The organism is Nonomuraea sp. NPDC049129 (assembly GCF_040648495.1).
Lineage (GTDB): Bacteria > Actinomycetota > Actinomycetes > Streptosporangiales > Streptosporangiaceae > Nonomuraea.
On the sequence record NZ_JBEZDU010000020.1, the window covers coordinates 1 to 57452 of the forward strand.

50 protein-coding genes (1 of these 50 running past the window's edge) are annotated in these 57452 nt (G+C 71.7%); 28 read left to right on the top strand and 22 right to left on the bottom strand.

The features are described 5' to 3' along the window. From pafA to AB0B64_RS43595, 3 genes are all read left to right on the top strand, one after another. Positions 1-1143 (top strand): Pup--protein ligase (gene pafA / locus AB0B64_RS43585; RefSeq protein WP_358185970.1); only part of this gene is annotated, 1143 nt, incomplete at its 5' end. Positions 1144-1217: 74 nt separating this feature from the next. Next, entirely contained in the window at positions 1218-2156 is a 939-nt protein-coding gene (locus AB0B64_RS43590) for an FKBP-type peptidyl-prolyl cis-trans isomerase (protein ID WP_357951720.1), read from the top strand. A gap of 79 nt (positions 2157-2235) precedes the next feature. Next, positions 2236-3132 carry an FKBP-type peptidyl-prolyl cis-trans isomerase gene (locus AB0B64_RS43595; RefSeq protein WP_357951721.1) on the top strand — a complete coding sequence of 299 codons (897 nt, stop codon included), beginning with the start codon at positions 2236-2238 and terminating at the stop codon, positions 3130-3132. Between the two features lie 80 nt (positions 3133-3212). Here the strand turns inward: AB0B64_RS43595 and AB0B64_RS43600 are convergent, their stop codons facing one another. Further along, complete coding sequence (locus tag AB0B64_RS43600) at positions 3213-3995, bottom strand: GNAT family N-acetyltransferase (RefSeq protein WP_357951723.1); 783 nt, start codon at positions 3993-3995, stop codon at positions 3213-3215. A gap of 106 nt (positions 3996-4101) precedes the next feature. Here AB0B64_RS43600 and AB0B64_RS43605 point away from each other — a divergent pair, with 106 nt between their 5' ends. Next, on the top strand, positions 4102-4743 hold the full coding sequence (locus AB0B64_RS43605) for a helix-turn-helix domain-containing protein (protein ID WP_357951725.1): 642 nt from the start codon (positions 4102-4104) through the stop codon (positions 4741-4743). 33 nt (positions 4744-4776) lie between these two features. Then, a complete protein-coding gene (locus tag AB0B64_RS43610; RefSeq protein WP_358185979.1) occupies positions 4777-5256 on the top strand; it encodes a DUF3291 domain-containing protein in 480 nt (159 codons plus the stop codon). Here the strand turns inward: AB0B64_RS43610 and AB0B64_RS43615 are convergent. Then, the gene (locus AB0B64_RS43615; RefSeq protein ID WP_357951728.1) at positions 5202-6299 is read right to left on the bottom strand and encodes a DUF3866 family protein; all 1098 of its coding nucleotides are present in this window, start codon (positions 6297-6299) and stop codon (positions 5202-5204) included. The two genes, AB0B64_RS43610 and AB0B64_RS43615, sit on opposite strands and share 55 nt — an antisense overlap. Before the next feature lie 39 nt (positions 6300-6338). On the opposite strand from AB0B64_RS43615, the gene AB0B64_RS43620 reads away from it, so the two are divergent. From AB0B64_RS43620 to AB0B64_RS43645, 6 genes are read left to right on the top strand one after another with little or no spacing between them, the layout of a single operon-like run. After that, positions 6339-7289, top strand: a complete 951-nt coding sequence (locus AB0B64_RS43620) for a WYL domain-containing protein (RefSeq protein ID WP_358185986.1) — start codon at positions 6339-6341, stop codon at positions 7287-7289. Further along, positions 7286-8251 carry a WYL domain-containing protein gene (locus tag AB0B64_RS43625; protein ID WP_357951731.1) on the top strand — a complete coding sequence of 322 codons (966 nt, stop codon included), beginning with the start codon at positions 7286-7288 and terminating at the stop codon, positions 8249-8251. The genes AB0B64_RS43620 and AB0B64_RS43625 overlap by 4 nt, the downstream gene beginning before the upstream one ends. Next, positions 8248-8448, top strand: a complete 201-nt coding sequence (locus tag AB0B64_RS43630; protein WP_357951733.1) for a hypothetical protein — start codon at positions 8248-8250, stop codon at positions 8446-8448. The genes AB0B64_RS43625 and AB0B64_RS43630 overlap by 4 nt, the downstream gene beginning before the upstream one ends. Before the next feature lie 28 nt (positions 8449-8476). Continuing rightward, positions 8477-8797: a Sec-independent protein translocase subunit TatA gene (tatA, locus tag AB0B64_RS43635; RefSeq protein ID WP_357951735.1), complete on the top strand. Its 321-nt coding sequence runs from the start codon at positions 8477-8479 to the stop codon at positions 8795-8797. Positions 8798-8830: 33 nt separating this feature from the next. Then, positions 8831-9685: a twin-arginine translocase subunit TatC gene (gene tatC / locus AB0B64_RS43640; RefSeq protein ID WP_357951737.1), complete on the top strand. Its 855-nt coding sequence runs from the start codon at positions 8831-8833 to the stop codon at positions 9683-9685. A gap of 16 nt (positions 9686-9701) precedes the next feature. Beyond that, the gene (locus tag AB0B64_RS43645; protein WP_358185994.1) at positions 9702-10589 is read left to right on the top strand and encodes a YegS/Rv2252/BmrU family lipid kinase; all 888 of its coding nucleotides are present in this window, start codon (positions 9702-9704) and stop codon (positions 10587-10589) included. A 37-nt stretch (positions 10590-10626) separates the two neighbouring features. Here AB0B64_RS43645 and AB0B64_RS43650 read toward each other — a convergent pair whose 3' ends face one another. Continuing rightward, positions 10627-12105 (bottom strand): MDR family MFS transporter, encoded by a 1479-nt coding sequence (locus AB0B64_RS43650; protein WP_357951740.1) that lies wholly within the window; start codon positions 12103-12105, stop codon positions 10627-10629. A 54-nt stretch (positions 12106-12159) separates the two neighbouring features. Here AB0B64_RS43650 and AB0B64_RS43655 point away from each other — a divergent pair, with 54 nt between their 5' ends. From AB0B64_RS43655 to AB0B64_RS43665, 3 genes are all read left to right on the top strand, one after another. Further along, positions 12160-12789 (top strand): TetR/AcrR family transcriptional regulator, encoded by a 630-nt coding sequence (locus AB0B64_RS43655; protein WP_357951742.1) that lies wholly within the window; start codon positions 12160-12162, stop codon positions 12787-12789. A gap of 41 nt (positions 12790-12830) precedes the next feature. Next, positions 12831-15554, top strand: a complete 2724-nt coding sequence (locus AB0B64_RS43660; protein WP_358186000.1) for a DEAD/DEAH box helicase — start codon at positions 12831-12833, stop codon at positions 15552-15554. Between the two features lie 315 nt (positions 15555-15869). Further along, positions 15870-16040: a hypothetical protein gene (locus tag AB0B64_RS43665; RefSeq protein WP_357951746.1), complete on the top strand. Its 171-nt coding sequence runs from the start codon at positions 15870-15872 to the stop codon at positions 16038-16040. An 88-nt stretch (positions 16041-16128) separates the two neighbouring features. On the opposite strand, the gene AB0B64_RS43670 is transcribed toward AB0B64_RS43665, so the two are convergent. The 3 genes from AB0B64_RS43670 to AB0B64_RS43680 form a co-directional block, all read right to left on the bottom strand. Continuing rightward, entirely contained in the window at positions 16129-17547 is a 1419-nt protein-coding gene (locus AB0B64_RS43670) for an RNB domain-containing ribonuclease (protein WP_358186004.1), read from the bottom strand. 79 nt (positions 17548-17626) lie between these two features. After that, positions 17627-18523, bottom strand: a complete 897-nt coding sequence (locus AB0B64_RS43675) for a 5'-3' exonuclease (RefSeq protein WP_357952186.1) — start codon at positions 18521-18523, stop codon at positions 17627-17629. 68 nt (positions 18524-18591) lie between these two features. Next, positions 18592-19839, bottom strand: a complete 1248-nt coding sequence (locus AB0B64_RS43680) for a SpoIIE family protein phosphatase (protein ID WP_357951750.1) — start codon at positions 19837-19839, stop codon at positions 18592-18594. A 144-nt stretch (positions 19840-19983) separates the two neighbouring features. On the opposite strand from AB0B64_RS43680, the gene AB0B64_RS43685 reads away from it, so the two are divergent. Further along, the gene (locus AB0B64_RS43685; RefSeq protein ID WP_358186009.1) at positions 19984-21093 is read left to right on the top strand and encodes a Xaa-Pro peptidase family protein; all 1110 of its coding nucleotides are present in this window, start codon (positions 19984-19986) and stop codon (positions 21091-21093) included. Positions 21094-21160: 67 nt separating this feature from the next. On the opposite strand, the gene AB0B64_RS43690 is transcribed toward AB0B64_RS43685, so the two are convergent. The 3 genes from AB0B64_RS43690 to AB0B64_RS43700 form a co-directional block, all read right to left on the bottom strand. Beyond that, positions 21161-21964, bottom strand: coding sequence for an alpha/beta hydrolase (locus AB0B64_RS43690; RefSeq protein ID WP_357951753.1), 804 nt, complete (start codon positions 21962-21964; stop codon positions 21161-21163). A 12-nt stretch (positions 21965-21976) separates the two neighbouring features. Beyond that, positions 21977-22369, bottom strand: a complete 393-nt coding sequence (locus tag AB0B64_RS43695; RefSeq protein ID WP_357951755.1) for a VOC family protein — start codon at positions 22367-22369, stop codon at positions 21977-21979. Between the two features lie 112 nt (positions 22370-22481). Next, positions 22482-23450 (bottom strand): helix-turn-helix domain-containing protein, encoded by a 969-nt coding sequence (locus tag AB0B64_RS43700; protein WP_358186016.1) that lies wholly within the window; start codon positions 23448-23450, stop codon positions 22482-22484. Positions 23451-23647: 197 nt separating this feature from the next. Here AB0B64_RS43700 and AB0B64_RS43705 point away from each other — a divergent pair, with 197 nt between their 5' ends. Next, positions 23648-26491, top strand: a complete 2844-nt coding sequence (locus tag AB0B64_RS43705; RefSeq protein WP_358186020.1) for an AAA family ATPase — start codon at positions 23648-23650, stop codon at positions 26489-26491. Positions 26492-26605: 114 nt separating this feature from the next. Here the strand turns inward: AB0B64_RS43705 and AB0B64_RS43710 are convergent, their stop codons facing one another. The 3 genes from AB0B64_RS43710 to AB0B64_RS43720 form a co-directional block, all read right to left on the bottom strand. Next, on the bottom strand, positions 26606-27097 hold the full coding sequence (locus AB0B64_RS43710) for a hypothetical protein (protein WP_358186025.1): 492 nt from the start codon (positions 27095-27097) through the stop codon (positions 26606-26608). Positions 27098-27102: 5 nt separating this feature from the next. After that, a complete protein-coding gene (locus AB0B64_RS43715) occupies positions 27103-27684 on the bottom strand; it encodes a sigma-70 family RNA polymerase sigma factor (protein WP_357951763.1) in 582 nt (193 codons plus the stop codon). A 75-nt stretch (positions 27685-27759) separates the two neighbouring features. Further along, positions 27760-29118: a S8/S53 family peptidase gene (locus AB0B64_RS43720; protein WP_358186033.1), complete on the bottom strand. Its 1359-nt coding sequence runs from the start codon at positions 29116-29118 to the stop codon at positions 27760-27762. A 115-nt stretch (positions 29119-29233) separates the two neighbouring features. Between AB0B64_RS43720 and AB0B64_RS43725 the strand changes: the two genes are divergently transcribed. From AB0B64_RS43725 to AB0B64_RS43755, 7 genes are all read left to right on the top strand, one after another. Beyond that, positions 29234-32425 (top strand): CHAT domain-containing protein, encoded by a 3192-nt coding sequence (locus AB0B64_RS43725; RefSeq protein WP_358186036.1) that lies wholly within the window; start codon positions 29234-29236, stop codon positions 32423-32425. Between the two features lie 282 nt (positions 32426-32707). Next, positions 32708-33544, top strand: a complete 837-nt coding sequence (locus AB0B64_RS43730) for a terpene synthase family protein (protein WP_358186043.1) — start codon at positions 32708-32710, stop codon at positions 33542-33544. A 284-nt stretch (positions 33545-33828) separates the two neighbouring features. Next, a complete protein-coding gene (locus tag AB0B64_RS43735) occupies positions 33829-34422 on the top strand; it encodes an ATP/GTP-binding protein (RefSeq protein WP_357951771.1) in 594 nt (197 codons plus the stop codon). A 23-nt stretch (positions 34423-34445) separates the two neighbouring features. Further along, on the top strand, positions 34446-34934 hold the full coding sequence (locus tag AB0B64_RS43740; RefSeq protein WP_358186047.1) for an Lrp/AsnC family transcriptional regulator: 489 nt from the start codon (positions 34446-34448) through the stop codon (positions 34932-34934). A 144-nt stretch (positions 34935-35078) separates the two neighbouring features. Beyond that, positions 35079-35960: an IclR family transcriptional regulator gene (locus AB0B64_RS43745; RefSeq protein WP_358186051.1), complete on the top strand. Its 882-nt coding sequence runs from the start codon at positions 35079-35081 to the stop codon at positions 35958-35960. 80 nt (positions 35961-36040) lie between these two features. Continuing rightward, positions 36041-37516, top strand: a complete 1476-nt coding sequence (glpK, locus tag AB0B64_RS43750; RefSeq protein WP_358186054.1) for a glycerol kinase GlpK — start codon at positions 36041-36043, stop codon at positions 37514-37516. After that, positions 37513-39078, top strand: coding sequence for a glycerol-3-phosphate dehydrogenase/oxidase (locus tag AB0B64_RS43755; RefSeq protein ID WP_357951778.1), 1566 nt, complete (start codon positions 37513-37515; stop codon positions 39076-39078). The genes glpK and AB0B64_RS43755 overlap by 4 nt, the downstream gene beginning before the upstream one ends. 107 nt (positions 39079-39185) lie before the next feature. Here AB0B64_RS43755 and AB0B64_RS43760 read toward each other — a convergent pair whose 3' ends face one another. Genes AB0B64_RS43760 through AB0B64_RS43785 form a run of 6 tightly spaced genes read right to left on the bottom strand, consistent with a single transcriptional unit; the run spans position 39186 to position 45949 of the window. Further along, positions 39186-40280 (bottom strand): BadF/BadG/BcrA/BcrD ATPase family protein, encoded by a 1095-nt coding sequence (locus tag AB0B64_RS43760; RefSeq protein WP_357951780.1) that lies wholly within the window; start codon positions 40278-40280, stop codon positions 39186-39188. Next, positions 40280-41551 carry a 6-phospho-beta-glucosidase gene (locus AB0B64_RS43765; RefSeq protein ID WP_357951782.1) on the bottom strand — a complete coding sequence of 424 codons (1272 nt, stop codon included), beginning with the start codon at positions 41549-41551 and terminating at the stop codon, positions 40280-40282. Before AB0B64_RS43765 ends, AB0B64_RS43760 begins: the two co-directional genes overlap by 1 nt. Further along, complete coding sequence (locus AB0B64_RS43770) at positions 41548-42438, bottom strand: carbohydrate ABC transporter permease (protein WP_357951784.1); 891 nt, start codon at positions 42436-42438, stop codon at positions 41548-41550. The genes AB0B64_RS43765 and AB0B64_RS43770 overlap by 4 nt, the downstream gene beginning before the upstream one ends. Beyond that, positions 42435-43361, bottom strand: coding sequence for a sugar ABC transporter permease (locus AB0B64_RS43775; protein WP_357951785.1), 927 nt, complete (start codon positions 43359-43361; stop codon positions 42435-42437). The genes AB0B64_RS43770 and AB0B64_RS43775 overlap by 4 nt, the downstream gene beginning before the upstream one ends. Before the next feature lies 1 nt (position 43362). Beyond that, positions 43363-44700 (bottom strand): ABC transporter substrate-binding protein, encoded by a 1338-nt coding sequence (locus AB0B64_RS43780; RefSeq protein ID WP_358186068.1) that lies wholly within the window; start codon positions 44698-44700, stop codon positions 43363-43365. Between the two features lie 43 nt (positions 44701-44743). Next, entirely contained in the window at positions 44744-45949 is a 1206-nt protein-coding gene (locus AB0B64_RS43785; RefSeq protein WP_357951789.1) for an ROK family transcriptional regulator, read from the bottom strand. Between the two features lie 294 nt (positions 45950-46243). Here AB0B64_RS43785 and AB0B64_RS43790 point away from each other — a divergent pair, with 294 nt between their 5' ends. From AB0B64_RS43790 to AB0B64_RS43805, 4 genes are all read left to right on the top strand, one after another. After that, on the top strand, positions 46244-48475 hold the full coding sequence (locus AB0B64_RS43790; RefSeq protein WP_357951790.1) for an ATP-binding domain-containing protein: 2232 nt from the start codon (positions 46244-46246) through the stop codon (positions 48473-48475). An 867-nt stretch (positions 48476-49342) separates the two neighbouring features. Further along, positions 49343-50842, top strand: a complete 1500-nt coding sequence (gene lnt, locus AB0B64_RS43795) for an apolipoprotein N-acyltransferase (protein ID WP_358186684.1) — start codon at positions 49343-49345, stop codon at positions 50840-50842. A 6-nt stretch (positions 50843-50848) separates the two neighbouring features. Further along, positions 50849-51592 (top strand): polyprenol monophosphomannose synthase, encoded by a 744-nt coding sequence (locus tag AB0B64_RS43800; protein WP_358186073.1) that lies wholly within the window; start codon positions 50849-50851, stop codon positions 51590-51592. A 158-nt stretch (positions 51593-51750) separates the two neighbouring features. Further along, complete coding sequence (locus AB0B64_RS43805; RefSeq protein WP_358186077.1) at positions 51751-52248, top strand: FxsA family protein; 498 nt, start codon at positions 51751-51753, stop codon at positions 52246-52248. A 163-nt stretch (positions 52249-52411) separates the two neighbouring features. Here the strand turns inward: AB0B64_RS43805 and AB0B64_RS43810 are convergent, their stop codons facing one another. The 3 genes from AB0B64_RS43810 to xylB form a co-directional block, all read right to left on the bottom strand. Beyond that, positions 52412-52756: an RNA polymerase-binding protein RbpA gene (locus AB0B64_RS43810; protein WP_103962598.1), complete on the bottom strand. Its 345-nt coding sequence runs from the start codon at positions 52754-52756 to the stop codon at positions 52412-52414. Between the two features lie 363 nt (positions 52757-53119). Continuing rightward, positions 53120-54277, bottom strand: coding sequence for a xylose isomerase (gene xylA, locus AB0B64_RS43815; protein ID WP_357951795.1), 1158 nt, complete (start codon positions 54275-54277; stop codon positions 53120-53122). Further along, positions 54274-55680 carry a xylulokinase gene (xylB, locus tag AB0B64_RS43820; RefSeq protein ID WP_358186084.1) on the bottom strand — a complete coding sequence of 469 codons (1407 nt, stop codon included), beginning with the start codon at positions 55678-55680 and terminating at the stop codon, positions 54274-54276. Before xylB ends, xylA begins: the two co-directional genes overlap by 4 nt. Positions 55681-55763: 83 nt before the next feature. On the opposite strand from xylB, the gene AB0B64_RS43825 reads away from it, so the two are divergent. Then, entirely contained in the window at positions 55764-56990 is a 1227-nt protein-coding gene (locus tag AB0B64_RS43825; RefSeq protein ID WP_358186094.1) for an ROK family transcriptional regulator, read from the top strand. Positions 56991-57059: 69 nt separating this feature from the next. Here AB0B64_RS43825 and AB0B64_RS43830 read toward each other — a convergent pair whose 3' ends face one another. Continuing rightward, positions 57060-57452, bottom strand: the 3' portion of a protein-coding gene (locus AB0B64_RS43830) for a hypothetical protein (RefSeq protein WP_358186098.1). The gene runs 249 nt beyond the window's last position; the window shows 393 of its 642 coding nt (coding positions 250-642); its start codon lies off the right edge, out of view; its stop codon occupies positions 57060-57062.

A 57452-nucleotide genomic window follows, 5' to 3' on the forward strand; every position in this document is an offset into this window, starting at 1 on the left:
ATCGAACTCGTCACCCACGACAAGGCCGGCGAGCGCATCCTCGAGGGACTCCTCGTCGACGCCGAGAAGCGGCTGCGCGAAGAGGGCATCGCCGGTGACATCTACCTCTTCAAGAACAACACCGACTCCGCGGGAAACTCCTACGGCTGTCACGAGAACTACCTGGTCGGCAGGCACGGCGAGTTCGGCCGGCTGGCCGACGTGCTGATCCCGTTCCTGGTCACCCGGCAGATCATCTGCGGCGCGGGCAAGGTGCTGCAGACGCCGCGCGGCGCGGTCTACTGCGTGTCGCAGCGGGCCGAGCACATCTGGGAGGGCGTCTCCTCGGCGACGACCCGGTCCAGGCCGATCATCAACACGCGCGACGAGCCACACGCCGACGCCGAGCGGTTCCGCCGTCTGCACGTCATCGTCGGCGACTCGAACATGAGCGAGGCCACCATGCTGCTCAAGGTCGGCGCCACCGACCTGGTGCTGCGCATGATCGAGGCGGGCACGGTGATGCGCGACCTGTCGCTGGAGAACCCGATCAGGGCCATCCGCGAGGTGTCGCACGACATGACCGGGCGGCGCCGGGTGCGGCTGGCCAACGGCCGTGAGGCGTCGAGCCTGGAGATCCAGCAGGAATACCTGTCGAAGGCCAAGGACTTCGTCGACCGGCGGGGCGGCGACCCGATCGCGCGCCGGGTGCTGGAGCTGTGGGAGCGGACGCTGCACGCGGTCGAGACCGGCAACCTCGACCTGGTGGCGCGCGAGATCGACTGGGTGACGAAATACCAGCTCATCGAGCGTTACCGCAAGAAGTACGACCTGCCGCTGTCGTCGCCGAGGGTGGCGCAGCTCGACCTGGCCTATCACGACGTGCACCGCAAGCGCGGCCTGTTCTACCTGCTGCAGAAGCGCGGCTCGGTGGAGCGGGTGGCGTCCGACCTGAAGATCTTCGAGGCCAAGTCGGTGCCGCCGCAGACGACCAGGGCGCGGCTGCGGGGTGAGTTCATCCGGAAGGCGCAGGAGAAGCGGCGCGACTTCACCGTCGACTGGGTGCATCTCAAGCTGAACGACCAGGCGCAGCGCACGGTGCTGTGCAAGGACCCGTTCCGCAGCGTCGACGAGCGGGTGGACAAGCTCATCGCCGGAATGTAGCGACTGGTTTACCACGGCCCTACTTCGTTGTCGGATAGGGTGACGCGAATCTGACGTCTTTCCGAGGGAAATCCATGCGCCGCGCTCTGGCCGCTCTGGCCGCCGTGCCTTTGATCTTCTTCGCCGCCGCGTGCGGCGGCTCCGACTCGGGTGCCAACGGAGCCGCCGCCACCGCGAGCAGCGCTCCGGGCAAGGTGCAGGTCACCGGCAATGTGGGCGCCAAGCCCACGGTGACCTTCCCCGCCGGCTCGCCCGCCACCAAGTCCTCCTACGAGGTGCTGACCCCTGGCACGGGCCCGCAGGTGAAGAGCGGCGACAAGATCATCATCAACCTGACCGTCTACAACTGGGACGGCAAGCAGAACGCCTTCCAAGGCTCCTCCTACGACTCCAAGGCGCCGGAGACCATCGCGGTCGACCAGCAGCTGCCGCAGGTGCTGCAGGACGGCTTCTCCAAGGTCAAGCACGGCGGCCGGGTGCTGGCCGTGCTGGCCGCCGACGCCGCTCAGCAGCAGCAGGGCCAGCAGCCGCAGCCGACGAAGGTGTTCGTCGTGGACGTGGTCGGGGCGCCGCCCGCGGCGCTGAAGGCGGCCACCGGCAAGGAGGTCGGCGAGAGCATCAAGGGTGTCAAGGTCGTCAACCCGGGCGGTGACAAGGCGCCCGAGCTGACCACCAAGACCAAGGACAAGCCGTCCAAGGACCTCGTGGTCAAGACCGTGATCCAGGGCACCGGCGCGAAGGTCAAGGAAGGCCAGACCGTGGTCGCCCACTACACGGGCAAGATCTGGGGCACCGACAAGGTCTTCGACTCCAGCTGGACCAAGGGTGAGCCGGCCTCGTTCCCGCTCGCGAACGTGATCCAGGGCTGGCAGAAGGGCCTGGCCGGGGTTCCGGTCGGCAGCCGGGTCGTGATGAGCATCCCGCCGGACCTCGGTTACGGCAAGCAGGAGCAGAACGGCATCCCGGCCAACAGCACCCTGGTGTTCGTGGTGGACGTACTGTCGGCTTACTGACGGGTGATCTGATAACGCGGTAGCATCTCCGGGCCCGGCGACGACACCGTCGCCGGGCCGCCCGCTCGGGAGGGGTCCGATGCGCCGCCGTACCGCCGTGCTGCTGTTACCGCTGGCCCTGCTGACGGCCTGCACCGGCACCGAGACGGGCGATCCCGAGCTGAAGGTGGGCGGCCGGTTCGGCGCCAAGCCCACGATCGTCTTCCCGGCCGGCAAGCCGGCGGCGGGGCTGCAGGTGGACCAGCTCACCGAGGGCAAGGGCGCGCCGCTGGGCAAGGACGACGTGGCGATCGTCCAGTACACCGCGCACGTCTGGGACGGCGGGGAGAACCGGCTCGTCGACTCCAGCTTCAACCGCGGCGCCCCCGCCGCCTTCCCGGTCGGCCGGCTGATGCCCGGCCTGGACCTGGCGTTGCGGGGCCGCAAGGTGGGCAGCAGGGTGATCGCCGCCATCCCGCCGGCCGACGGCTTCGGCGCGAACCCGCCGCAGGGGGTCGGCTCGGGCGACGACCTGTTCTACGTGATCGACATCCTCGGTGCGCACCCGAAGAACGCCTCGGTCAAGGGGCGGGCCGGGTCGCTGGCGGGCGTGCGGGTGACCGGCGGCGCCCGGCCGGGGCTCTCGGTGCCCGCGACCGCGCCGCCCCGCCGGTTCGCCGCCAAGGTGCTGGCCAAGGGGACGGGCCGCCGGACGCGAGCGGGGCAACTGCTGGTCACCCAGTACGAGGGGGCCGTCTGGGGGCAGCGGCGGATCTTCGACGCCACCTGGAGCACCGGGCAGCCGAAGGCGTTCACGATCGGCGACGGCAGTGTGATCAAGGGCTGGGACCGGGCGTTGGTGGGCGTCCCGGTCGGCAGCCGCGTGCTGATGATCGTCCCGCCCGCCTACGGGTACGGGCCCACGGGCCAGCCCGCCTTCGGCATCCGCGCCGCCGACACGCTGGTCTTCGTGGTGGACGTCCTGGCCGCCTACTGAGACGTCCTGGCGGCCTGCCGAGATGTCCTGACGGTCTGCTGTGATGGTCCTTGTCGTGTGCTGGAGCGAACGGGGCGGGGTCAGGGCGTCCAGACGTACGGCGTGGTCGTGGTCACCGTGTGGAAGCCCAGGCGTGCCAGGATCGGCCGGCTGTCGTCCGAGGCGTCCACCTGGAGATGGTCCACCCCGGCCGCCACGGCGAGCTGGGCGCGCCGGGCGACCAGCGCGCGGTAGATGCCGCGCCCCCGCCACTCCGGCAGCGTGGAGCCGCCCCAGAGCCCGGCGAAGCCGGTGCCGGGCATGTGCACCAGCCAGGCGGCCGACACGACCCGGCCGTCCGCCTCGGCCACCAGTACGGCGATGCCGCCGGGATCGGTCGTGACCCGCTGGATCAGGTCCTCGCCCAGCCAGCTCCAGTCCTCGCCCCAGACGGCCGACTCCATGGCGGCGATGGCCCGCAGGTCGGCGTCGGCGGTCACCTGCCGGATGGTCACGCCCGCGGTCAGGGGCGGCGCGTCCAGCATCTCCTTGGCGACGCCGACCAGCACCGTCTCCCGCTCCTCCGGCGCGAAGCCCGCGCGGACGAGCCGGTCCGGCAGGTCGGCGGGCAGATCGTGGGCACGGGTCTTCCACTCCACGGCCTCGCCGCGGGCCGCGAAGTGGTCGCGCTGGCGGGCGATCAGCGCGTCCAGCCGGTCGCCTTCGACGCCGAGCACGGGCGGGCCCTCGACGAAGCCGCGGAACCTGCCGGTGACGCGCAGCAGCGGGCCGTCCATCTCGTACGCGAGCCCGTCGGCGGGGTGCTCCGGGACGCGCAACCTGGTGCGGTCGTAGGCGGTGAGAAGGGGGGAGGGTTCGCTCACGGGGAGAAGCCTAGGGGGTGCGGCCTGCGCCGGGAGATGGCGGTACGGCCGCCAGCGGGAGATGGCGGTGCGGTCCGCGGTGGAGAGGGGCGCCTAGACTCCCGCTGTGAGCGATGACGACCTCGAGGCCCTGGCGCTGCTGCACGATCCGGTGCGGCGCAGCCTGTACGAGGCTGTGGCGGGCAGCGGCGGCGACCTGGGCCGGGGAGAGGCGGCCGAGATCACCGGGGTGTCCAGGACGCTGGCCGGGCACCACCTGGACAAGCTCGTCGACGCCGGGCTGCTGGAGAGCGCCTTCCGACAACAGGAGAAGAAGGGCCCAGGCAGCGGGCGGCCCGCGAAGGTCTACCGCAGGGCCGGGGGAGAGCGGTCGGTGAGTCTGCCGCCGCGTGACTACGTGGCGCTCGCCTCGGTGCTGGCCGAAGTCGTCGACTCCCTCGGCGCCGAGGAGGCGGCCGAGAAGGCGGCGCGCGCGGCGGGGGAGCGGCTGGGCCGGGGGCGCAGTGAGCCCGTCGAGGCGGTGCTGCGTGAGCGGGGTTACGAGCCCTACGCCGAGGGCGGCACGTTGCGGATGCGCAACTGCCCCTTCCACGTGCTGAGCCACGAGCAGCCGCTGCTCGTGTGCTCCATGAACCTGGCCCTGTGCCGGGGGGTGCTCGAAGGGCTCGGCGACGATCCCGGGCGGGCCCGGCTGGATCCGCGGCCGGGCGAGTGCTGCGTAACTCTTTCTAAAACAAAAGAAGATTGACATAGAAGGGCGAGGGGTGGTGTGCTGAGCGTCATGCATCTAGCCGAGCTGAACATCGCCCACATGCGCGCCCCGATCGACAGCCCCGAGCTGGCCGAGTTCGTCGCCGCGCTGGAGCCCGTCAACACCCTCGCCGACGGCTATCCGGGATTCGTGTGGCGGATGAAGGAGAGCGACGAGGATCCGACCGCGACCCTCACGCACGACTACGGCGACCACCTGCTGCTCAACTTCTCGGTGTGGGAGTCGCTCGACTCACTGTGGAACTACGTCTACCGCAGCGCCCATCTGGACGTGCTGCGCCGCCGCAGGGAGTGGTTCCTGCGGATGGCCGAGCCGTACATGGTGATGTGGTGGATCCCCGAGGGGCACATTCCGACCCTCGCCGAGGGCATGGCGCGCCTGGAACGCCTCAAGGCCGAGGGACCCAGCCCCGAGGCGTTCACGTACAAGGACTCCTACGACAGCAGCGAGGCCGCGCACCTGCCCGCCGCGGCCGAGGCCAGGAAGTAGGCCAGGTCCTCCTCCAGGGACCGGCCCATCGTCGAGAGCCTGACCGGCGAGTCGCGCAGCGCCTCGTGCAGGCCGCCGACCGGCACCGGCACCAGCTCGTGCCGGACGGCCAGCAGCTCGGACTGGTCCCTGACCCGTTCCCCGAACTCCCCGGGCAGCAGCGGCACCGCCACCCGCGCCGGAGCCAGCGCGACGCGGCCGTAGGCGGTCAGCGAGTGGTGCGAGACGCCGAGGTGGCGCTCGCGCAGGTCGCCCTCGCTCACCCGCAGCGCCGCCACCGGGCGCCCGCGCAGCACCGCGGCGGCGTTGACCGCCTCGCCCGCCGAGACGCCCGAGAAGCCCCACCGCGTGCCCGTGCCGAGGTTGCCGGGCCCCTGCGTGACGATCGCCACGTCGGCCTCCAGCACGTGCCTGGCGGCCAGCAGGCCGGTATGGACGGTCACCGCCTCGACGTCGCCGCCGAACGCCTGTCCCACCGTCACCACCCCGGCCAGCCAGTCGATCTCCCGCAACTTGGCGCAGGCCATCGAGAACCAGGCGGGCAGTGCGCCGCCGTCCTGCATCACGTAGGCGACGCGTACGCCCGGGCGCGCCTCGTACAGGCCGCACAGGATCGGCGCCAGGGCCGAGTGCAGGTCGGCGACCACCACCGGCATGCCGTCGACCGAGTCGGCCTCGCGCAGGACCTCGTGGAAGGGCGAGTCCTGCTCGTCGGCGCCGAGCACGGTGGCCTGCAACGGGGTGTAGCGGGCCTTCACCAGGTGCCCGGGTCCCTGCGGATCTTCCGGTAAACGGTTCGGGACTGCCACCACCATGGCGTAACCTCCCGTACCGAGACCCATCGCGAGTGCCGTCGTGTTGAGCAGGACCTCGTCGCCGGGTTCCGGACGGCCCACCAGGAGCGGATAGGCCAGTGCCCGGTACGTCCCGCCGGGTTCGACGCCCGGCTGGTGGTCCCCTCCGGAGACGGCGACGTCCAGTTCCATGGCTCCCGGCCACTCGCGCCGGATCCGCACGACCTCGCCCTTGCGCCATCTGATCACTCGGGCAGGGTAGCGTCGTTGAAGGAGGAGTGAGGCAGGATGTCGCGCCGCAAGACCGAGCGATTGCTGAACCTGGTGATCTGCCTGCTCGCCACCCGCCGCCCTTTGTCGGCCGAGCAGATCCGCCAGGCCGTCCCCGGCTATGACCGGGACGGCGACGAGGCGTTCCAGCGGATGTTCGAGCGCGACAAGAACGAGCTGCGCGAGATCGGCATCCCCATCGACGTGGTGCGCGACCCGTGGGAGGACGAGCCCGGCTACCGCATCGAGCGCCAGTCCTACGAGCTGCCGGAGATCACCCTGGAGGCCGACGAGGCCGCCGTGCTCGGCCTGGCCGCGCAGGTGTGGCAGCGCGCCAGCCTCGCTGAGGCCGCCTCCGGGGCGCTGCTCAAGCTGCGCGCGGGCGGCGTGGCCACCGACGAGACCATCGGCGCCGGAGCGCTGGAGCTGCGCCTGGACACCCGCGACCCGGCCTTTCCGGCGCTGTGGGACGCCGTACGCGACCGGCGCCTGGTGCGCTTCGACTACCGCAGCGCCGGCAGCGAGAGCGTGCGCAGCCGCACGGTCGAGCCCTGGGGCGTGGTCAGCCGCCGGGGCCGCTGGTACCTCGCCGGGTTCGACCGCGGCCGCGACGCGCCGCGCGCCTTCCGGCTCAGCCGCATCACCGGGCAGGTCGCCACCGTCGGCCGCCCCGGCTCGGTCGAGGTGCCGCCCGGCGTCGACCTGCGGGCCATGGTCGGCTTCCCCGAGGAGCCGGTCGAGGGGCGCACGGCCGTCATCCGCGTACGGGAGGGCGCCTGCGAGGGGCTGCGGCAGCTGTCCACGGCCGTGCGGGCGGGCTCGGACGGGTGGGATGAGGTCGAGCTGGGCTTCACCGACCCCGAACGGCTGGCCGGCTGGATGGCCAGCCTGGGCGCCGACGTCGAGGTGGTCGGGCCGCCCGACGCCCGCGAGGCCGTCATCCGCCGACTGAAGGGAGCGCTGGCGTGAGTGGATCCGCCGACCGGCTGCCGAGGCTGCTCGCGCTGGTGCCGTACCTGATGTCGCACCCGGGCGCGCAGCTCGGCGAGGTGGCCGGGGTGTTCGGGCTGAGCGAGAAGCAGCTCATCGACGACCTGCAGCTGGTGTGGATGTGCGGGCTGCCGGGCCACACGCCCGGCGACCTGATCGACGTGTCGTGGGACGGCGGCGAGATCCTCATCGACAACGCCGACACCATCGCCCGGCCGCTGCGGCTGGGCATCGACGAGGCCAGCGCGCTGCTGGTCGCGCTGCGCATGCTCGCCGCCATGCCGGAACTGGCCGAGGTGCCCGGCGACGCGCTGCCCCGGGTGGTCGCCAAGCTGGAGCGGGCCGCCGGGGAGGGCGCGGCGGCCGTCAGCAGCCAGGTCGCGGTCGACGTCGACGCCACCCCCGACGCGCTGCTGCGCGTGCGCGAGGGGCTGACCAGGCGGCGCCGCCTGTCGCTGCGCTACTACGTGCCGGGCCGCGACGAGGTGACGCCGCGCGAGGTCGACCCCATGCGGCTGGTCGTCGTCGACGGCCGCACCTACCTGGAGTGCTGGTGCTATCGGGCCGAGGCGATGCGGCTGTTCCGGTTGGACCGGATGCTCGGCGTCGACGTGCTCGAGGTGGCCGCCGACCCGCCCGCCGAGGCCGAGCCGATCGACGTGGCGCAGGGCGTGTTCCGGCCCTCGCCCACCGACGAGCTGGTCGAGCTGGAGGTGACCGCCGCCGGACGCTGGGTGGCCGAGTACTACCCGTGCGAGGAGGTCACCGAGCTGGGCGAGGGGCGGCTGCGGGTGGCGCTGCGGGCCCGCGACGAGGACTGGCTGCTCAAGCTGGCGCTGCGCCTCGGCGACACCGGCAGGGTGCTCTCGCCGCCCGCGATGGCCGAGCGGGTGCGGGAGGAGGCCGAGCGGGCCCTGAGCCGCTACGCTCACCGGACATGACCTGGATCTTCGTGGCGGCCGGGCTCGGCGTCGCCGGGCTGGCCGCGCTTGGGTTCGCGGGTGTACGACTCCTGTCCGCCGCGCGTAGTCTGAGCAGTGAAGTAGCCGAGGCGCGGGCCCAGCTCGAGCCGAGGCAGGCCAGATTGAGGCACCGGGGGGATGAGACCAACCCTCCGGCAGCGTACGATCGTGGCTGAAACAGCACTCGCTCAAAAAGGACGTTTCATGGGAAACCTCGGACCCACTGAGCTTCTGATCATTGCCGGCGTGCTCGTCCTGCTGTTCGGTGCTAAGAAGCTGCCGGAGATGGCCAGGGGCCTCGGCAGGTCGATGCGCATCTTCAAGTCGGAGACGGCCAAGCTGCGCGAAGACGACTACGACGACCGGCCGGCCACGGTCGAGACGGCGACGCAGACGCCCGCCCAGCCGCAGCCCGCGCCTCCGCAGCCCATCCAGGCCGCGCCCGCGCTGTCGGTGGAGGAGCAGGCTCGCCAGCTGGAGGAGCAGGCCGCCAAGCTGCGTGCCAGCGCCGACAAGAAAGCCTGACCCTGCCCCTCCTCGCACTCCTGGGACTGCTAGATGGCGCTGCTCAAGAAGTCGAGCGGAGAAGGTTCGGCCCGCGATCCCGAGGGCCGCATGCCGCTCATGGATCACCTGCGGGAGTTGCGTAACCGGCTGCTCGTCGCGACGATCGCGGTGGTCGTCGGCATCATCATCGGCTGGTTCTTCTTCGACCCTGTATGGGCGATCCTCAAGGCCCCCTACTGCGACACCCTCCAGTCGCAGCAGCTCGTCAAGGGCCACTGCAGTCTGGTCTACAGCGGCATCTTCCAGTCGTTCTTCATCACGCTGAAGGTGTCGGCGATGATCGGCCTGGTGCTGGCGTCGCCGGTCTGGCTCTACCAGATCTGGGCGTTCGTCACGCCCGCGCTCTACCGCAGCGAGAAGCGCTACACGGTCGTGTTCCTGATCCTGGCCATCCCGCTGTTCGCCCTGGGCGCGGTGCTGGCCTACCTGATCATGCACACCAGCCTGGGCTTCCTGTTGAGCTTCTCGCTCGAGGACACGGTCGCCACCATCGGGATCGACGACTATCTCGACTATGTCCTGATCATGATCGCCATCTTCGGGGTGTCGTTCGAGCTGCCACTCTTCCTGGTGTTCCTCAATCTCATCGGGGTGCTGTCGCACGCCACGGTGGCGAAGCACCGCCGCATGGTCATCTTCCTCATGTTCGTGTTCGGCGCCGTCATCACCCCCGGTGGTGAGCCGATCGCGATGATGGCTCTGGCCGCGCCCATGGTCGTGCTGTTCGCGGCGGCCGAGTTGTTCATGTACGTGCGCGAGCGGCGACTGCCCGCCGGCGAGGACTTCTCCCACCTGTCCGACGACGAGGCGTCACCGCTGGAACAGGATTCCGAAGCGGACCGATAGGCGATAAGTTCCGGGCGTGGCCCCTCAACTCGTCCTGCTCGTCAACCCCGCCGCCCGAGGCGGCCGGACGGTGCGGCTGCTCGGACCCGTGGCCCGGCGCCTGCGGGCGGGCGGCGCCGAGGTGTCGGTGATCGTCGGTGACAGCGCGGCCGACGCGCTGGAGCGCGCCTGCGCCGCCGTGGCCGAGCGCCCCGACGCCCTGGTGGCCTTCGGCGGCGACGGCCTGGTCCACTTGGCCGTGCAGGCCGTCGCCGGCACGGACGTGCCGCTCGGCATCATCCCCGTGGGCACCGGCAACGACATCGCCACCGCCCTGGGCGTGCCGCGCAAGGACCCGATCGCGGCGGCCCGTACGGTGCTGCGCGGCCGCTCCCGCCTGATCGACGCCGCCCGTGTACGCGCGGGCCGGGCCGATGAGCTGTTCGCCGGGGTGGTGTGCTGCGGGTTCGACTCCCGGGTGAACGAGCGGGCCAACGGGCTCACCTGGCCGCCGGGGATGGCCAGATACCTGCTGGCCACCGTCCAGGAGCTGCGGCGCTTCCGACCCATTCCCTTCCGCGTCACCTTCGACGACGGCGAGCCGATCGAGCGGGAGGCCATGCTGGTCGCGGTGGGCAACACCTCCTCCTACGGCGCCGGGATGCGGGTCTGCCCCGACGCCCGGCCGGACGACGGGCTGCTCGACGTGATGATCCTGGAGGCGGTGTCGACGGCCGAGTTCGTCCGGGTCTTCCCGAGCGTCTACCGGGGCTCGCACGTCTCTCACCAGGCCGTGTCCGTCAGGCGGGTGCGGAGCGTCCGGCTGGAGGCGCCCGGCGTGGTGGCCTACGCCGACGGGGAGCGGATCGGGCCGAGCCCGATCACGTGCGAGATCCAGCCAGGGGCGCTGCGGGTCATCACCTGAGATCTACAAGGTAAAGGCGCGTGGGCCGTACCAGAGGTCAGACCCCGACCCGTTGCGGAGCGGGCGGGTCGGCGGGCAGCGGGGGGCTGGTCCTGAGGAACACGGCGAGCAGTACGGCGAGGGCCATCACGCCCGCCGCCGACAGGAACACCACGTGCACACCTGACAGCAGCGCGTCCACCACCCGCTCACGCGCCTGCGGCGGCACCGCCCTCGCCAGGCTCCCCGCCCGGGTTCCGGGCGGCAGGCGCGACTCAGTGACCCGGTTCAGCACGATGCCGAAGATGGCCGTGCCCAGCGCCGAGCCGAGCACCTGGACGAAGCGGATCGACGTGGTGGCCACGCCGAGCTGGGACCGCGGCGCCGAGTTCTGCACCAGCATGACGACGATGCCCAGCACCATGCCGAACCCGACGCCCATCACGAACAGGTCCAAGCGCAGCGTCCAGGCGGACGTGTCCGTCTCCAGGCGGCTCAGCAGCACCATCGCGGCCGTCACGCAGGCCATGCCCGCGACCAGGAACGGCTTGGTGTCGCGACCGCGCCCGATGAGCACGCCGGAGATCGTGCCCGACACGACCATGCCGATCGCCATCGGGATGAGGTACAGCCCCGACTCGGTGGCTTTGACGCCGGCCACCACCTGCAGGTAGATGACCGTGTAGAAGATGCCGCCCGCCATGCCGAGGCCGGTCAGGAGCTGCAGCGGCAGGGCGATCCTGAGCGTCGGCTGGCGGAACATGGAGAAGGGCAGGATCGGCTCCGCCGCGGTGAGCTGGCGCCAGGCGAACGCGGCGAACAGCACCACGTCCAGGCCGGTGAGCGACAGGATCGTGGCCGAGTCCCAGGCATAGGTCTTGCCGCCCCACTCGACGACCAGCAGCAGCAGGCAGGCCGCCGCCGCGATCAGCGCCGCTCCCGGATAGTCGATGCGGTGGCGCAGCCCGCCGTCGCCGAGCCTGATCGCGATGGCGGCCGACACCAGGACGAACAGGCCGACCGGCAGGTTGAGGTAGAAGATCCAGCGCCAGGTGGCGTGGTCGGTGAACACGCCGCCCAGCAGCGGGCCCGCCACCAGGCCGAGTCCGGCGATGAGGCCGCCCGCGCCGCCCGCCGAGGCCCGCTGCTGGGGCGGGGTGAGGTGGGCGGCGACGATCATGGTGACGCTCATCAGGCCGCCGCCGCCGAGTCCCTGCACCGCGCGGAAGGCGATCAGCTGCCCCATGTCCTGAGCCAGCGCGCACAGCGCGGACCCGGCCAGGAACAGGCCCACGGCGCCCAGATAGACGTGCTTGGCGCCGTAGACGTCGCACAGCTTGCCGTACAGCGGCAGGGCGGCGGTGGCGGCCAGGGAGTAGGCGGTCACCAGCCAGGGCAGCCGCTCCAGGCCGTGGACGGGGTCGAGCTCGCGGACGATCGACCAGGACGCGGTCGCGACGATGTTCTGGTCCAGCACGGCCAGGATGAGCGTGAGGAGCACGCCGACCATGGCGATCCGTTTCTGCGCTTCGGTCATATTCATAGACTGGGTCAAAATTTAGACCTAGTCAACTCCGTTAGGATGGGCGCTGTGGAAGAGGGGTTGCGCGAGCGCAAGAAACGGGAGACCCGGCAGAAGATCCACAACACGGCGATGGAGCTGTTCACCCAGCGTGGATTCGCCGAGGTGTCGGTTCTGGAGATCGCCGAGCGCGCGGGAGTCTCCAAGATGACCGTCTTCAACTACTTCCCCACGAAAGAGGACATCGTCCTCGACGTGATGGGGGAGGGCTTCAACGACATCGCCCAGATGGTGAGCGGCCGGCGGCCGGGTGAGTCGCTGGTCGAGGGGGCGCGCCGCGAGTTCCTGGAGCGGCTGGCCCGCCACGCCCCCGAGACCGGGCTCGACGACGCTCCGGCCTACACGGCACAGCTGCAGCTGTTCAGGAAGACGCCCTCGCTGGCGGCCAGGCTGCTGATGTTCCACATCGCGGCCGAGGCGGCGATGACCGAGGCCATCGAGCGGGAGCGGCCCGGCGACCCGCGCGCGCCGTTCGCCGCCGGGCAGCTCTACGCGCTGCTGCGCACCCTGCAGGTGCAGAACAGCCGGCGCATCTACCTCGGGCAGAGCGCAGAGGAGGCATACCCCGACGCGGTCGCCGCGGCCAACGCCGGTTTCGACCTGCTGCGCGGGGGCCTGGGCGACTATCTGGCGGGCTAGCCGGGACGGACCGGAATAGCGATTTCGGTAGGGTGACGGGTATGACGAGTCCAGCGGAGCGGTACGCGGCCTTCCGCGAGAAATACGGGGACGACGGAGCCGCTCTCGGATCGTTCCGGGGCCTCTACGACTTCGAGCTCGACGACTTCCAGGTCGACGGCTGCCGCGCTCTGGAAGCGGGCGACGGCGTGCTGGTGGCCGCCCCCACCGGCTCCGGCAAGACGGTGGTCGGCGAGTTCGCCGTCCACCTGGCCCTGGAGCAGGGGCGCAAGTGCTTCTACACCACTCCGATCAAGGCGCTGTCCAACCAGAAGTACAACGACCTGGTCAAGCGCTACGGCACGGCCAAGGTCGGGCTGCTGACCGGCGACAACAGCGTCAACGGCGAGGCCCCGATCGTCGTCATGACGACCGAGGTGCTGCGCAACATGCTCTACGCCGGCTCGGCCACGCTGGGCGGGCTGGGCTACGTGGTCATGGACGAGGTCCACTACCTGGCCGATCGCTTCCGCGGCGCCGTCTGGGAAGAGGTCATCATCCACCTGCCCGAGTCGGTCCGGCTGGCGGCGCTGTCGGCGACGGTCAGCAACGCCGAGGAGTTCGGCGAGTGGCTGGGCGAGGTACGCGGCGACACCACGGTCATCGTCGACGAGCACCGGCCGGTGCCGCTGTGGCAGCACATGATGATCGGCAACCGCATCTACGACCTGTTCATGACCGACGACCTGACGCCGCGCATCAACCCCACGCTCATGCGGGTGACCCGCGACACCGAGCGGCTGACCGCCGGGCGCGGCCGGCGCGGCTACGGCCGGCCGCAGCGTTCGCGCCCGCCGGACCGCGCCCAGGTGATCGAGAAGCTCGACTCCGAGGCGCTGCTGCCCGCGATCACCTTCATCTTCTCCCGCGCCGGCTGCGACGCGGCCGTCCTGCAGTGCCTGCACGCCGGCATCCGGCTCACCGACGAGCGGGAGCGGCACGAGATCCGGCAGCTCGTCGACGAGCGCACCGCGCACCTGCCCGACGAGGACCTGTCCGTTCTCGGCTACCTGGAGTGGCGCGACTGCCTGGAGCGCGGCCTGGCCGCCCACCACGCGGGCATGCTGCCGGCCTTCAAGGAGGTCGTCGAGGAGCTGTTCACCCGCGGCCTGGTCAAGGCGGTCTTCGCCACCGAGACGCTGGCGCTCGGCATCAACATGCCCGCCCGCAGCGTGGTCATCGAGAAGCTCGACAAGTGGAACGGCGAGACGCACGCCGACCTCACCCCGGGCGAATACACCCAGCTCACCGGCCGGGCCGGGCGGCGGGGCATCGACGTCGAAGGCCACGCCGTGGTGCTCTGGCAGCCCGGCATGGATCCGTTGTCGGTCGCCGGGCTCGCGGGGACCCGCACCTATCCGCTGCGCTCCAGCTTCCAGCCCTCGTACAACATGGCCGTCAACCTGGTCGGCCAGTTCGGCCGCGAGCGCGCCCGCACGCTGCTGGAGGAGTCCTTCGCCCAGTTCCAGGCCGACCGGGCGGTCGTCGGGCTGGCCAAGCAGCTGCGCAAGCACGAGGAGGCGCTGGAGGGCTACCAGGAGGCGATGACCTGCCACCTGGGCGACTTCCCCGAGTACGCGGCGCTGCGCCGCCGCCTGACCGACCGCGAGGCCGAGCTGTCCAAGCAGCGCGGCGCCGCGCGCCGGGCCGCGGCCGTCAAGTCGCTGGAGGCGCTGCAGCCCGGCGACGTCATCCGCGTGCCGGGCGGGCGCCGGGCCGGGCTGGCGATCGTGCTCGACCCGGGCCGCAACCCGCGCGGCACCGGCCCCAGCCCGCTGGTCCTGACGATCGGCAAGCAGGTCAAGAAGCTCGACCCGGCCGACTTCCCCGTCCCGGTCGAGCCGATCGAGAAGCTGCGCATCCCGAAGAACTTCAACGGCCGCTCGCCGAAGGAGCGCGCCAACCTCGTCTCCACGCTGCTGGCCAAGATCGGCGACCGCGACCTGGGCAAGCCCACCAGGGCCCGCGACCACGCCGTCGAGGACGAGGAGATCAACGAGCTGCGCCGGCGGATCCGCCAGCACCCGTGCCACGGCTGCGACGAGCGGGAGGACCACGCCCGCTGGGCCGAGCGCTACCACAAGCTGCAGCGCGAGACCGAGGGGCTGCGGCGGCGCGTCGAGGGCCGCTCGCACGTCATCTCCCGCACCTTCGACCGGATCTGCTCGGTGCTGGAGCAGCTCGGCTACCTGCACGACGAGGCCGTCACCGACGAGGGCCGCCGCCTGGGCCGCCTCTACACCGAGCTCGACCTGCTCACCGCCGAGTGCCTGCGCAGCGGGCTGTGGGAGCAGCTGGATCCGGCGGAGCTGGCGGCGTGCGTGTCGGCGCTCGTCTTCGAGTCGCGCAACGCCGACGACGCCCGCCGCCCCAAGATCCCCGCCGGGCGGGCACAGGACGCGCTGACGGCCATGATGCGGCTCTGGGGCGAGCTGGAGGGCATCGAGTCCGACCACGGGCTGTCCACGATCCGCGAGCCCGACCTGGGGTTCGCGTGGGCGGCGTTCCGCTGGACCAAGGGGCACAGCCTCGACGCGGTGCTCATGGACGGCATCAACGGCAACGAGCTGGCGGCGGGTGACTTCGTGCGCTGGGTGAAGCAGCTGATGGACCTGCTCGGCCAGCTGGGGCACGCCGCTCCGCAGGGGAGCAAGATCAAGCAAACCGCCGCCAAAGCCATGGACGCCATGCGCCGGGGGGTGGTTGCGTATTCGTCCTTGTCTTGATGCGTTGCGTCTCCGTCTTGATCTGTTGCGGCTCTGTCTTCAGGTCTAAGGGCTGTTTTCCCTGCTTTACGGCAGAGCACGGTGGGGCCCACCCGCCATACGGGGCGGGCCCCCGTCCAGGGGCACGCTCCTGCGGTTTACGGGGCCGGGCGCCGTGACGTGCGTCCTGTTGGCCAGGGCCTTCCTGGCCGACTGACCGTCCGGTCAAGGTGATGTAGTGGGCTGTATACGCAACGTCACCGTGTAGTCAGTTTCCCGGCGATTCGGTATGGACATGCCCAGGTCGAAGCGGGTTTTGACAAGCCGGAGGTCGCCATGTTCGCTCTCATCGCCGCGGTGCTGTTCCTGCTCGCGCTGATCTTCGAGATCGCCAACGTTGCCGTGGGCGGCGTGCTCACGGCCACCACCCTCAGCACCGCCGGACTGCTCTGCGTCGCGCTGCACCTGATGGGGCTGGGGGCAGCCTGGAAGCCCCTCAAGCGGTAGCCGGAACTCATTGGAGCCGCGTGCGGGCCTGGCCTCCCGTGCGCGGCTCCGTCGTGTCAGGGCACTGCTCTGTTACGCCAGGGCTCTGTTACGCCAGGGCGAAACGGACCTCGCGGGTGGCCGGGTCGGCCTGGGTCAGGCGTACCGAGACCTGCTCGCCCAGGGGGAGCGGGCCGTCGCAGCGGGCGATCACCGCCGGGTCGGCGATCTGGACCTGGCCGCCCTCGCGGCGCTCGTCGACGTCGATCACCATCGCGTCGAACGCCTGGCCGACACGGTCACGCAGCAGGAACGCCTCCACCAGGTCCACGCAGGCGCGCTCCACCGCGCCCGCGCGGCGGCCGGTCCCGGACATGATCTCCGGCAGGCCCGTCAGCGCCTCCGCCACGTCCTGCGGCACCGGCTCGCCCGCGGCGATCGCCAGGCAGATCTCCGTCGCGTAGCGGTCGACCAGGCGCCGCAGCGGCGCCGTGACGTGCGCGTACGGCGCGGCCACCGCGGCGTGCTCGGCCAGCTTCGGCGGCTCGCCGTTGAAGGCCACGTAGCCGGCGCCGCGCAGCAGCACCCTCGACTCGTGCAGGAACGCCGCCTGCTGCGGGTTCTTCGGATCCAGGTCGTGGACCACGTCGCCGTAGGAGGCGCCGCCGGGCCACGGGACGCCCAGCGCGTCGGCCACCCGGCGTACCTTGTCCAGGTCGCCGCTGCGCGGCGCCGGCAGCACGCGCAGCACGCCGATCTCCGCGTCGAGCATCATCGAGGCCGCCGCCATGCCGGTGAGCAGGGAGATCTGCGCGTTCCACGCCTCGGCGGGAAGCGGCAGCCGGTATTCGAGGCGGTAGCCGTCGCCGTCGGGCACCACCTCCTGCTCCGGGGTGGGCAGGGTGACGCCGCCGCGCTCGCGTTCGAGCTCCAGCCGCAGCCTGCCGATCTCGGCCAGCAGACCCAGCGCGCCGCCCGCGGTGTCGGTGTCGATGGCCGCCTGCACGTAGGCGTAGTCGAGCCGCTCGCGGCTGCGTACCAGGCCCCGTTGTACGTCGGCGCCGACCGTGCGGCCCTCCGCGTCCAGGTCGATCCGCCACACCGCGGCCGGGCGGGTCACGCCGGGCAGCAGGCTGGCCGCGTCCTCCGACAGCACCTTCGGATGCAGCGGTACCTTGCTCGCGGGCAGGTAGACGGTCTCGCCCCGGGTGCGCGCCTCGGCGTCGATCGCGCCGCCCGGCCGTACGAACGCGCCGACGTCGGCGATCGCGTACCAGACGCGGTAGCCGCCGCGCAGCCGCTCCAGGTGGACGGCCTGGTCGAGGTCCATCGAGCCGAGCGGGTCGATGGTGACGAACGGCAGCTCCGTCATGTCCTTGCCGCCGAACCTGGGCACCGACGCCACCCAGTCGGCCTCCTCCAGCACGGCTCTCGGGAACTCGCCGGGCAGCCGCTGCTCCCGCCGGATCCGCTCGAACCCGTCGTCTAGGCGGGCGGGGACGTCGCTGGGTACCCGGATGTTCGTCACAAGAGCAACCTATCGTCACAAGCTCCTCGGCCTGCTCCGCATGAGCTCCCCAGCGTGGCGGTGGGGGCCTGACGCGCGGTCATGCCTGGCCGAGTGCCTCCAGCAGGCGGTTGAGGGGGCTGTCGAGGCCGTACTGGTCGGCCAGCCGTACGAGGGAGTCGGGGTCGCGGGGCTTCTGCGGGAGCGTCAGGTCGGCCTCGGGCAGCGGCGCGTCCGAGGCGACCGCCACCACGGCGGGGGCGACCCGCAGGTAGTCGCGGGCGGCGGCCAGCTTGGTGCGGCTGCCCGCCGGGAAGCCGTCCGTGGCGCCCGCGTCGAGGGCGTCGAGCAGCGCGCCGAGCGAGCCGAACCGGGTGATGAGCGCGGCCGCCGTCTTCTCGCCGACGCCCGCCACGCCCGGCAGGCCGTCACTGGGATCGCCGCGCAGGGTCGCGAAGTCGGCATAGGTACGGCCGGGAATGCCGTACTTGCCCGTCACGAACGCCTCGTCGACCGTCTGCAGGTTGCGGATGCCCCGCACGGTGTACAGGACGCGCACCGGGCGGGCGTCGTCGACCAGCTGGAACAGGTCGCGGTCGCCCGTCACGATGTCGACCGCCCCGCCGGCGCGGTGGGTCAGCGTGCCGATCACGTCGTCGGCCTCGTAGCCGGGCGCCTCCAGCCGGGCGATGCCGAGCGCGTCGAGCACCTGCTCGATGACCGCGATCTGCGGCACCAGCGCGTCGGGCACCTCCTCGACGTCGCCGTGGGCGACCCGGTGCGCCTTGTACGTCGGGATGGCGGCCACCCGGAAGGCGGGGCGCCAGTCGGCGTCCATCGTGGCGACCAGCTCGGTGGGGGAGTGGTGGCGCACCAGGGTGGCGATCATGTCGATGAGGCCGCGCACCGCGTTCACCGGCGAGCCGTCGGGCGCGGTGATCGACTCCGGGATGCCGTAGAAGGCGCGGAAGTACAGCGACGGGGTGTCGAGAAGCATCAGCACCCGCCTATGGTCGCACCTCCGCAGGTCGGCCGCCCACTCCCGGCCCGGACTCCCAGCCCCGCTCAGCTCTCGCCCAGCCCTCCGCCCAGCCCCACCGCGAGCAGGCAGGCGTCGTCCTCCGGGTTGGGGCCGCCGATGCCGGCCAGCAGCCGGTCCAGCCCGGCGTCCAGGTCGCGGCCCGGCAGCTCGCAGGCCGCCGCCGTGGCCAGCGCCAGGCCCTCGTCGATGTCGCGGGTGCGCCGCTCCACCAGACCGTCCGTGAACAGCAGCAGCACGTCCCCGTCGCGCAGCCGCGTGGTGGCCAGGCCGTACGGCTGGTCGGTCGCGCCGAGCAGGACGCCCTTCGGCTGGCCCAGCGGGCCCGCCACGCCGTCGCGGACCAGGATCGGCGCCAGGTTGCCCGCCTGGCTCCAGGTGAAGACCCGGCTCGCGGTGTCGAGGTGCCCGATCACCGCGGTCGCCGTGGTCTCGTGCAGCCGGTGCATGACCAGCTCGTTCAGCCAGGCCAGCAGCCGGTTCGGCGGCTCGCCGGTCATCGTCAGGCCGATGAGGGCGTGGCGGAGCTGCGCCATGTGCGCGATGGCGGGCAGGCCGTGGCCTGAGACGTCGCCGATCGCCAGCAGCACCCGGCCGTCGGGCAGCGCCGCGGCCTCGAACCAGTCGCCGCCCAGGTTCGAGGTCTTCTCGGCCGGCACGTAACGGACCGCGATCCGGGTGCACGGCAGGTCGAGGCAGCCGACCGGCTTGGGCAGGATCGCCTCGCGCAGCGCCAGCATCACGTGGCGCTCCTCGGCCGCCTTCTCGCGGGCCTCCAGCAACTGGCGGCGCGACTCCGACATGATGCGCTCGGCGCGGCGGCGGCCGGTGATGTCCTGGACCACGCCGTGCACGCCCTCCGGCCCGCCGGGCGCCATCAGCGGCTCCAGCACGACCCGTATGTTGCGCAGCTCGCCGCCCCGCCGGATGCGGAACTCCGCCTGCACCGGCTCCACGCCCTGCACGACGCTCCACAGGAGCTGGTCGAGCGCGCCCAGGTCGCCGGGCTCGACGTGCGCCGCCAGGTCGGGCAGGCGGATCGGCCCATCCTCCCGGTCCCGTCCGAAGATCAGGTAGACGTGGTCGGACCAGGTGGCCGTCCCGGTGTGGAGGTTCCATTCGGCCCAGCCCATGTTGCCGAGGCGTTCGGCGTGCGCCAGGCGTACGGCGAGCATCTCGGCGTCGCGCTCGGCCGCGGGCGGCTCCGCGAGTTGCCGGACCAGGTCGGCCGCACTCATCGGGCGGCGCTGGTGGCTACCCCAGACGTCGACCATGAGCCTCTCTCTCGAAACGCGGGTGGAAGGGGACAATTGACACCACAGTACGTGACTGTCTGTGGGCGGAGTGTAGCCATGGCTTACCGCGTTGTGAGAGCTTTTCGCGGATTTTAGGAGGAGCGGTCCGAGTAGATTGTGCCTGTGACGTCCTCAGACTTGTATCCCGTGTCCCGGCTGGCCGCCGTCCAGGAGGCCACCGCGAAGTCCGGCCTCGACGCCCTTTTGCTCACCCCTGGCCCCGACCTGCGCTACGTGAGCGGCTACGACGCCAAGCCGCTCGAACGGCTGACCTGCCTGGTGGTTCCCGCCGCCGGCGAGCCCTACATGATGGTGCCCCGGCTCGAACTGCCCGCCGCGCAGGCCTCGCCCGCCTCGCGGCTCGGCCTGGACTTCATGGCGTGGGACGAGATCGACGACCCCTACCGCATCGCCGCCGCGCGGCTCGGCCGGGTGGCCAAGGTGGGGCTGGCCGACCGGATGTGGGCGATGGCGTCGCTGCGCTTCCGCGAGGTCATGCCGGAGGCCGAGCAGGTGCTGGCCGGGAGCGTGCTGCGCGAGCTGCGGATGCGCAAGTCCCCGGCCGAGGTGGCGGCGCTGCGCGAGGCGGGGGAGGCGATCGACTCGGTGCACCGGCGGGTGCCGGAGTTCCTGCGGGCCGGGCGCACCGAACGTGAGGTCGGCCGGGACATCGCCGAGGCGATCCTGGCCGCCGGGCACGAGACGGTCGACTTCGTCATCGTCGCCTCGGGCCCCAACGGCGCCAGCCCGCACCACGAGGTGTCCGACCGGGTCATCCAGGCGGGCGAGCCGGTCGTGGTCGACATCGGCGGGCAGTTCCACAGCGGCTACTGCTCCGACTCCACCCGTACGTACTCCGTCGGCGCCCCGCCGGCCGACTTCGCCGAGTACTACGAGGTGCTGCGCCGCGCCCAGGACGCCGCCTGCGCCGCCGTACGTCCGGGCGTGCCGTGCGAGTCGATCGACGCGGCGGCCCGCGACCTGATCGCCGAGGCGGGCTACGGCGACTACTTCATCCACCGCACCGGGCACGGGATCGGCGTGGAGACGCACGAGGAGCCGTACATCGTGTCCGGCAACGCCGAGCCGATGGAGCCGGGCTTCGCCTTCTCCGTCGAGCCGGGCATCTACCTGCCTGGCCGGCATGGGGCGCGCATCGAGGACATCGTGGTGTGCACCGAGACCGGGGGCGAGCGGCTGAACGTCACCTCCCGGGATTTGGTGATCGTCTGACGGTCCCGTGACGCCTGCTCACCGGCCCCGTGGGCCGGGCCGGTGAGCGGCGAGCGGGGCGCGCTCTTCAGGCGATGGTGAAGAATTCCAGCAGTTCCGGGGCGAGAGACTCAGGCGCCACGTTGTGGGTCTGGCCCTCCAGGATTCTGTGGACCGTACGGGGCACGGTTTCGGCGACCGCTCTTCCCGCCTCGGCCATCCACCGAGGGCTGTCCCCACCCGTCAGTACGAGCACGGGTTGCGCGATCGAGGCGAGGACCTCGGCGGGCAGGGCGTTCCCCGGCCCCAGGACGGCGGCCTCGTACGCCAAGGTGTGGGCGATCTCCTCCAACTGCGGCCAGGAGGGCTGGACACGCATCGCGGCCACCGCCTCGACGGGGACCTCGGCGGCCGCGACCATGAACAGTTCGGCCGCCTCCGCGCGCCGGCCCCGCTTGACCAGGTCTTCCAGCCGAGCCGCGAAGTCGTACGGCAGACTGGGTGCGCTGTCGTCGACGTGGTACGGCGGCTCCCACACGGCGAGTTTCGCGATGGCCAGCCGCGGAGCGGCGGCCAGCGCCAGGGCGGCGCCCGAGGAGCCGCCGAACACCATGGCCGACCCGCCCGCCGCCTCGATGAGGGCGGCCAGGTCCTCGATCTCACGCTCGACGGCATAGGGCTGGGTGTCGCCGCTTTCGCCACGTCCGCGACGGTCGTAGTTGAACACGGTGAACCATGACCCCAGCGCCTCGGCCACGCCGCGCAGGGTGGGATGGGTCCGGTCGGTGAACGCGCCGTGGACCAGGATGACGGCCGGTCCGGTCCCGGACCGGCCGAAGACGATCGGCGTGCCGTCGGCCGAGGTGACCTTGCCGGTCACGGGATGGCTCATGGCAGGGGCCCCTCAGCCCTCAGGGGTCGCCAGGCACAGAGCGGACCAGTGGTGACCGTCGAGGTCGGCGAAGCCCCGCTGGTAGCGGCCCGCGACGTTCAGCGGCTCACCGACGGCGGTCGCACCCGCCGCCAGCGCCTTGTCGACCAGCTCGTCTACCTGGGCGGGGTTGTCGAGGCCCAGAACCATGATCACCTGTGTGCTCTTGGTCGGGTCGGCGACCTCCGTCCTGGCGTAGGAGGCGAACGTCGGCTCCGTCAGGAGCATGACCTGGGTCTGCTCACTGATCACCACGGACGCCATGTCATCGGTCGCCCCGAAGAAGGGGAAACCGAGCTCGCCGAAGAACGTCTTCGACCGGTCCAGGTCCTTGACCGGCAGGTTGACGAACAGAGTGGTGGACATCGCTGGGTCCTTTCCTCAGCACCGCGTCTTGCGAACAACTTCAGTCTGCTGATCAGGAGCCCGTGTCGCTTGGACCCTGGCGCCGTCCGATTGGCTTTCCGTGCCAGGGCTCTCAGCCGGCCTGTATGAGGCATGCGCGGCGATACTCGGCGGGCGGCAGCCCGTACGTGTGCCGAAACAAACGGCTGAAGTGGGCCGAGTCAGGCAGCCCCCATCTGGCCGCGATCACGCTCACCGAGGTGTCCCGGAGGGCGACGTCGGCCAGGTCCTTGCGGGACCGCTCAAGCCGCCGATGTCTGATCCAGGCGGCCACCGTGGTGTCCTGCGTCTCGAACAGCCGGTGCAACTGCCGCACGGACACATGGTGCGCGGCCGCGATGGTGGCGGGGTCGAGGCCGGGTTCGCCCAGGTGCTGTTCGATGAATGTGTGGACGCGCAGCAGCAGCGTTCGTGATCGCGACTCCACCGGCAGCGTGTCGCTCTGCTCGGCGCGTTCGGCGACGGCCGTGGTGACCAAGTCCGTCACCACGGTGGACAGCCGCGCCGCGCTGGCCGGTTGATAGGTCTCCAGATCCAGCGCCACCCTGCGCAGCAGCGGTGCGGCGAGGGCACCTGTTCCGCCGTCCGTGGTGATCGGAACGGCCGTGAGCTTCGCGATGGAATCGACGGGCAGAGCCAGCATCTCCCGGGAAAAACTGAACACCGCCAGATGCACCGCCGAGTCATAGGCCAGCTCGTACGGCCGCGCGAAGTCGTAGATCGCGAACTCGCCGGGCCGAAGCTGCGCCTCCCGGCCGTCCTGCGCCAGAAGCGGCCGGCCCGACATGGCCAGCACCACCCGATAGAGCTCGGGGCTGTCGCGGCGGATCATGCCAGGCGTCCGGTGAACGCTGTGCGGCGTCGAGGTCTGGACGACGCCGACACCCACCGAACCGAGTTGCCCCGCGTCGATCGCGCCCCGCAGCGGCACGTCCGGATCCATCCGCATGTCGAGGGGACCGAGCGTGTCACAGACGATGCTCCGCCACTCGTCGTATCTGCGCGCGGCGGGCACGTCACGGGTACGAATCAGGACAGCCATCCCCACCGCCCTCTCCGTCGGCCAAACCCCGCCAATGCTAATGATGCCTTTCAACGGCGGACAACGCTGACTGCTGCGCGCATCGGGCGGCTGGAAAGCGGTTACCGCCACTTCGCTGCAGGTTTGCGATGAAAAGAGGTGTATCAGAAGCCTCCGCGCGTGCTCTGGGAAGTCGAGGGGCAACGGAGGGAGAGGGGATGTTCGTCGGGAGGGCAATGGAGCTCGCCCTGGTGCGCGGGGAATTGCGCGCCGCGGGCAAGGGCGCCGTGCGGCGGATGGTCATAGAGGGGCCCGAGGGCATCGGGAAGACGGCGCTGCTCCGCCAGGCACTCGGTGGAGAGGCGAACGTGCGGGTGCTGGCGGCGAGCGGGGACGAGGCCGAGCGGCACCTGCGGTACGGGATCGTCCGCCAGCTCGCCGACCAGCCGTGGTCCGTCCTGGACGGCACCGGGCCGGCGAGCACAGGACCGACAGCGACCGGACCAAGGGGGGCCGGATTGAGGGGGTCCGGGCTGGGGAGGGCCGGACTGCGGGAGGCTGGACTGCGGGGGATCGGGCTACCGGGGACCGGGCTGAGGAGCGCCAGGCTGAGGCGGAGCGGCTTGGCGGGTGCGGCGACCAGGGGCGCGGCGGCGCGGGACCTGTGGTCCGTGGGGGAGGCGCTGTGCGAGCTGGTCGGGCGTCTGCAGGCCGACGGGCCCGTCGTCGTGTTCGTGGACGACGCCCAGTGGGCCGACAGGGCGTCGCTGCGGGCGCTCGGCTACCTGCTGCGCCGCCTGCGCACCGGCCGCGTCCTCGTGGTGGTCAGCTGCCGTGGCACCGCCGCCGCGTGGCTGCCGGAGGGGCTGCGGCGGCTGCTGACCGGCGACGGCGGGCTCCGTCTCGTCCTCGACGGCCTGTCCGCCGCCGACCTGGCCGGGCTTACGCCGGACCCGCTGACCGAGCGCACCGCCCGGCGGCTGTGTGAGCACACCTCGGGCAACCCGCTGTACGCCCGCGAGCTGCTCGCCACCGTCGCGCCGACGACGCTGGCCGACCCGGGTGCCCGGCTGCCCGCTCCCGACGCCTACGCCCGGCCCTTCACTCGCCGCCTGCGCGCGTGCGGTGCGGAGACGCGCGCGCTCGTCGCCGCCTGCGCCGTGCTCGGCGAGCCCCATCCGCTGCATGTGGTCGCCTCCGTGGCCGGGATCGTCGGCGAGCCGCTGGCCGCGCTTGAAGAGGCGGTCGACGCCGGGCTGCTCGACGAGCGCCCCGGACGCTTCGTCGCCTTCCCCGACCCGCTCGCCCAGGCCACTGTCTACGGCTCGCTCGGCGCGGGCACCCGCGCACGGCTGCACCTGGCCGCCGCCCGGCTCGTCGAGCACACCGGTACGGCCCTGCGCCACCGCGCCGCCGCGGCCGGTGGACCGGACGAGCAGCTTGCCGAGGAGCTGGCCAGGTACGCCGCCAAGGAGGCCCAGCACGGCCTCTGGCTCGACGCCGCCACCCATCTGGAGCTGGCCGCCGGGCTCTGCGAGTCCACGGCCCGGCGCGACGAGCTGCGTACTGCGGCGCTGAGGCACCTGCTGCTGGGCGGCGACGCCGTCCGCGCGGCCGAGCTGGCCGCGGTGCCCAACGCCGATCCGCGGCCCGTGCGCCGCTACATCCTGGGACGGCTCGCGCTGGCCGCCGGTCGGCTCGACGAGGCCGCCGACCTGCTCGCCGCCGCGTGGCGAAACCGCTCACCCCGCTTGGCCGCCGACACGGCCGAGCAGCTCGCCTGGCTGCACCTGGTCAGGGGGAATCGCGCCGCCGCGGCGACCTGGGCCCGCCTGGCCGCCGAGCAGCCGATCCAGAGCACGACCGGCCGGCCGTACGACGTGCTGGCCCTGAGCACGACCGGCCGGCCGCACGAGGTGCTGGCCCCGAGCGCGACCGGCCAGCTGTTCGACGTGCCGACCCTGAGTGCGACCGGCCGGCCGCACGATGTACCGGTGCCGAGCACGGGTGCCCTAGGTGGCGGACCTGCGGCAGAGGGCATCCCGGCGGCCGTCGGGTTTCTGCGGGAGGGCGAGGCGGGCGCGGCAGCCGACGTGCTGGTCAGGGCCGTCGCGGCGCGGGATGAGGCGGGGCTGCCGCACCACCGCCTGATCGGCGGCGCGCTGCTGGCCGTGGCCGAGCACTGCGAGGGGCGCTGGGCGGACGCGGTGACCAGGGCGGAGCGGGCGCTGGCCGAGGCGGAGGGGCTCGGCCAGCGCTGGCTGCTGCCCACCCTGCACGTCGTCTGCGTCGCCCCGCTGGCCGCGCTCGGTGAGCACGAACGGGCCCTCGCCCACGCCACCGCCGCCAGAGCCATCGCGCGCTGCCAGCGCAACGTGATGGGCGAGACCCAGGCGGACCTGGCGCTGGGTTTGCTCGGTGCCGGTGCCGGTGCCGCGCCGGCGGGCGCCGACGACCCGTTCGTCCCCGACCACCGGCCGCAGCTCATCGAGACCCTGGTCGCGGAGGGACGCCTGGACGAGGCCGAGGCCGAGCTCGCCACCCTGCCCGGCGACGGCGCGCGGGCGCGGGCGCGGCGGGCTCGGCTCTCCGGGCTGCTCTTGGCGGCCAGGAACGTTCCAGCGGAGGCCGAGGAGAGCTTCACCGCCGCCCTGAGCTTGCTGGAGGGCGCCGGCTGCCCGCTGGAGGAGGCCCGCGTCCTGCTGGACCTGGGCCGGTTATTGCGGCGTACCGGAAGACGCAGGGCGGCCGCCGCCCGGCTGCGGGCCGGCGAGGCCGTCTTCACCCGGCTGGGGGCCCGCCCACTCGTGGCCGGCTGCGCGCAGGAGCTGGAGGCGTGCGGCCTGGAACAGCAGGGCACCGTACGGCTGGGACTGACGCCTCAGGAGTACAGCACGGCCAGGCTCGTCTCCGACGGCCTGACCAACCGGCAGATCGCCCGGGAGCTGCTGATCAGCGTCAAGACCGTCGAGTATCACCTGGGCAAGATCTACACCAAGCTCGGCATCGGCTCCCGGGTCGCGCTCGCCGCCAAGCTGGCCGCGCTGGAGGAGAGCGCCTGACGCCCCCCGCTGAGGAGACCACGACGCCTGAGGCCACGACGCCTGAGGGGAACACGACGCCTGAGAAGGCCACGACGCCGGGAGGAGGGGACCGGCGCGGCGTCGTACATCTGGTTATATGCGCGTCCATGAGGTGACGATCGGCGCGCCTCCATCGGGGGTGACGCGGAGGCGGAGCGGGCCACGGACCAGACCGTCGGCGGTGAAGCGGCCCAGCTCGTCGGAGCGTACGAGAAGCACCTCGTCGGGCCGCTGGAGGCCGATCTCCGCGGGCCCCTCCGGCGACAGCCGCCCCACCAGGCGGGCCGCGGAGACCTCCAGCTCCACCGCCACGCCGCCCGCCTCGAACGTGAGCAGCCGCGGCTGCCCCGCCCCCCTGACGACCCTGGCCGAGGGCTCCTCGTCCCAGGAGTCGAAGGTGAGCGCGGCCAGCTCGGCGTCGAGCGTCCGCAGCGTGAACGCCTGCATGGCGTCCTCGAGCAATGCGGGCGGGACAGGGTCGAGCACCTCGGCGATCTCCCGAAGCTCGTCTTCCAGCTCGCCTTCCGGATCGCCTTCCAGGTCGGCTTCCAGCTGGTCTTCCAGGTCGAAGCTCTCATCGTTCATTCAGCTCACCTGCGTATTCCGGTCACTCCGCGCTCCGCCACCAGCGTGCGGAGTCGCTGGAGGCAGCGGGCCCTGATCGGGCCGATGCTGCCCACCGCGATGCCCAATCCTGACGCGATCTCCTGATAGGTGGGGCGCGGAGAGGCGATCAGCAGCCGCAGCAGGCGGCGGCAGCGATCCGGCATCTCCTCGAAGGCGGCCCACACCACCAGCGCGCGCTCGGCCTCGGCGACGGCCTCCTCCGCCTCCAGCATCAGGCGCTCGGGGGAGCGCTCGTCGATGTCCGCCCCCAGCAGCCCCATGTCGCTGATGGGCGTGGCCCGCCCGCTCGCACGGATCACCCGCAGCGCCTCGTGCCTGGCCGTACTGGCCAGCCAGGCCCCCACCTTGTCCGGGTCCCTGAGCCGGGTCAGGTTCTCCGCCAGCCGGAACCACGTCGTCTGGCAGACGTCCTGCGCGTCGGACGCGTTGACGAGATAGGCGCGCGCCACCGCCCACACCAGGCCGCTGAGGCGCTGGTAGAGCTCCTTCCAGGCACCGGAGTCCCCTTCCGCGGCTGCTCTGACGAGGGCTGCGGTCTCGTCCACGGCGGTCCTTCCCTGTCCTGGAACATCCTGGAGCATGATATTTCGTGAGACGCTCCAGAACAGGGAGTGGTTGAGTCATCGCAGAAAACCACTGAGATCGGGTATCGCCAGCTGTCCCGCGATGAGCTGCCCGGCCGCCTGCCGAGACGTCACCCCGGCTTCCGACATGCGCGCCGCGATGAGTCCGGCGATGAACGGCGTGGCGAACGACGTGCCGCTCCACTGCGCGATCCCGCTGAACTTGACCACGTCCCCCTCCGCCAGCGGCGCGACGCAGGTACAGCCCGGATACAGCGGGACGACCTGGTGGAAGCGGCAGGTGGTGTTGTGCGGGTAGTCGTACTCGTAGTCGCCCGAGGTATAGGCGTTGATCAGGCGCTCACCCGGCGCGTACACCGTCACCCAGTCGCCGTAGTTGCTGAAGCACGCCCGGCCGAGCCCGTCCTCGCGCAGCGCGCCCACCGAAAGGATCACGTCGCCGGTGGTGTTCACCGCCTCCGCGGCGAACGCGGCCGGCCAGAAGGGGACGGTGTCGCCGTCGTTGCCGGCCGCGGCCACCAGCAGCGTCTCGGGGTGCGTGGCCAGCTCGTCGATGAAGTCGGCCAGGCCGAGCAGCGCCTGGGCGTCGTTCGTCCTGGTGCCCGCCGACAGTGACAGCACGTCGGGCCAGCCGTGGGTGTCGAGCGTCTGCAGCAGGAGCAGGCCCAGCTGGTCCTCCTCGACCGCGCCGCCGTACGGGAAGCCGTTGAGGACGCGTACGTCCGTACTCGGCGCCACGCAGCGCAGCACGCCCGCGATGAACGTGCCATGGCCGACGTACGGCTTGATGAAACCGTCGGCGTCCACCTCTTCGGCCAGGGTGGTGACGTCGCCGTCGACCATCGGGATGTTCGGCTGGCCGGAGCTCTGCGCCAGCCACTGGTGGTCGAGGTAGTCGTGCACCAGCCCGGTGTCGATCACCGTGACGTGCGCGTTCTCACCCCTGTCGCGGCCCGCGATCGGCGGCTTGAGCGGTTCGCCGCTGGGCACCGGCTCGTCGCCCGGGCACAGGTTGACGCCCGAGACCGTGACGAAGTGGACCAGCGTGCCGGGGATCTTGGCCTGCCTGAGCACGGCCAGGGCGCGGAAGACGTCCCGTGATCCGATGGACAGCCGGCGTACCGTGACCCGCCCCGCGTCCCGGTCCGGCGGCCAGACCACGCGGACCGGCTCCGCCGACGGGAGACTCGCCTGAATGCCCTGGATGGCACGTTCCACGTCAGGCGCGCGTACCAGGACGTGCTCGGCGAGGTAGGCGAACTCCGGCAGGACGTCGGAGTCCGGGGTCGCGCCCTGCGGCCCGGCCACCGCCACCCTGCCCGACGGCAGCGCGTCGTTGAGGATCTCGAGCTGTTCCCAGAAACGCATGTCGCGTCCGTTGCGTGGTGTGCTCATCTTTCGGGACCTCCTCGATGGGTGACTGCGGGCCTGCCATGTATGAGCGGCGCACCCCCTTCCTGATACACGTGCCGCGTGGACGCCCGGATGACCCGCATCTACCATCGACTCCGTGTCTGGGGAAACGGCGAGGGATTCCCGGATTCCGGATGATCCGCACGATGTGCTGGCCATGGTGTTCGCGCGTCCGCGACAGGCCATGACGGCCGCCACCGCCATGCTCGCCGACGGCCGCGGGCCGTACGAGAGCTCGATAGCGCGTCAGGCGATCGGCATCCTGCGCCGCGAGTTCGGCGACCTCGACGCGGCGATCCGCGAGCTGCGGCAGGCGGTACGGCTGGCACGGCGCTCCGGCTCGGCCGACCGCGAGGCCGACGTGCTGGCCACGCTCGGCATCGCGCTCCTCCAGCACGGCCGCACCAGGCCCGGCCTGTCCGCCCTCGACACGGCCGCCGCCCTCTCTTTAGGCACCACCCGGGCGCGGGTACTGTTCCGGCGGGCCGGCGCCCGCTGGATCCTCGGCCGGCACGGCGAGGCGCTCGACGACCTCGAGATCGCCGCTCCGGCGCTGCTCGGCGCGGGCGACACCGTCTGGGCGGCCCGCGCGCTGACCCTGCGCGGGCACGTCCGGCTCGCGCGCGGCTCGGTCACCCTGGCGGAGGAGGACTTCCGGGTCGCGCAGCGGATGTTCGCCACCACCAGCCAGGAACACGATTCGGTCGTCGCCGTCCAGAACCGCGGCGTCGTCGCCTTCCGCGCGGGTGACCTGCCGCTCGCGCTGGACCTCCTCGACGAGGCCGACCGTGGCTTCCAGGCGCTCGGCACACCCATGTTCGACCTGGCCGCCGACCGGTGCGCGGTGCTGCTGGCGGCCGGGCTCGCGCGCGACGCCCTGGCGCAGGCCGACGGGGCCCTGCGGCACCTGGCCCGGCTGCGCGGGCAGGCGACCATGCGGGCCGAACTGCTGCTCCTCGCCGCCAGGGCGGCGCTGCTGTCCGGCGATCCGGGTACCGCCCGCGCGCGGGCGGGGGAGGCGCGCACCCTGTTCGCGGGGCAGCGGCGCGCCTGGTGGGCAGCGCATGCCCGGCTCATCCTGGTCCAGGCGGCCCTCGCGGAAGACACGGCCTTGGCCGGGGGCGTGACGCCTTCCGGCCCTGTGGTCGGGGGCGCGGTGCCTTCCGGCCCTGTGGTCGAGCGGGTGGTGTCTTCTGGTCCTGTGGTCGGGCGGGAGGCCGGGAGCGCGGTGTCTTTCGGGTCTGTGGTCGGGCGGGAGGCCGGAAATGCGATGTCTTCCGAGTCTGTGGTCGGGCAGGCGGTCGGGGGTGCGGTGCCCGCCAGGCCGCTGGCGGAGGCCAGGCGGGTGGCGGAGCGGAGGCGGTTGGCGGAGGCGCGGCGGCTGGCCGTCAAGCTGGCGGAGCTCGGGTCGCCTGAGGTGTGGCAGGCGCACCTGCTCGCGGGCCGTGCGGCGCTGGCGCTCGGCAGACGGCGGGCGGCCGATCAGCACCTGGCGCAGGCGGCGCGGGCCCGCCACCGCGGCTCCGCGACGGCCAGGGCGGGCGGCTGGCTGGCCGAGGCGCTGCGTGCGGAGGCGGCCGACCGGCCCCGGCGGTTGCTGCATGCCTGCCGGGCCGGGCTGGCGCTGATCGAGGAACACCGCCTCGCGTTCGGTTCGCCGGAGCTGCGGGCCCTGGCGACCGCCCACGGGGCCGAGCTGGTCACGCTCGCCCAGCGGCACTGGCTGCGCGCGGGGCGGCCCCGGAGGTTGCTCGACTGGACCGAACGATGGCGGGCGACCTCGCTGGCCGTGCCCCCCGTACGGCCGCCGGACGACCACTGGCTGCTCGCCCAGCTCGCCGCGCTGCGCGAGACCGACCATCTGCTCGGCCGGGCACGGTCCGAGGGCGCCTCGTCGGCGGCCACGCTGGAACGCGACCGGGACCGGCTGGAGGCACGGGTACGCGCCGCGACCCTGCGCGTGCGCGGCGTCGACGGTCGCGCTGACGGCCGCGCTGATGGTTGCGTCGACGGTCGCGATGACGGCCGCGAGGATGATCGCGGCGACGGGTCGGCCCCCGGCGGTGGGCGGCTCCTGACGGCGGTCGGCGGTGGAGAGCTCCTGGCGGCGATCGGTGGCGGCCGGTTGGTCGAGCTCGTGATCGTCGACGGTGTGTTGCACGCGCTGCTGTGCGGCGATGGGCGGGTACGCCGGTTCACGGTGGGATCGGCCGCGTCGGCCGTCACGGAGATCGAGTTCGCCCGCTCGAGACTGCGGCGGCTCGCCTACCAGAGCCGCACCGACCCAAGCGAACTCGCCCGCCTCGGAGCCCGACTGGAACGCGCCCTCCTGGGCCCTGTAGCGGGCCGCCTGAGCGACGGACGGTCAGTCCTGGGGCGGTCGGATGACGGGTCGTCAGACCTTGGGCGGTCCGGCGGTGGGTCGGCCCCTGCCGGGTCGCGAGCCTGTGAGACGCTAATCGTGGTGCCGCCCGCGACGTTGCACGGGGCGCCGTGGGGGTTGCTGCCCGCGCTCCGGCGCCGGGCCTTCAGCGTGGCGCCGTCGGCGGCGGCCTGGTTGCGCGCCAGGTCGGTCGTCCCGCCCGCTGACGGGGGCGTGGTGCTCGTACGCGGCCCCGGCGTGGCGAACGCCGACGGCGAGGTACGCTCCATCGCCGCGCTGTACGCCGAAGCCGCAGAGCCAGCCGCTGGTCCGGCCCCAGGCCTCGCCATCGGACCTGCCACAGGCCCTGCCAGCGGGTCCGCCGCTGGTCCGGCCACCGGATCCGCCACCGGACCGACCACCGGCCCCGCCACCAGGTCTGTCACTGCGTCCTCCATCGGGTCCTCCACTGGGTCCGCCGGGCCGGTCACTGTGCTGGCCGATGGTTCGGCGACGGCTCAGGGGGTGCTGGGGGCCATCGACGGGTGTCATCTCGCGCATCTGGCGGCGCACGGGACGTTCCGGGCCGACAGCCCCTCCTTCTCCTCGCTGCTGCTGGACGACGGCCCCCTCACCGTGTACGACCTCGAACGGCTCCGCCGCGCCCCCTACCGGCTCGTGCTGTCGAGCTGCGACTCCGGGCAGGTGGCCGCGGTCGGGGCCGACGAGGTGCTCGGGCCGGCCACCGCGCTGCTCCACCTCGGTACGGCCGGCATCGTCGCGAGTGTCGTCCCGGTGAACGACGCGGCCGCCGTGCCCGTCATGGTGGCTCTGCACGACGGGCTACGGCGCGGGCTCGGCCTGGCGGAGGCGCTCAGTGAGGCCCGCGGCGACGACGTCTCGTTCATCGCGATCGGGGCGGGTTGAGGCGCGGACTGAGGGGGCGGGTTGAGGAGGCTGAGGAGCAGGCCCACAAGTGGCGGAAAGGATGGCTGACAGAGCGGCCCGAACGGTGGATGCTGAACACGGTGGATGACGTGGGGGTGACAGTGCGGCGTGACTGTGGGGGTGCTGCGGCCGTGTCCTTACCTTGATCAAATGTGGATGATCATGTGAAAATTCGCCAGTAGCGGCAGAAATGCCGGTTTGGGGGGTCGTCGCCCATGATCCGCATGCCGATCGAGCGGCTCTAGGATGCCGGACGACGAGTTGAAAGAAGCGTACGAGCTGGGCTCGGCGTGCGCGCTCGCCGCGGAGTGCGGCCGGGATCTACGTCGTTGCGCCCAGATGTACGGCGGGCTGTTCCCACGGGCGGTCTTCGACTCCGACTTCTACACCGCGCTGGCGCTGACCGGCGCCTTCAGCGCCCCCTGGGCCACGTCCGAAGCGCTCAAGATCGTCAACCGGACGTCGCTCTGGGTGTCGGCCGTCGACCGCCTGGTGGACCACACGACGACGACGCGTTCTCAGGTGGAGGCGCTGATTCGCGACTGTCTGGACGTGGCCGACGGCGCGGCGCCGCGGGCCGCGGTCACCCGCTTCCTGGCCGACCTGCGCGACGAGCTGGCGACGGTCAAGGACTTCGAGGACCTCCACCCGCTCTGGCGCGACCAGCTGGCCGGCATGTTCGACGCGATGGCCAGGGCGTGGGTGTGGCGTGACACCCGGGCCGTCCCCACCTTGGCCCGTTACCTGGACAACGCCGACAGCCGGGGGTCCTGCTTCGTGGATCTGTCGCACTGGATCTACGCGGGCGACGAGTGGGACAGGCGCCATCTGGAGGAGCTGCGGGCCGTCAGCGCGCACGTGCAGCGCTATCTGCACCTGCTGGGCGACCTCGCCTCCTACCGCAGGGACGTCAGCTGGGGCGGCCTGAACGTGCTGATGCTCGGCGTCAGCCACGCCGAGGTCACGAACGCGATGGGGAAGCTGGCGCGCGAGGCGCTGGAACTGCTCAAGCCGGTACGCGAACGCAGTCCGCGCACGGCCGCCTACCTGCGGCGACAGATCGGGTTCAACGCCGGTTTGTACGGTATTTCCGGCTAGGCCCTCTGAAGCCGTTACGGTCTCGCAACCTCCCATGACAGGGGCCTTTACCCTTGGATGAACGGGATGCGAATAACTGGTCTAGATACGACAAACCGTGACATATTGATTCCCGAGGATGATTGTGGCTTGAGTGGAATATGTGGCGTTGCTAGGGTGTCTCGATGCCAGGCACGTGGCTCGACCTTTTCTCTGCGCCTTGACAGGTTCCACTGACCACGGCTCCTCGGGGCGGATTTGTGCATGCGCGGCACGGCCGCGGAGGGATGTACAGGCGGTGCTGGATGGACTTCGGTCGCTCTGATCGATGGCGGTTGCCGACCGCGATCAAGATTCTGATCGCGGGCGGGTTCGGCGTGGGCAAGACCACCATGGTGGGCGCGGTCTCCGAGACCCGTCCCCTGCGCACGGAAGAAGCGCTCACGCATATCGGCGTGGACATCGACGACCTGTCGGGCGTCGAGGCCAAGCCGACCACCACCGTGGCGATGGACTTCGGCCGGATCACGATCCGCGACGACTACATGCTGTACCTGTTCGGCACGCCCGGCCAGGAACGCTTCTGGTTCGTCTGGGACGAGCTGGCGATGGGCGCCCTCGGGGCGGTGGTGCTGGCCGACACACGGCGGCTGGCCGACTCCTTCCCGGCCATCGACTACTTCGAGCGGCGCGGGCAGCCGTTCGTGGTGGCGCTCAACTGCTTCGACGGCGCGCGCCCCTTCACGGTCGGCGAGGTACGGTCGGCGCTCGGCCTCGAACCGGAGATCCCGATCGTGCGCTGCGACGCCCGCAAGAAGGACTCCGGCCGGGAAGTGCTCATCACGCTGGTCGAGCACGCCATGCGCCAGGGAGCCACCCCGGTCGGGACCATGTCGTGACCATCACCGGCTACCTTTGACCGATGGAGGAGATCGACCGCCAGATCGTCACGCTGCTCGCCAGGGACGGCCGGATGAGCTTCACCGATCTGGCCAGGGAGACCGGGCTCTCGGTCTCGGCGGTGCACCAGCGGGTGCGCCGGCTGGAGAAACGCGGAGTCGTGCGCGGCTATGCCGCGATCATCGACTATAACGCGATCGGGCTGCCGATGACGGCGTTCGTGTCCATCAAGCCGATCGACCCTGCCGCCCCCGATGACGCGCCCGAGCGGCTGGCCCACCTGGCCGAGATCGAGGCATGCCACAGCGTGGCGGGCGACGAGAGCTACATCCTCAAGGTGCGCGTCGCCACGCCGCTGGCACTGGAGGAGCTGCTGCAGCACATCCGCGCGTCGGCGAACGTCTCCACACGCACCACCGTCGTGCTGAGCACCCCCTACGAGCACCGGCCGCCCGAGGTGGCGGGCGACGGCGCCGACGGTCCGGCGCCCGCTCCGGCTTCCCCTGCCTGACGACGGGCTGCCGGTCCTGGGCGGGCTCGCGCTGTCCGACGATGGGCCGCCAGACCCGGATGGCCTCGCCTCGTTCGACGACGGGCCCCCGCTGCAGCTAGCGGGATCTGTTCGGCATTGCCGAACTGCGCTACGGTGTGGGGCGTGGGAGAGACCATCCAGTCCGTCGAACGGGCCGCCGGCATACTGAGGCTGCTCGCCTCCGGCCCGCGCGAGCTGGGCGTGGCCGAGCTGGCCCGCGCGATGGGCCTGCCCAAGGGCACCCTGCACGGCATCCTGCGCACGCTCGTCCATGTCGGCTTCGTCGAGCAGGACGAAGCCACGGGCCGTTACCGGCTCGGCGGCACGCTGCTGCACCTGGGCAGCAGCTACCTCGACGTCAACGTGCTGCGCACCCGCTCGCTCAACTGGGCCGACGCGCTGGCCGGGCGCAGCAGGGAGAGCGTGTGGATCGGCACCGCGCACGAGGGCGGCGTCCTGGTGGTCCACCATGTGTTCAGGCCCGACGACAGCATGCAGGTCCTGCAGGTCGGCACCCTGCTGCCCGCGCACGCGACCGCGCTGGGCAAGGTCCTCCTGGCGTACGACCCGTACGGCGACGCGGGCGCGGCATTCCACGCGCCGTCCGCCCCGGAACCCACGGCATCACCCAGTACGGCGTCCGCCACAGCGCCCAGCGCAACACCCGGCATGCCGTCCGCCACAGCGCCCAGTGCGGCGGCAGGCGGCGAGCTCGCCGCCGAGGGGTTGGCCGCCTTCACGCCCAGGACCCTCACCCGCGCCGACGACCTGGCCAAGGAGCTGGAGCTGGTGCGCGGCCGGGGATGGGCCTGCGACGTGGAGGAGCTGGTCGAGGGCGAGGTCTCCATAGCCGCTCCCATCCGGGACGCGCGCGGCGTCACCGTCGGCGCCATCGGCGTCAGAGGCGCGGTCGAGCGGCTGGCCGAGGGCGGCGAGCCGAGCATCACGATCGTCTCCTACGTCCGCGACGCCGCCCGCGCCATCACCCGCGACCTGAGCCGGTGACGTGTTGACACGCCCGGCCCGACCGCAGCTAGGATTTGGCAACCGTTCGGTAATGCCGAACACATCGAAGTGAGGAAGCCGTGCCTGGACCGCATTACGTCGCCGCCGTCGACCAGGGCACCACGTCGAGCAGGTGCATGGTGTTCGACCAGGACGGCCGGATCGTCTCGGTGGCGCAGCGGGAGCACCGGCAGATCTTCCCCCGGCCCGGCTGGGTCGAGCACGACGCCGCCGAGATCTGGGAGGCCGTCCAGGGCGTGGTGGCCGAGGCCGTCACCGGCAGCGGCATCGACTTCGGCCAGCTCGTCGCTCTCGGCATCACCAACCAGCGCGAGACCACCGTCCTGTGGGACCGCGACACCGGGCGGCCCGTGGCCAACGCGATCGTCTGGCAGGACACCCGTACCGACGCCCTGGTCCGGTCCCTGTCCGAGCACGAGCAGCTCTTCCGTGAGAGGGCCGGGCTGCCGCTGGCCACCTACTTCGCCGGGCCGAAGATCCGGTGGCTGCTCGACGAGACCCCTGGGCTGCGGGAGCGGGCCGAGCGCGGCGACGTGCTGTTCGGCACCGTCGACAGCTGGCTGATCTGGCGGCTGACCGGTCGCCACGTCACCGACGTCACCAACGCCAGCCGTACGATGCTGATGAACCTCCGCACCCTGAGCTGGGACGACGAACTGCTCGCCGCGCTCGGCGTGCCACGCGCGATGCTGCCGGAGATCCGCCCCTCCGCCGAGGTCTACGGCACCACCGGCGACGGCGTGCCGGTGGCGGCGGCGCTGGGGGACCAGCAGGCGGCGCTGTTCGGCCAGACGTGCTTCGGGCCGGGCGAGACCAAGAGCACCTACGGCTCCGGCAGCTTCCTGCTGATGAACACCGGCACCGAGCCCGTCGCCTCCAAGCACGGGCTGCTCACCACCGTCGGTTATCAGATCGGCGACGCCCCCGCCACGTACGCGCTGGAGGGCTCGATCGCCGTCACCGGCTCGCTCGTGCAGTGGCTGCGCGACAACCTCGGCCTGATCTCCAGCGCCGCCGAGATCGAGACCCTGGCGGGCACCGTCGAGGACAACGGCGGCTGCTACTTCGTCCCGGCGTTCTCCGGCCTGTTCGCCCCGCACTGGCGCTCCGACGCGCGCGGGGTCATCGCCGGGCTGACCGGGTTCGTCACCAAGGGGCACATCGCGCGGGCCGTGCTGGAGGCGACCGCCTGGCAGACGCGCGAGGTGGTCGACGCGATGAACGCCGACGCCGGGCTCGCGCTCACCTCACTGCGCGCAGACGGCGGCATGACCGCCAACAACCTGCTCATGCAGATCCTGGCCGACGTGCTCGCGGTGCCCGTCGTACGCCCGATGGTGTCGGAGACCACCTGCCTGGGCGCCGCGTACGCGGCCGGGCTGGCCACCGGCTACTGGCCCGATACCGACAGCCTGCGGGCCAACTGGCACAAGGCGGCCGAGTGGCGGCCGAAGATCGGCCAGGACGTCCGCGACCGCGAATACCGCAACTGGCGCAAGGCCATCGACCGAAGCCTCGACTGGAGCACGCCATGACCACGACCGCCTCCCGCGCCGAGACCCGCGAGGAGCTGTCCAGGGGCACCTACGACCTGCTGGTCATCGGCGGCGGGATCCTCGGGACCTCCGTCACCTGGATGGCCGCCCAGGCGGGCCTGCGGGTCGCCATGGTCGACGGCGGCGACTTCGCCGGGGCCACCTCCAGCGCCTCCTCCAAGCTCGTCCACGGCGGCCTGCGCTACCTGCAGACGGGCAACGTCAAGCTGGTCGCCGAGAACCACCGCGAACGCCGGGCGCTGGCCGGCGACATCGCCCCCCACCTGGTCAAGCCGCTCTCCTTCGTGGTGCCGGTCTACCGGGGCGGCCCGCACGGCGCCGCCAAGCTGGGCGCGGGGGTGTTCCTCTACTCGGCGCTGTCGGTGTTCGGCGACGGGCTCGGCCGGGTCATCACCCCGCACCAGGCGCTGGCCAGGGTGCCCGCGCTCCGCTCCGAGGGGCTGCGCGCCGCCGCCGTCTACGGCGACCACCAGATGAACGACAGCCGGGTCGCGGTGATGACCGTGCGCGCCGCCGTCGACGCGGGCGCGGTCGTGCTCAACCACGCCGAGGTCGTCGGCCTGCGCGAGAGCGGCGGCACGGTCTCGGGGGCGGAGCTGCGCGACCGGCTCGACGGTACGGAGTTCGGCATCGGGGCCGGCCTCGTACTGAACGCCACCGGCCCGTGGGTGGACCACCTTCGTCGGATGGAGGACCCCGGGGCCGCGCCGAGCATCCGCCTGTCGAAGGGCGCCCACCTGGTCATGCGCCGCCACGAGCCGTGGAAGGCGGCCCTGACCACCCCGATCGACAAATACCGTGTGTCCTTCGCCATCCCGTGGGAGGACCACCTGCTGCTCGGCACCACCGACGAGGCCTACGAGGGCGAGCCCGCCGACGTGCGCGCCACCGACGCCGACGTGGCCCAGATCCTCGACGAGGCCGGGCACGCCGTACGCGAGTCGCAACTGCGGCGCGAGGACATCACCTACGCCTTCGCCGGGCTGCGCGTGCTGCCGGGCGGCCCCGGCGGCGTGTCGTCGGCCAAGCGGGAGACGGTGCTCAGCCGGGGCAAGGGCGGCATGCTGTCGGTGGCGGGCGGCAAGTGGACCACGTATCGGCACATCGGCAAGCTCGTCCTCGACATGCTCGCGCACCTGCCGGGCCACCCGCTCGGCGACGACCTCGCGGCCATCCTGCCCGCCATGCCGCTGCCCGGCCTGGCCAGCCCGGACGCGGTCGCGATGCGCCTGTGGACCGACCGCGAGCCGGGCACCCGGATGGACCCGCTGGTGGCCCGCCATCTCGCCTCGCACTACGGCTCGATCGCCTTCGACCTGGCCAGGCTCATCCGCGACACGCCCGCGCTGGGCGAGCGGATCCATCCGGACGGGCCGGACATCTGGGCGCAGGCGGTCTACGCGCGCGACCACGAGTGGGCGGCGACGGTCGACGACGTCGTACGGCGCCGCACCACCCTCACGGTCCGCGGCCTCGACACCCCGGAGGTCCGCACCCGCGTCGAGACACTTCTCACGGGCGGCCCGGTTCCCGCGTCCTGACCACCGCGAGGGCCCTCACCGCGAGGGCCCTCACCGCCAGGGCCGGTCGCTGTCCAGGCCCGCTCCCAAAGCGCCCACTGCCAAGGCGCGGCGGGTTCGCGGGCCCGTCAGGTCTGTTCGTAGCGGGCGCGCAGGCGGGTCTTGGCCAGGTCTGTCGCCCCCAGGTGCTCCAGGCCGTTGAGAGCGGCCCCGACGATCGGCGGGACGTCGGCGACCACCAGCTTGGCCCGCGGCGCCCTGGCGGCGAAGGAGGCGTCCAGGAGGGCCGTGAGGAGCGGGTCGCGGGCCCGGAGGATGCCGCCGCCCAGCACCACCTCCGTGGGCGTCTCCAGCAGGTCCAGGCGGCGCAGGCAGACCTCGGCCAGCACGGTGATCTCCTCCGCCTGGCGTTCCACCAGCGATCTGGCGATCGGGTCGCCCGCCGCGGCCGTGGCGAAGACGCCCGGCGTGAGCTCGTGCAGGCGGCCTTCGTCCAGGCGGCCGAAATGGAGCTCCAGGATCAGCTCCTCCACCGTGCGCACGCCGAAGTGCCGCGTGCACAGCTCCGCCAGCGCGGTCGCCGGACCGCGACCGTCCTCGGCGCGGGCGGCGTGCCACAGCGCCTCCTCAGCGACGCCCTGGCCGCCGCCCCAGTCGCCGCTGAGGCGCCCGAGGGCGGGGAAGCGGGCCACCTCGCCGGTGGGGGAGACGCCGACCGCGTTGATGCCCGCACCGCACACCACGGCCACGCCCCAGGAGTTCGAGGCGCCCGCCCGGAGCAGGGCGAAGGTGTCGTTGCGGACGGAGATGTCCGGGCCGAAGCCCCGGTGGGCGAACTCGCGGGCCAGGGCCTCCTCCTCGACCGGCAGATCGGCCCCCGCCAGATAGGCCGCCACATGATCGAACCGGCCCACGGCAACAGGCCGGTCGGGAGAGTGGGCCGGGGAGGGGTCCGGCGAGCGATCAGCGGAACGGTCCGGGGAGGGGGCGGCGGAGGGGTCCGGCGAGCCGTCCGGGCCGAGGGCGCCGTCCGGCGGCAGTTGCGCGAGCGCCTGCCGTACCGCCTCCTCCACCGCGTCCAGCGCAGCCGGAACGCCGTCGCTCTGCGGCGCGAACGGGCCCGCGCGGCCGGTGGCCAGCACATCGCCGTCCTCCGTGACCAGCGCCACGTCGGTCTTGCTGTTGCCGCCGTCGACCGCGAGGACGAGCCTGCGGTGCTCCACTACCTCACCTGGCCACAGCGAGTCGTCCACGGCAGGTAGGCGTGGTTGGCCTCCAGCAGCAGGCCGGTCAGCTCCTCGGCGGTCGCGTCCTGCCCGATCAGGGGATGGGCCAGCAGGGCGTCGCGTACCCGGTCCGCGCCGCCATGCAGGGCCGCCTCGAGGGCGAGCGTCTCGTAGGCGGACACGTGCGCGATCAGCCCCGCGAACAGCGGCTCGACCGGCGGCACCGGCAGCGGCGCGGCCCCGTCGGCGGTGACGTGCGCGGGCACCTCGATCACCGTCTCGTCGGCCAGGAAGGGCAGGGTGCCGTGGTTGCGGACGTTCACCACATGGGTGCCGGGACGGTCGCCGAGCAGGGAGGCGATCAGTGCGACCGCCGCCTCGGAGTAGTAGGCGCCGCCGCGCTCGCCCAGCAGCGCCGGCTTCTCGACGACCGACGGGTCGGCGTACATCTCCAGCAGCTTCGTCTCCATCGCCGCGACCTCGGCCGCGCGCGACGGCTTGGCCCGCTGTTCCTCCACGACCGCGTCATGATCGTAGAAATAGCGTAAATAGTACGACGGCACCACACCGAGCCGGCGGAGCAGTTCGGGGCGCCCCAGGCCGTCGGCCAGCGACTCCGCGTGCTCGGCGAGCAGCGATGGCAGCACGTCCTCGCCGTCCAGGTACACGGCCCGTTCCCAGGTCAGGTGGTTGAGCCCCACGTGGCCGAGCGAGATCCGCGACGGCGGCACGCCCAGCAGGCCGGCGACGTGGCGCTGGAAGCCGATCGCCACGTTGCACAGCCCGATCGCCCGGTGCCCGGCGTCCAGGAGCGCGCGGGTGACGATGCCGACGGGGTTGGTGAAGTCGACGATCCATGCCTGCGGCGCGTGCGTACGCACCTTCTCGGCGATCTCCAGCACGACCGGCACCGTGCGCAGCGCCTTGGCCAGCCCGCCCGCGCCGGTCGTCTCCTGCCCCACGCAGCCGCAGCGCAGCGGCAGCGTCTCGTCCACGTCGCGCGCCGCCTGCCCGCCCACACGCAGCTGGAACAGGACGACCTGGGCCCCCGACACGCCCTCCTCGACGGATGAGGTGGCCAGCACCCGGGCCGGATGCCCGGCATGTGCCAGCATGCGGCGCGCCATCCCAGAAACCACCTCAAGTCGCGATAAATCGGGATCTATGAGTGCGATTTCCGAGACCGGCAGTTCGTCGCGGAGCCGCGCGAACCCGTCGATCAGCTCGGGCGTGTACGTCGAGCCGCCCCCCACCACGGCCAGTTTCAACCCTTCACTCCCGTCAATGTCACGCCCTCGATGAAGACCTTCTGGGCGAAGAAGAACACGATGATCACCGGTGCCATGACGAGCAGCGTCGCCGCCATGGTCAGGTTCCACTGCACGCTGTGCAGCGCCTTGAACGAGGCCAGCCCCACCGACAGGGTCCAGCTGTCGAGGTTGGTGGAGGCGTACAGCAGCGGCCCGTAGTAATCGTTCCAGCAGTAGAAGAACTGGAACAGCGCCACCGCCGCGATGCCCGGCCGGGCCATCGGCAGGATCACCCGGATGAGCGTCCTGAAGTCGGTGCAGCCGTCCACCCGCGCCGCGTCGGTGTACTCGCGCGGGATCGACAGCAGGAACTGCCGCAGCAGGAAGATCGAGAACGCGTCGCCGAGCAGCATCGGCAGGATCAGCGGCAGCAGCGTCCCGGTCAGGTCCAGCCGCGCCCAGATCAGGTAGATCGGCACCGCGACCACCTGGGGCGGCAGCATCATCATGGTGATGACCAGCAGGAACGCCAGCCTGCGCCCCGGAAAGCGGAACCGGGCCAGCGCGTAGGCCACCGGGATCGACGACACCAGCGTGAACAGCGTGCCGGTCACCGCGTAGATCATCGTGTTGCGCAGCCACAGCAGGATCGGCGACTTGGCGAACACCTCGCCGAAGTTGCCCCAGTTCCAGCTGTGCGGCCATAGTTCGTCGGTGAGCGTCTGGTTGTCGCTCATCACCGCGGTCAGCAGGACGAAGACCAGCGGCCCGATGAACGCGATCCCCAGCGCGACGGCCGCCGCGTGCGTGGCGATCCAGTACAGCACCCTCCTGGTACGGCCACGCCGCTCCCGGGCGCGCCGTCCGGCGGCCCGCGTGGGGCGCGCCACCAGCGTGGCGGTCATTCGGCCACCTCCTCGAACCCGCGGAACTGGCGCAGCAGGATCAGCGTGAACACCATCGACGCCGCGAACAGCACCAGCGCCAGCACACAGGCGTAGCCCATCGCGTAGTCGCGGAAACCCGTCTGGAACAGCCACTGCGGCAGCGTCAGCGTCGACATCTCCGGATAGCCGGGCACGAACGAGGTGCCCGGCGCGTCGGTCACGCCGGCCGCGACCCGGGAGGCGATCATCGCCTGGGTGAAGTACTGCAGCGTGTAGATGACCCCGGTCACCGCCGAGAACATCAGCACGGGACGAATCGTCGGCAGCGTGATGCTGCGGAACTGCCGCCACGCCCCGGCCCCGTCGATGGCCGCCGCCTCGTACAGGTGCTTGGGCACGTCCAGCAGCGCCGCAAGGAAGATCACCATGACGTTGCCGACGCCCCACATGGCCAGCAACGTCAGCCCCGGCTTCGACCAGTCCTTGTCGCCGAACCAGTCGGGCCCGGAGATCCCCACCAGCGCGAGGATCCGGTTGACCGGGCCGGTGGCCGGGTTCAGCAGGAAGACGAACGCCACCGTCCCCGCCGTCACCGGCACCAGCGACGGCAGATAGAACACCGTGCGGAAGAACCCCACGCCCGCCTTCAGCTTCGTCACCAGCTGCGCCACGCCCAGGGCGAACAGCACCTGGGCGGGCACCATGACGACCACCAGCCAGGCCGTGTTCCCGATCGAGATCCAGGCCCGCTCGTCCTGCAGGAAGTAGCGGTAGTTGGCCAGGCCGTTGAACTTCAGCGAGAACAGGTCGTAGTTGAAGAAGGAGAAGTAGACGGTCGCCAGCAGCGGATAGGCGAAGAACACCCCGAACCCCACCAGCCACGGCGACAGCCACAGCAGGGCACGGAACCCCTCCCGGCGCCTGAGCGGTACGCCCGCCACCTCAGCCGCCCGACAGCTTGAACTTGGCGTCGATGGTCTTGTCCACGCCCTTCAGCCCCGCGTCCAGGTCCTTGACCGAGCCCTTCTCCCACGAGGTGATGAACCCCTGCAGCGCCTCCTGGTTGAACACGCTGTTGACGTGCGCCGGGATCGTGCTCGTCTTCGGGTTGGCGAAGATGTCGAGGAAGGTCTGGAAGTGCTCGTCCTTCTTCAGCTCGGGCGACTCCAGCGCGGCCTTGGTGGTCGGCACGTTGCGGATCGCGTTGGCCAGCGTGACCAGCGCGCCGGTGTCGGTGGTCAGGTACTTCACCAGAGCCCAGGCGGCCTCGGGGTTCTTGGCGCCCTTCGGCACGCCGATCACGGTGCCCGCGGTGAAGCCGCTGCCGTACAGGTCGGGCTTGGCGTCGTCGACCGGCATGGGGGCGGTGCCGTAGTCGAGCTTCGGCGCCTCGTTGGCGATCATGGCCACCCGCCACTCGCCGTCGATGCCCATGGCGACCTTGCCCTGGTAGAAGGGATGCTTGCCGGAGAACTCGTCGCCCAGGCTCTTGCGGAACTTGTCCAGGTTGGCGTAGCCGTACCAGTCGACGAGCTCCTTCTGCCAGTTCAGCAGCGTCTTCCAGGCGGGGTCGGAGCCGATCGCCGAGGTGCCGTCGGGGTTGGTCCACTTGGCGCCGACCATCGCGCCCCAGTGACCCGCGGTGTTCTCGTAGTACTGGCCGCTCGGGATGAACCCGGCGACCTTGATGGTGCCGTCGGGGTTGCGGACCGTGAGCTCCTTGGCCAGCTTGGTCAGCTCCGACAGCGTCTTGGGCGGCTGCTTGCCCTTCATCAGGGCCTTGTTGTAGTAGAGGCCGTACGCGTCGGTCAGCAGCGGCATCACGCACCGCTTGCCCTCGTACTGGGTGTAGTCGTTCACGACCGGCGGCAGGCCCGACAGGTCGACGCCGTCCTGCTTGATCACCGGGTTGAGGTCCTGGAAGACGCCGCTCTTGCACCAGGTCGCCACCGAGTCGGTGGTGAAGGACGAGGCCACGTCCGGCGGGCGGCCACCGCGTACGGCCTGGGTGATCTGCTCGTCCTGTACGCCCTTGACCAGCTTGACCTTGATCTGCGGGTATTTCTCGTTGAACCCGGCGATGGCGTCGGTGAACGCCTTCACCTCCGAGTCCGCCGAGAACCCGTGCCACAGCTCGATGGAGGCGGCCGGCAGCGCGGTCGGCGCTGTGCCGCTGGGCTTGGACTGGGAGCCGAGAGCAGGACCGCCCTCTTTGCCCGCGGTACACGCGGCCAGAGTCAGGACGGCGAGCCCTGCGGCCGCCAAGGGGACGAAGCGCACGGGGGGTGCCTCCTCATGACGTTACTCATGTGGGTTGTGGAGCTCAGGGGGTTGGGACCGTAGAGCCGAAGACCTCGTCGCGGACGAGGTCGAGGGCGAGGTCGAGCGCGCCGGCGAGGACGGGGTTGCCTTCGACGGACGACAGGCGCAGCCGGGGCCGCGGGATGGTCAGCGCGTGCAGCTCGTGCTCGACCAGCTCGCGCAGGGGTTCGCCGCCCGACAGCACCACGCCGCCGGTCAGCACGATGAGCCCGGGATCGATGACGGAGGTGATGGCGGCCAGGCCCACCGCCAGCCGCGCGGCGATGTCGCGCAGCCCCGCCCTCGCGTCGTCGGCCTTCTGGCCCGTCTGGTGGTCGTCCGCCGCGCGCACCGCGTTCGCGATGGCCTGGCGGAAGTCCGTGCCGCGCACGCCGTACGAGCGCAGCAGCTTCAGCACGGCCGGGCCGCCGGTGAGCGCCTGGTAGCCGTGGTTGGCGTAGCGTCCCGCCTCGCGGGCCGTCGGCGCGCCCGGGGTCGGCATGTAGCCGACCTCGCCCGCGCCGCCGGTGGCGCCCCGGTGCATCCGCCCGCCCAGCACGATGGCCGAGCCGATGCCCTCGTCGGCCCACAGCAGCACGAAGTCGGAGTCGCCGCGCGCGGCCCCGTGCGCCATCTCGGCCAGCGCGACCAGGTTGACGTTGTTCTCCACCGACACCGGCACGCCGAGTCCCTTGGCGAGTGTCGGCACCAGGTCGCCGATCTGCCAGCCCGGCATGTCCTTGGCGGTGGCGTAGCCGAGCCGGCCGGTGGACGGGTCGATCGCCGCCTGCACGCCGATCACCACCCGCCGCAGCGGGCCGGGGGAGCCCGCGCCGTCGAGGGCCGCGCGCAGCCTGGCGACCAGCTCGCCGCCCGGCCGGCGCGGGGTGGGCAGCGTGTACGAGCCCACGGTCGTGCCGGTGATGTCGGCGACCCTGGCCTCGATCCGGGCGGGGGTGACGTCCAGCGCGCCCACGTAGGCCGCCGCCGGGTTGATCCGGTAGACCTCCGCGGTACGGCCGGGCAGCCCCTCCCTGATGCCGTCGAGCACCACCAGACCCGCCTCCTGGAGACGGGACAGCAGTTGCGAGGCCGTCGGCTTCGACAGGCCGGTCAGGGTGCCGATCTCGGGGCGGGTCAGCGGGCCGCGCTCCAGGAGGGCCTGCAACGCCGCGCGATCATTGATGGCGCGGAGCAGACTGGGAGTACCTGGTACCGGACCGCTCAACTTTCACCCCTTGACCCGAAGTTAGGAAACTTTCCTAACTTGATGCGAACCTAAGAGGCCCGGAGGGTTTCGGTCAAGGGGTGAAACCAAGCCGTGACCGGATGCGGGCCGGGATGTCGCGCGGGAAGATGGGAGTGCCTCAACAGGCATGCTAATGTCGTCGTTTGTTGTAACAACAAGCAGAATGGCCCGGAGTGTCCCATTAACAACAATAATGGTCAGGCGGCAACTCGTCAAACAGAGCTCGCAAGGGAGCAGGAGTATGTCGCCCGCCTCTATGCCCGCCTCGACGCGTTGCGTGAACGCACCCAGAGCCAGCTGAAGGAGGTGCTCGGCGCCGGCGCCGTCGGTACGCAGCAGAACAGGTCGGAGCGCGACACGTTCGCCGGCATGTACGCCGCCCGGCTGGCCCGGCTCTGGGCGGTGGAGCGCGGGCTGGTGTTCGGCCGGCTCGATCACGTCGACGAGGGCAGGCTCTACATCGGCAAGCTCGGCATCACCGACGACGAGCAGGAGCGGTTGCTCATCGACTGGCGCGCGCCCGTGGCCCAGCCGTTCTACCGCGCCACCCCGGCCGCGCCCATGGGCCTCACCAGGAGGCGGCACCTGCAGACGAAGGGCCGCGCGGTCATCGGCGTCGACGACGACCTGCTCGACTTCGACACGCTGACCGACGAGGACCGCGCCACGCTCAACGGCGAGGCCGCGCTGCTGGCCGCCCTCGACGAGCGGCGCACCGGCCGGATGCGCGACATCGTCGCCACCATCCAGGCCGAGCAGGACCGCGTCATCCGCGCCGACCTCAACGGCGTGCTGGTCGTCCAGGGCGGTCCTGGCACCGGTAAGACCGTCGTGGCCCTGCACCGCGCCGCGTACCTCCTCTACACCCACAGGGAGCGCCTTGAGCGTCGCGGGGTGCTGATCCTCGGCCCCAACCTCACCTTCCTGCGCTACATCGAGCAGGTGCTGCCCTCGCTGGGCGAGACCGACGTGCTGCTGTCGACGGTCGGCGAGCTCTATCCCGGCCTGACGGCCACCGCCAGGGACCGGCCGGAGGTGGCCGCGATCAAGGGCGACCTCCGCATGGCCGAGGTGATCGAGCGGGCCGTACGCGACCGGCAGCGGGTGCCCCGCAAGCCCGTCGAGCTGAACCTGGGCCGCTACACCCTCACCATCGACCGCAACATGCTCGAATCGGCCAAGAACAAGGCCACCCGCTCGCGCCGGGCGCACAACCAGGCGCGCGCGGTGTTCGTCAGGTCGCTGCTCAACGCCCTGGCCAGGCAGGCGGCCAAGAAGCTCGGCAAGGGCCTCATCGACGACGACGAGCTGGCCGACCTGCGTGAGGAGCTGCGCACCGAACAGCCGGTCAAGACCGCCCTGAACAGGCTCTGGCCGTACCTGACCCCGCAGCGCCTGCTCCTCGGCCTGTACGGCGCGCCGGAGCGGCTCGACTACGCGGCCGCGGCCCTGACCCCGCAGGAGCGCGCGCTGCTGCGGCGTGAGGGAGGGGAGTGGACCGAGTCCGACGTGCCGCTGCTCGACGAGGCGGCCGAACTGCTCGGCGAGATCGACGAGCAGGTGCTGCGCGCCAGCGCCCTGCAGGCCGAGGAGGAGCTCGCCGCGGCCCGGCAGGCGGCCGAGCACGAGCGCGAGGCCGAGCTCGCCTACGCCCGCGAGGTGCTCGAACTGACGGGCCTGTCCGACGTCATGGAGGCCGAGCGCCTGGCCGAACGCCAGCGGGGCGAGGGGCCCTACCTCACCACCGCCGAGCGGGCCGCCGCCGACCGCGCCTGGGCCTACGGTCACGTGATCGTGGACGAGGCGCAGGAGCTGTCGGCCATGGCCTGGCGGGTGATCATGCGGCGGGTGCCCACCCGGTCGATGACGATCGTCGGCGACATCGCGCAGACCGGATCGATGGCCGGGGCCCGCTCGTGGAACCAGGTGCTCGATCCCTACGTGGCGGGTCGCTGGCGCCAGGAGCGGCTCACCGTCAACTACCGCACGCCGGTGGAGCTCATGGAGGTCGCCGCCCGCGTGCTGGCCACCATCGACCCGGCGCTCGAGGCGCCCGCCTCGGTCCGCGACAGCGGCGCCGAGCCCTGGTCGGCGCCGCTGTCGCAGTTGCCGGAGCTGGTCAAGGCCGAGGTCGGGGAGGGCGGCAAGGTCGCCGTGGTGGTCCCCGACACGCTGCTCGGCGAGCTCGGCAAGGTGATCTCCGACACGGTGGAGGGGGCCGCCGTGGTCTCCTCCCGCGCCACCCGGGGCACCGCGGCGCTCGACGCCCCCGTGGCCGTGCTCGGTGTGACCGATGCGAAGGGGCTGGAGTTCGATTCGGTCATCGTGGCCGAGCCGGACCTGATAGCCTCGCAGTCGCCGCGCGGCCTGAGTGACCTATATGTCGCTCTCACCCGGGCCACCCAGCGGCTCGGCGTCGTCCACGAGCGGCCGCTGTCAGCCCTCCTTTCGGGGGCGCTGGGCGGCTTGCCAAGCCGCGCGTCCGGGCCGACAAATGGGCATTAGATCGCTTTAATGCGACAACGCAAGCATGTCCTACCTGCGGAAACTTGATGTTTCTGCTGATCGGGACACGGTTGACATCTGAGGTGGAGTCGGTAGTTTGCTGCGCAGTCCAGCACGGGACTTGGCCGGTTGGCCGTCTCTGACATCGTCGGATCCTGCGTCCGTGACGGAGCGTGACTCCGTCCACACAGCCAGGTGCAGGGCCGTCGGTCCGTCGAGTCGGGGCACCCCAACCGGGCGGGGGGTTGGACCCGGGACGGGCCCGGGAGCCCAGTAGACAACGGAATTCCGCGCTCGCCGCCGACGAGACGGGTCCGGTCCGAAGGGTTTCCGGGCCCTCTTCCCTCTCGTGCGCAGGATCGCCATCAGCGCCGGGTGGTCCCGTCAGGTCACGGGATCACCCTGCCGCTCCTTTCGCCGCCGCTCCTTTCGCCGCCGCTCCTTTCGCAGCCGCTCCTCGCCGTTCTCGCCGACCCCTATCCTGGGTCGTCCAGCGCCTGGGACCCCTATTTGCGGATCACCGGGTGCCGCGAGGGCCGAATCGCTGCCCGGGGGCGGTAGCGTTTTCGCAAGCAGGCGTGCGAACGGCGAGGAGAATCCCGCGTGGTGCAGGACAAGACGGGCCCACCGCCCACTGGCGGCGGAACCCCGCACACCCCTGACTCGACCACGCCCGAATCCGGCCCGCCCGTTCCGCCCGCGTCTCCGTCCGGCACGCCCGTGCCGGCCTCGGACGGGTCCGCGTCTCCGTCTGGTACGTCCGCTTCCGTCCCCGGTGGGTCCGCTTCCGTCCCCGATACGTCCGCTTCCGTCCCCGGTGGGTCCGTTCCCGTAGGGCGTGGGGTTCGGGAGTCCGGGCGGGTGCTCATGGCCCGGGTGGCCGCCGCTGTGGCCGGTGGGGGACTGCTGTTCCTCGCCTTTCCGCCCATCGACTGGTGGCCGGCCGCGCCGCTCGGCGTCGCGCTGATCGTCGCCGCCCTCTACCGCGTGCGCCCCCGGCGCGCCGCCTGGCTCGGCTATCTGGCCGCCGCCGTGTTCCTGTTCCCCACCCTGGCCTGGGTGCGCACGATCGGCGACGACGTCTGGCTGATGCTGGTCGGCGTCGAGGGCCTGTTCTACGCCGTGATGGCCGCCCTGGCCGCGCTGGTGTTCCGCTTGCGGTTGTGGCCGCTGTGGTTCGGCGGGCTCTGGGTGGCCATGGAGTGGGCGCGCGGGCTGTTCCCCATCGGTGGCTTCCCCTGGGCGCGGCTGGCGTTCAGCCAGGGCGAGTCGCTGTTCACCGAGTACGCCGCGCTGGGCGGGGCGCCGCTCGTGTCGTTCGCCGTCGCGCTGTGCGGGGCCCTGCTCGCCTACACGCTGCTGCGGCGGCCTCCGGACGCCCGGCGTGTCACCGGGCGGCTCGTCCCGCTCTCGCTCGCTCTGGTCGTGCCCCTGCTGACCCTGGCCGTGCCGAGGCCGGGCGATGAGGGGCGGACGGTCAACATCGGCATCGTGCAGGGCAACGTGCCGGGCCGCGGTATGTACGTCATGGGCGACGAACCCGCCGTTGTCCTGAAAAATCATGCCAACGAGACCAAAAAGCTGGCGCAGGCCGTACGAGACGGGAAACTCGCCAAGCCCGACATCGTGGTCCTCCCCGAGAACTCCACCGACATCGATCCCTACCGCGACGCGACCGCCCGCCAGATCATCGACGACTCCGTGAAGGACGTCGGGGTGCCCACGCTGGTCGGCGCGGTCGTGGCGATCGGCGAGGAGAACCGCGCGACCCGCAGCCTGGTCTGGGACCCGGTGACCGGACCCGGCGCCTACTACGACAAGCAGCAACTGGTGCCGTTCGGCGAGTACACACCCTTCAAGGAGCTCGTGCTGGCCCTGTGGGAGCGGGCCGGTCTGGTGGGCAGGCAGTCGGTCCCGGGCACCAAGCCGGGCGACCTGAAGATGGGGCCGGTGACGATCGGCGCGGTCAACTGTTACGAGGTGGCCTACGACGGCACCGTGCGCGGGACCGTCAAGACGGGGGCCACGCCGCTGGTGGTGCAGACCAACAACGCCACCTACGCCGAGTCCAACCTGCCGCCGCAGCAGCTGGCCATGTCGAAGCTGCGGGCCGTCGAGCACAACAGGGCGGTCGTGACGGCGGCCACCACCGGCATCTCGGCGTACGTCACACCTGACGGTAAGGTCTCCTGGCAGACCCGCGAGCTCGTGGCGGACATGAACGTGGTGAAGGTGCCCGTGCGCACCCAGGCGACGGTCGCGACCCAGATCGGCGCGTTGCCAGAGTGGGCGCTGGCGTTGATGGGAGTGGCGGCCGCCGGGGTCGCCGCGTGGCGTGTCAGGCGCAAGGCGACCGGTGAGGAATGACTGATCATGGAGACTCTTGGCCGGATACTCATCGTCATACCGACCTACAACGAGCGCGACAACCTGCCGCTGATCACCGAGCGGGTGCGCACCGCCCTGCCGGCCGCCCACGTGCTGGTGGTCGATGACAACAGCCCCGACGGCACCGGTGAGATCGCCGACAAGCTGGCCGACAAGGACGACCACGTCCACGTCCTGCACCGGGCGGGCAAGGAAGGGCTGGGCGCCGCCTACATCGCCGCGTTCCGCTGGGGCCTCGACGAGGGCTACAACGTGCTGGTGGAGATGGACGCCGACGGCTCCCACCAGCCCGAGGAGCTGCACAAGCTGCTGGAGGCGGTCTCCGACGGCGCCGACCTGTCGATCGGGTCGCGCTGGGTGCCCGGCGGCAAGGTGGTCAACTGGCCCGTCTCCCGCGAGCTCCTGTCCAGGGGCGCCAACATCTACACGCGGCTCATGCTCGGCATGTCCGTGCGCGACGCGACCGCCGGGTTCCGCGTCTATCGCGCCGCGACGCTGGAGAAGATCGGGCTGGCCGACGTCGAGTCGCAGGGCTACTGCTTCCAGGTCGACCTCACCCTGCGGACGACCAGGCACGGCCTGCGGGTGGTCGAGGTGCCGATCACTTTCGTGGAGCGGACCGTCGGCACGAGCAAGATGAGCAGCCGCGTCATGGCCGAGTCGTTCTGGCGCATCGCCGTCTGGGGGCTGTCCGGCCTGCCCGCCCGGCTGCGCGGCAAGCGCGGCTGAGAACCTGTGGCCACCCTCAGGTAGCGGCGGAACGGTTAGGGCGCGCCGGGCGTTGTCATTGTGTACACGGTCTTTTAGGTACGTCGTGTGCGCGGTCCTTTGGGTACGCCTTCAGATACGTCGCGTAGATACGTCGCGGGCGCGGATTGGGGAAGACGATGCGGCTCCTGCTTTTCCTGGCCTTCCTGATCGTCCCGGTGCTGGAGATCTGGCTGCTGATCCAGGTCGGCTCGGTGATCGGCGGCTGGACGACCGTGGCCCTGCTCATCGCCGACAGCCTGCTGGGCGCGTGGCTGGTACGGCGTGAGGGGCGCAGGGCGTGGCGGGCGCTGCAGGACGCGCTGCAGTCCGGCCGGATGCCCGACAAGGAGCTCGCCGACGGCGGCCTGATCCTGGTGGGCGGCGCGCTGCTGCTGACGCCGGGGTTCCTGAGCGACATCCTCGGGTTCCTGTGCGTGCTGCCGGTCACGCGGCCGGCGATGCGGCGCCTGGTGTCCTGGTTCTTCGACCGCCGGGTCAAGAAGATGGCGGCGGCCTCGCCGTACGCGCACCTCTTCTCGGCGCCGGGCGGCGGGCCCGTCGACGGACACGTCAACGCGCGCGGCGCCGGTGTGGTGCACGGCGAAGTGATCAGAGAAGACCGCGAGCCGTCCTGACCGCGAGCCGCCCTACGGCCGGTAAGGCTTGCTGACCGGCGAGCCCTACTGGCCGCGAGACGGGCCGTGAGCAAACGAGACGGGCCCTGAGCAAACGAGACCGGCCCTGAGCAATGCGAAGCCCCCGGACAAGGTGTCCGGGGGCTTTCACCGTGAGAAGGTGTCAGGCGCTCTTTCGACGCTGGGCCCGCAGGACCGCCAGCCTCTCGTTGAGCACCTCTTCCAGGTCCTCGATGGACCGTCGCTCCAGGAGCATGTCCCAGTGCGTCCGCGGGGGCTTCGTCTTCTTCGACTCCGGCTGCTCGCCGTCGACCCGAACCGCGGTAGCGCCGCACATGCGGCACTCCCAGGTCGCGGGAATCTCGGCCTCGGCGGCAAGCGGAACCTCGAAGCGATGGCCCTTGGGACAGGTGTAGGACACGTCCTGGCGCGGGGCCAGATCCGTGTTACGGTCGTTCTCGTAGCTGGTTGCCCCGAGCCGGGTGCCACGAAGCGCGCGCTCGCCCATGTTTAAATGCCTCCTACAGGGCCCCCATCGTGAGGGGTCTGTCTCCCACGGTGTGTAACGCTTGGTACCGTGATGGGATTCCCCCCTGCGGGGTGATCCAATCGCTCTCTTCCCGAGGAGTTGCCCGCAACCGGGCTTCCGTCGGCGTTTTGGAGCTCCGGGCCACGTGAGGGCCATGGTGGTTCCTGAGACAGTTCGCGAATCGGTCTGACCGCAAGGCGCCCTTTGCTCGCTCCCTGTAATCCGGGACACGATCGGCCGGGTGGTGGTCGCGGGACGGTAGCGCCTGACGGTAGCCAAGGGACGCGGGCCCACAAGACCGCCCCGCCGGGGACGAGCGCCCACCGGCGGGGGACAGCGGGTCTAGCGCACGCCGTACAAGTGCTCGATGGCGAGCTGGTCCAGGTGCTCGAACGCGGCGCCGCGGGCGGCGAGCGCGTCGATGTCGGGGGTGAAGGAGCGCACGTCGCGCCAGCTCTCCCCGTCGGCGAGGGTCGGCACGGCCAGCTCGTCGAGCCGGGCCGCCGCCAGCGCCTCCCGCACCTCGGGGTCGGCGCGGAAGGCCCGCACCTTCTCCCGCAGGATCAGGTAGTTGCGCATGCACGCCGCCGCCGACACCCACACGCCCTCGTCGTCCTCGGTACGCGGCGGCTTGAAGTCGAAGTGGATCGGGCCGGAGAAGCCGTTGGACTCCAGGACATCAACGGTCCAGAAGGCGCCCCGGGCGTTGCCGGCGCCGAAGCGGAAGTCCTGGTCGTAGCGCGGGCCGTTCTGCCCGTTCAGGTCGATGTGGAACAGCTTGCCGTGCCACAGCGCCTGCGCGATGCCGTGCGCGTAGTTGAGCCCGGCCATCTCCTCGTGGCCCACCTCGGGGTTGAGCCCGACCAGCTCCGGGTGCTCCAGCTCGTTGATGAACGCCAGCGCGTGGCCGATGGTGGGCAGCAGGATGTCGCCCCTCGGCTCGTTGGGCTTGGGCTCGATCGCGAACTTGAGGTCGTAGTTGTGGTCCAGCACGTACGAGCCGAGCACGTCGAAGGCCTCCTTGTAGCGGTCGAGCGCCGCCTGGACGTCCTTGGCCGCGCCGCTCTCCGCGCCTTCCCTGCCTCCCCAGCACACGTACACCTGCGCGCCCAGCTCGGCGGCCAGGTCGATGTTGTCCATCACCTTGCGCAGCGCGAACCGGCGCACGTCGCGGTCGTTGGAGGTGAAGGCCCCGTCCTTGAAGATCGGGTGCGAGAACAGGTTGGTGGTCGCCGTGGTGACCACCAGGCCGGTCTCCTCCAGCGCCTTGCGGAACGCGCCGACCCGCTCGTCGCGGTCATGGCCGTCGAAGTCGAACACGTCGTTGTCGTGGAAGTTCACCCCGTACGCGCCGATCTCGGCGAGCTTGCGCACGGCCCGGTCGGCGGGCATGGGCGCCCTGGTCGCCGGTCCGAACACATCGACTCCCGCCCAGCCGACGGTCCAGATGCCGAAGGAGAAGCGGTCCTCGGGGGTGGGCGTGTAGGGGTCTACGCTCATGATCGATCCTCTCGGTGGTGCTGCCAGCCGGCCGTACGGTCGCGCAGCTCGGCGTACTGGTCACGGACATGGGGAGTGGGCGGCCCGTCGTACTCCTGGACCGGCTGGGCCGTCCAGACGGGCGGCTCGGGCGTGCCGGCCAGCGCCCAGGCGGCCTGGCGGGCCGCGCCGAGCGCCACGTATTCGGCCGGCTCGGGGACGGCGACGGGCTTGCCGAAGATCTGGGGGGCGATGTGGCGCACCGCCTCGGACTTCGCGCCGCCGCCGATCAGCAGCACGCGGCGCGGTCGTACGCCCTGCGCGGTCAGGTGGTCGATGGCGTCGGCGAGGGAGGACAGCAGCCCCTCGACCGCCGCCCGCGCCAGGTTCTCGCGCGTGGCGTTGCGGGTGGTCAGGCCGGTGAGCGTGCCCGAGGCGTCCGGCCGGTTCGGGGTGCGCTCGCCGTCGAGATAGGGCAGCAGCGTGAGGCCGCCGGCGCCCGGCGGGGCGGCCAGCGCCAGCTCCGACAGCTCCGCCAGCGAGCAGCCGATCATCGAGGCCGCCGAGGAGAGGATCCTGGCCGCGTTGAGCGTGGCCAGCAGCGGCATGAAGCGCCCGGTCGCGTCCGCGAAACCGGCGACCATCCCCGACTCGTCGGCGGCGGGCACCTCGCTCACCGCGAACACCGTGCCCGAGGTCCCGATGGACACCGCGACGTCGCCGGGCCGCAGCCCGAGCCCGAGCGCCGCGCCCATGTTGTCGCCGGTGCCGGGCCCGATCGCGGCGCCGCCCGGCAGGTGCCCGACGATCTCGTTCGGCGCGGCCACACGGGGCAGCTCGACCTCGTGACCGATCGCGGCCGACACGAACTCGGGCAGATACTCTCCCGTCGCCGGGGACCAGTATCCAGTGCCCGAGGCGTCGCCCCGGTCGGTCGTGAAGGCCCGGCGCTCGCCCAGCCGCCAGGTCAGCCAGTCGTGGGGCAGCAGCACGGCCGCGGTGCGGGCGGCCGACTCCGGCTCGTGCTCGGCCAGCCAGCGGAGCTTGGTGACCGTGAACGAGGCCACGGGCACGCTGCCGGTCAGCTCGGCCCACCGGGCCGGGCCGCCCAGCTCGGCGGTCAGGCGGGTGGCCTGCGGCGCCGACCGCGTGTCGTTCCACAGCAGGGCGGGCCGCACCACCTCGCCGGAACCGTCGAGCGCGACCATGCCGTGCTGCTGGGCCGCCACCGCGACTGCCGCGGCCCGCTCCAGCAGGTGCCGCCCCTTGTCGAGCGCGCTCTCCCAATGGTGGGGATGGCACTCCGTGCCGTCGGGATGCGGGGCCGCGAACTCGTCGACCACTGTGCCGTCACCGGCCCGGCACAGCACGATCTTCGTCGACTGAGTCGAGGAGTCGACCCCGGCCACCAGTGCCTCTGTCACCAGGACTCCATATTAGTCAACTGTATGGATTAAATAGCCTAACAGACCAGCGAATCACCAGGAAGACCCATTAGTCTTAGATTGTGACAAAACCCAGGGAAGGGCCGCTCCGGCACGCCACCATGCGCGAACGCAATCTCGCCGTGGTGCTGGAGCAGGTCGTACGCTGCCAGCCGGTCACCCGTGCCCGGCTCGCCGAGCAGACCGGGTTCACCAAGACCACCGTCTCCAACCTGCTCGCGGTGCTCGAAGGCGCCGGGCTGGTCCAGGACGGCGCGCTGGTCCAGGGCGGCGAGCGCGGCCGGCCCGGGATCGCCGTCTCGGTCAACGGCGACGGCGCCGCCGCGCTCGGGCTGGAGATCAACGTCGACTACCTCGCCGCGTGCGTACTGGACCTGGGCCGGCGCACCCGCTACCACCAGCTCGTGACCTTCGACAACCGGGGGCGTGCGCCCCAGTCGGTGATCTCCTCGCTGGGGCGGCTGGCCGCCGAGGCCGTCGCCGCGGCCGCCGGGCAGGGCCTGGCGGTGGCGGGGGCGACGGTCGCCGTCCCCGGCCTGCTCGACCGGGAGAACGGCCTGGTCCGCCGCGCCCCGAACCTCGGCTGGACCGACGTCCCGGTCAGCACCCTGCTCCGCGACGCGCTGCCCGACCTGCCGATCCCCGCCACCCACGACAATGAGGCCAACCTGGCCGCGCTGGCGGAGCTGTGGTTCGGCGACGGCGCGCGGCACGGCGGCTTCATCCACGTCTCGGGCGAGATCGGGATCGGCGCCGGCATCGTCATGGACGGTCAGGTGCTGCGCGGCACGCACGGGTTCGCCGGCGAGCTCGGCCACCTCGTCGTGGAGCCGGGCGGCGCGCCGTGCACCTGCGGCGGGCGCGGCTGCCTGGAGCAGATCGCCGGTCAGGACGCCATCCTGCGCGCCGCCGGGCTGCCCGCCGTCACGGCCACCACGGCGGCCAAGCCGGACGGCCCGATCAGGGAGCTCCTTGACCTGCTGGAACGCTCGGACCAGCGGGCGCTGGCCGCGCTCGACGGCGCGGGCCGGGCACTCGGCGCCACCCTCGCCTCGGCCGTCAACCTGGTCGACCCCGGCGCGATCGTCCTCGGCGGCATCTTCTCGCCGCTGGCCTCATGGATCGGCCCGGCGGTCGAGGCCGCGCTGGGGGAGGGGAGCGGCTCGCTGCGGACCGCCGTACCGCCGGTGGTCGCCTCGGAGCTGGCGGGGAACGCCGCGGTGCTCGGCGCGGCCGGCGTGGTGATCGAACGCGTCATCGGCCACCCGGCCCTCCTGCTGTCCCCCTAGCGCCTTCACCGACGTAGCGCCCTTCACCGACGAGCGCTCACGCCGATGTCGCGCCCTTCACTGCTGGGCTCACCGATGGGCGGCCGCGGGCGTGCGAGTCGGGGAGCTCGGCGCCGTGGATCGTGCGCGCCACAGCGCGACGGCCGGCCAGAGGCCGCCGACGGCGATCAGCGCGCCGTGCGCGATCCGCAGCGAGTACGGCCCGAAGAACTGCGGGATGAACAGCGCGAACCCCACCGCGAACGGCACCCCGCTCCACCTGGCCAGCGTGCCGGACCGCCACACGGCCACCGCCGCCATGACCGCCCCCACGCCCAGCAGCGCGAGCCCGGCGGCGAACATGGTCACCGCCACCGGCCCGAACCGGAACTCCGCGGCCAGCTCCATCAGCGCCGGGGCGTGGTCGCGCAGCGACCGGCGGGCGATGACATTCAGCCCGAAGTCCTCGGCGCCGTAGTAGGG

What these genes read in the sequence shown, in the direction of transcription:
- AB0B64_RS43695 (WP_357951755.1), bottom strand. Translation starts at nt 22,369, where the DNA reads ATGTCCACCACTCTGTTCGTCAACCTGCCGGTCAAGGACCTGGACCGG.
- AB0B64_RS43690 (WP_357951753.1), bottom strand. Translation starts at nt 21,964, where the DNA reads ATGAGCCATCCCGTGACCGGCAAGGTCACCTCGGCCGACGGCACGCCG.
- AB0B64_RS43735 (WP_357951771.1), top strand. Translation starts at nt 33,829, where the DNA reads ATGGACTTCGGTCGCTCTGATCGATGGCGGTTGCCGACCGCGATCAAG.
- AB0B64_RS43810 (WP_103962598.1), bottom strand. Translation starts at nt 52,756, where the DNA reads ATGGGCGAGCGCGCGCTTCGTGGCACCCGGCTCGGGGCAACCAGCTAC.
- AB0B64_RS43705 (WP_358186020.1), top strand. Translation starts at nt 23,648, where the DNA reads ATGTTCGTCGGGAGGGCAATGGAGCTCGCCCTGGTGCGCGGGGAATTG.
- AB0B64_RS43700 (WP_358186016.1), bottom strand. Translation starts at nt 23,450, where the DNA reads ATGGCTGTCCTGATTCGTACCCGTGACGTGCCCGCCGCGCGCAGATAC.
- AB0B64_RS43805 (WP_358186077.1), top strand. Translation starts at nt 51,751, where the DNA reads ATGCGGCTCCTGCTTTTCCTGGCCTTCCTGATCGTCCCGGTGCTGGAG.
- AB0B64_RS43755 (WP_357951778.1), top strand. Translation starts at nt 37,513, where the DNA reads ATGACCACGACCGCCTCCCGCGCCGAGACCCGCGAGGAGCTGTCCAGG.
- AB0B64_RS43650 (WP_357951740.1), bottom strand. Translation starts at nt 12,105, where the DNA reads ATGACCGAAGCGCAGAAACGGATCGCCATGGTCGGCGTGCTCCTCACG.
- AB0B64_RS43590 (WP_357951720.1), top strand. Translation starts at nt 1,218, where the DNA reads ATGCGCCGCGCTCTGGCCGCTCTGGCCGCCGTGCCTTTGATCTTCTTC.
- AB0B64_RS43675 (WP_357952186.1), bottom strand. Translation starts at nt 18,523, where the DNA reads ATGCTTCTCGACACCCCGTCGCTGTACTTCCGCGCCTTCTACGGCATC.
- AB0B64_RS43720 (WP_358186033.1), bottom strand. Translation starts at nt 29,118, where the DNA reads ATGAGCACACCACGCAACGGACGCGACATGCGTTTCTGGGAACAGCTC.
- tatA (WP_357951735.1), top strand. Translation starts at nt 8,477, where the DNA reads ATGGGAAACCTCGGACCCACTGAGCTTCTGATCATTGCCGGCGTGCTC.
- AB0B64_RS43620 (WP_358185986.1), top strand. Translation starts at nt 6,339, where the DNA reads ATGTCGCGCCGCAAGACCGAGCGATTGCTGAACCTGGTGATCTGCCTG.
- AB0B64_RS43740 (WP_358186047.1), top strand. Translation starts at nt 34,446, where the DNA reads ATGGAGGAGATCGACCGCCAGATCGTCACGCTGCTCGCCAGGGACGGC.
- AB0B64_RS43800 (WP_358186073.1), top strand. Translation starts at nt 50,849, where the DNA reads ATGGAGACTCTTGGCCGGATACTCATCGTCATACCGACCTACAACGAG.
- AB0B64_RS43710 (WP_358186025.1), bottom strand. Translation starts at nt 27,097, where the DNA reads ATGAACGATGAGAGCTTCGACCTGGAAGACCAGCTGGAAGCCGACCTG.
- xylA (WP_357951795.1), bottom strand. Translation starts at nt 54,277, where the DNA reads ATGAGCGTAGACCCCTACACGCCCACCCCCGAGGACCGCTTCTCCTTC.
- AB0B64_RS43610 (WP_358185979.1), top strand. Translation starts at nt 4,777, where the DNA reads ATGCATCTAGCCGAGCTGAACATCGCCCACATGCGCGCCCCGATCGAC.
- AB0B64_RS43660 (WP_358186000.1), top strand. Translation starts at nt 12,831, where the DNA reads ATGACGAGTCCAGCGGAGCGGTACGCGGCCTTCCGCGAGAAATACGGG.
- AB0B64_RS43595 (WP_357951721.1), top strand. Translation starts at nt 2,236, where the DNA reads ATGCGCCGCCGTACCGCCGTGCTGCTGTTACCGCTGGCCCTGCTGACG.
- AB0B64_RS43770 (WP_357951784.1), bottom strand. Translation starts at nt 42,438, where the DNA reads ATGACCGCCACGCTGGTGGCGCGCCCCACGCGGGCCGCCGGACGGCGC.
- AB0B64_RS43630 (WP_357951733.1), top strand. Translation starts at nt 8,248, where the DNA reads ATGACCTGGATCTTCGTGGCGGCCGGGCTCGGCGTCGCCGGGCTGGCC.
- AB0B64_RS43680 (WP_357951750.1), bottom strand. Translation starts at nt 19,839, where the DNA reads ATGGTCGACGTCTGGGGTAGCCACCAGCGCCGCCCGATGAGTGCGGCC.
- tatC (WP_357951737.1), top strand. Translation starts at nt 8,831, where the DNA reads ATGGCGCTGCTCAAGAAGTCGAGCGGAGAAGGTTCGGCCCGCGATCCC.
- AB0B64_RS43665 (WP_357951746.1), top strand. Translation starts at nt 15,870, where the DNA reads ATGTTCGCTCTCATCGCCGCGGTGCTGTTCCTGCTCGCGCTGATCTTC.
- lnt (WP_358186684.1), top strand. Translation starts at nt 49,343, where the DNA reads ATGGCCCGGGTGGCCGCCGCTGTGGCCGGTGGGGGACTGCTGTTCCTC.